59 protein-coding genes and 1 riboswitch (2 of these 60 running past the window's edge) are annotated in these 54,854 nt (G+C 61.0%); of the genes, 19 read left to right on the top strand and 40 right to left on the bottom strand.

Annotation, left to right across the window (positions count from 1 at the left end; translation table 11 throughout):
• From EK369_RS13155 to EK369_RS13145, 3 genes are all read right to left on the bottom strand, one after another.
• Positions 1-199 carry the start of a RidA family protein gene (locus EK369_RS13155; RefSeq protein WP_127114721.1) on the bottom strand. Its footprint begins 263 nt before the window's first position, so only the first 199 of its 462 coding nucleotides appear in the window; the start codon lies at positions 197-199; its stop codon lies beyond the left edge, outside the window.
• Positions 200-281: 82 nt separating this feature from the next.
• Positions 282-1,592, bottom strand: a complete 1,311-nt coding sequence (locus EK369_RS13150) for an HlyD family type I secretion periplasmic adaptor subunit (protein ID WP_127114720.1) — start codon at positions 1,590-1,592, stop codon at positions 282-284.
• A complete protein-coding gene (locus EK369_RS13145; protein ID WP_127114719.1) occupies positions 1,589-3,325 on the bottom strand; it encodes a type I secretion system permease/ATPase in 1,737 nt (578 codons plus the stop codon). The genes EK369_RS13150 and EK369_RS13145 overlap by 4 nt, the downstream gene beginning before the upstream one ends.
• A 160-nt stretch (positions 3,326-3,485) precedes the next feature.
• On the opposite strand from EK369_RS13145, the gene EK369_RS13140 reads away from it, so the two are divergent.
• Both EK369_RS13140 and EK369_RS13135 read left to right on the top strand, forming a co-directional pair.
• A complete protein-coding gene (locus EK369_RS13140; protein ID WP_235871421.1) occupies positions 3,486-4,271 on the top strand; it encodes an MlaA family lipoprotein in 786 nt (261 codons plus the stop codon).
• A gap of 12 nt (positions 4,272-4,283) precedes the next feature.
• Positions 4,284-4,877, top strand: coding sequence for an MlaC/ttg2D family ABC transporter substrate-binding protein (locus tag EK369_RS13135; RefSeq protein ID WP_127114718.1), 594 nt, complete (start codon positions 4,284-4,286; stop codon positions 4,875-4,877).
• Positions 4,878-4,967: 90 nt separating this feature from the next.
• Here EK369_RS13135 and EK369_RS13130 read toward each other — a convergent pair whose 3' ends face one another.
• Positions 4,968-7,160 carry a transglycosylase domain-containing protein gene (locus EK369_RS13130; RefSeq protein WP_127114717.1) on the bottom strand — a complete coding sequence of 731 codons (2,193 nt, stop codon included), beginning with the start codon at positions 7,158-7,160 and terminating at the stop codon, positions 4,968-4,970.
• A 258-nt stretch (positions 7,161-7,418) separates the two neighbouring features.
• On the opposite strand from EK369_RS13130, the gene EK369_RS13125 reads away from it, so the two are divergent.
• The 3 genes from EK369_RS13125 (at position 7,419) to EK369_RS13115 (ending at position 10,200) form a co-directional block, all read left to right on the top strand.
• Complete coding sequence (locus EK369_RS13125) at positions 7,419-7,757, top strand: P-II family nitrogen regulator (RefSeq protein ID WP_127114716.1); 339 nt, start codon at positions 7,419-7,421, stop codon at positions 7,755-7,757.
• 26 nt (positions 7,758-7,783) lie between these two features.
• Positions 7,784-9,124: an ammonium transporter gene (locus EK369_RS13120; RefSeq protein WP_127114715.1), complete on the top strand. Its 1,341-nt coding sequence runs from the start codon at positions 7,784-7,786 to the stop codon at positions 9,122-9,124.
• Positions 9,125-9,273: 149 nt separating this feature from the next.
• Positions 9,274-10,200 (top strand): hypothetical protein, encoded by a 927-nt coding sequence (locus EK369_RS13115; RefSeq protein ID WP_127114714.1) that lies wholly within the window; start codon positions 9,274-9,276, stop codon positions 10,198-10,200.
• A 26-nt stretch (positions 10,201-10,226) separates the two neighbouring features.
• Here the strand turns inward: EK369_RS13115 and EK369_RS13110 are convergent, their stop codons facing one another.
• The 5 genes from EK369_RS13110 to smpB form a co-directional block, all read right to left on the bottom strand.
• Positions 10,227-10,517: a hypothetical protein gene (locus EK369_RS13110; protein WP_127114713.1), complete on the bottom strand. Its 291-nt coding sequence runs from the start codon at positions 10,515-10,517 to the stop codon at positions 10,227-10,229.
• Positions 10,518-10,693: 176 nt separating this feature from the next.
• On the bottom strand, positions 10,694-11,878 hold the full coding sequence (locus EK369_RS13105) for an amino acid aminotransferase (RefSeq protein ID WP_127114712.1): 1,185 nt from the start codon (positions 11,876-11,878) through the stop codon (positions 10,694-10,696).
• Entirely contained in the window at positions 11,878-12,735 is an 858-nt protein-coding gene (sseA, locus tag EK369_RS13100) for a 3-mercaptopyruvate sulfurtransferase (protein WP_127114711.1), read from the bottom strand. Before sseA ends, EK369_RS13105 begins: the two co-directional genes overlap by 1 nt.
• Before the next feature lie 114 nt (positions 12,736-12,849).
• On the bottom strand, positions 12,850-13,125 hold the full coding sequence (locus EK369_RS13095) for a hypothetical protein (RefSeq protein WP_127114710.1): 276 nt from the start codon (positions 13,123-13,125) through the stop codon (positions 12,850-12,852).
• Between the two features lie 162 nt (positions 13,126-13,287).
• Positions 13,288-13,767 carry an SsrA-binding protein SmpB gene (gene smpB / locus EK369_RS13090; protein ID WP_127114709.1) on the bottom strand — a complete coding sequence of 160 codons (480 nt, stop codon included), beginning with the start codon at positions 13,765-13,767 and terminating at the stop codon, positions 13,288-13,290.
• 95 nt (positions 13,768-13,862) lie between these two features.
• On the opposite strand from smpB, the gene EK369_RS13085 reads away from it, so the two are divergent.
• A complete protein-coding gene (locus EK369_RS13085) occupies positions 13,863-14,666 on the top strand; it encodes a helix-turn-helix transcriptional regulator (protein ID WP_127114708.1) in 804 nt (267 codons plus the stop codon).
• Between the two features lie 30 nt (positions 14,667-14,696).
• Positions 14,697-14,903, top strand: a riboswitch (cobalamin riboswitch).
• Positions 14,904-15,001: 98 nt separating this feature from the next.
• Entirely contained in the window at positions 15,002-15,328 is a 327-nt protein-coding gene (locus tag EK369_RS13080; protein WP_127114707.1) for a thioredoxin domain-containing protein, read from the top strand.
• A 207-nt stretch (positions 15,329-15,535) separates the two neighbouring features.
• On the opposite strand, the gene EK369_RS13075 is transcribed toward EK369_RS13080, so the two are convergent.
• From EK369_RS13075 to EK369_RS13065, 3 genes are all read right to left on the bottom strand, one after another.
• The gene (locus EK369_RS13075; RefSeq protein ID WP_127114706.1) at positions 15,536-15,751 is read right to left on the bottom strand and encodes a hypothetical protein; all 216 of its coding nucleotides are present in this window, start codon (positions 15,749-15,751) and stop codon (positions 15,536-15,538) included.
• A 115-nt stretch (positions 15,752-15,866) separates the two neighbouring features.
• The gene (locus EK369_RS13070) at positions 15,867-16,169 is read right to left on the bottom strand and encodes a DUF1294 domain-containing protein (protein ID WP_127114705.1); all 303 of its coding nucleotides are present in this window, start codon (positions 16,167-16,169) and stop codon (positions 15,867-15,869) included.
• Between the two features lie 156 nt (positions 16,170-16,325).
• Positions 16,326-19,238 (bottom strand): error-prone DNA polymerase, encoded by a 2,913-nt coding sequence (locus EK369_RS13065; protein ID WP_127114704.1) that lies wholly within the window; start codon positions 19,236-19,238, stop codon positions 16,326-16,328.
• 76 nt (positions 19,239-19,314) lie between these two features.
• Between EK369_RS13065 and EK369_RS13060 the strand changes: the two genes are divergently transcribed.
• Together EK369_RS13060 and EK369_RS13055 are read left to right on the top strand one after the other, a co-directional pair.
• Positions 19,315-20,979, top strand: coding sequence for a Y-family DNA polymerase (locus EK369_RS13060; protein ID WP_127114703.1), 1,665 nt, complete (start codon positions 19,315-19,317; stop codon positions 20,977-20,979).
• A gap of 229 nt (positions 20,980-21,208) precedes the next feature.
• On the top strand, positions 21,209-21,556 hold the full coding sequence (locus EK369_RS13055) for a DUF2794 domain-containing protein (RefSeq protein ID WP_127114702.1): 348 nt from the start codon (positions 21,209-21,211) through the stop codon (positions 21,554-21,556).
• A gap of 109 nt (positions 21,557-21,665) precedes the next feature.
• Here the strand turns inward: EK369_RS13055 and speB are convergent, their stop codons facing one another.
• The 4 genes from speB to EK369_RS13035 all read right to left on the bottom strand — a co-directional run bounded on the left by speB (position 21,666) and on the right by EK369_RS13035 (position 25,296).
• Positions 21,666-22,628, bottom strand: a complete 963-nt coding sequence (speB, locus tag EK369_RS13050) for an agmatinase (RefSeq protein ID WP_127114701.1) — start codon at positions 22,626-22,628, stop codon at positions 21,666-21,668.
• Positions 22,625-23,455 carry a C40 family peptidase gene (locus tag EK369_RS13045; RefSeq protein WP_127114700.1) on the bottom strand — a complete coding sequence of 277 codons (831 nt, stop codon included), beginning with the start codon at positions 23,453-23,455 and terminating at the stop codon, positions 22,625-22,627. Before EK369_RS13045 ends, speB begins: the two co-directional genes overlap by 4 nt.
• A complete protein-coding gene (locus EK369_RS13040) occupies positions 23,455-24,837 on the bottom strand; it encodes a leucyl aminopeptidase family protein (protein ID WP_127114699.1) in 1,383 nt (460 codons plus the stop codon). Before EK369_RS13040 ends, EK369_RS13045 begins: the two co-directional genes overlap by 1 nt.
• A 66-nt stretch (positions 24,838-24,903) precedes the next feature.
• Positions 24,904-25,296 (bottom strand): hypothetical protein, encoded by a 393-nt coding sequence (locus EK369_RS13035; protein ID WP_127114698.1) that lies wholly within the window; start codon positions 25,294-25,296, stop codon positions 24,904-24,906.
• A gap of 134 nt (positions 25,297-25,430) precedes the next feature.
• On the opposite strand from EK369_RS13035, the gene EK369_RS13030 reads away from it, so the two are divergent.
• Positions 25,431-26,081, top strand: coding sequence for a carbonic anhydrase (locus EK369_RS13030; protein ID WP_127114697.1), 651 nt, complete (start codon positions 25,431-25,433; stop codon positions 26,079-26,081).
• A gap of 92 nt (positions 26,082-26,173) precedes the next feature.
• Here the strand turns inward: EK369_RS13030 and EK369_RS22305 are convergent, their stop codons facing one another.
• A complete protein-coding gene (locus EK369_RS22305; protein ID WP_268920613.1) occupies positions 26,174-26,308 on the bottom strand; it encodes a hypothetical protein in 135 nt (44 codons plus the stop codon).
• Positions 26,309-26,603: 295 nt separating this feature from the next.
• Between EK369_RS22305 and EK369_RS13025 the strand changes: the two genes are divergently transcribed.
• Positions 26,604-27,074 carry a relaxase family protein gene (locus EK369_RS13025; RefSeq protein ID WP_127114696.1) on the top strand — a complete coding sequence of 157 codons (471 nt, stop codon included), beginning with the start codon at positions 26,604-26,606 and terminating at the stop codon, positions 27,072-27,074.
• A gap of 50 nt (positions 27,075-27,124) precedes the next feature.
• Here EK369_RS13025 and EK369_RS13020 read toward each other — a convergent pair whose 3' ends face one another.
• The 3 genes from EK369_RS13020 to EK369_RS13010 form a co-directional block, all read right to left on the bottom strand.
• Complete coding sequence (locus EK369_RS13020; RefSeq protein WP_127114695.1) at positions 27,125-28,147, bottom strand: aspartate-semialdehyde dehydrogenase; 1,023 nt, start codon at positions 28,145-28,147, stop codon at positions 27,125-27,127.
• Positions 28,148-28,259: 112 nt separating this feature from the next.
• Positions 28,260-29,270 carry a glycosyltransferase family 4 protein gene (locus EK369_RS13015; RefSeq protein ID WP_127114694.1) on the bottom strand — a complete coding sequence of 337 codons (1,011 nt, stop codon included), beginning with the start codon at positions 29,268-29,270 and terminating at the stop codon, positions 28,260-28,262.
• 4 nt (positions 29,271-29,274) lie between these two features.
• Positions 29,275-30,447 carry an MFS transporter gene (locus EK369_RS13010; RefSeq protein WP_127114693.1) on the bottom strand — a complete coding sequence of 391 codons (1,173 nt, stop codon included), beginning with the start codon at positions 30,445-30,447 and terminating at the stop codon, positions 29,275-29,277.
• A 148-nt stretch (positions 30,448-30,595) separates the two neighbouring features.
• On the opposite strand from EK369_RS13010, the gene EK369_RS13005 reads away from it, so the two are divergent.
• Positions 30,596-31,765 (top strand): DUF3095 domain-containing protein, encoded by a 1,170-nt coding sequence (locus tag EK369_RS13005; RefSeq protein ID WP_127114692.1) that lies wholly within the window; start codon positions 30,596-30,598, stop codon positions 31,763-31,765.
• 4 nt (positions 31,766-31,769) lie between these two features.
• Here EK369_RS13005 and EK369_RS13000 read toward each other — a convergent pair whose 3' ends face one another.
• On the bottom strand, positions 31,770-33,182 hold the full coding sequence (locus EK369_RS13000; protein WP_127114691.1) for a pyridoxal phosphate-dependent decarboxylase family protein: 1,413 nt from the start codon (positions 33,180-33,182) through the stop codon (positions 31,770-31,772).
• Positions 33,183-33,295: 113 nt separating this feature from the next.
• Here EK369_RS13000 and hpaR point away from each other — a divergent pair, with 113 nt between their 5' ends.
• Positions 33,296-33,736, top strand: coding sequence for a homoprotocatechuate degradation operon regulator HpaR (gene hpaR, locus EK369_RS12995; RefSeq protein ID WP_127114690.1), 441 nt, complete (start codon positions 33,296-33,298; stop codon positions 33,734-33,736).
• Between the two features lie 3 nt (positions 33,737-33,739).
• Here the strand turns inward: hpaR and EK369_RS12990 are convergent, their stop codons facing one another.
• The 7 genes from EK369_RS12990 to EK369_RS12960 all read right to left on the bottom strand — a co-directional run bounded on the left by EK369_RS12990 (position 33,740) and on the right by EK369_RS12960 (position 41,407).
• Positions 33,740-34,075 carry a hypothetical protein gene (locus EK369_RS12990; protein ID WP_127114689.1) on the bottom strand — a complete coding sequence of 112 codons (336 nt, stop codon included), beginning with the start codon at positions 34,073-34,075 and terminating at the stop codon, positions 33,740-33,742.
• Between the two features lie 2 nt (positions 34,076-34,077).
• On the bottom strand, positions 34,078-34,896 hold the full coding sequence (locus EK369_RS12985) for a PaaX family transcriptional regulator C-terminal domain-containing protein (protein ID WP_164726995.1): 819 nt from the start codon (positions 34,894-34,896) through the stop codon (positions 34,078-34,080).
• Positions 34,897-34,977: 81 nt separating this feature from the next.
• Positions 34,978-37,008, bottom strand: coding sequence for a phenylacetic acid degradation bifunctional protein PaaZ (gene paaZ / locus EK369_RS12980; protein ID WP_127114687.1), 2,031 nt, complete (start codon positions 37,006-37,008; stop codon positions 34,978-34,980).
• Positions 37,009-37,269: 261 nt separating this feature from the next.
• On the bottom strand, positions 37,270-38,457 hold the full coding sequence (locus EK369_RS12975; protein WP_127114686.1) for a cytochrome P450: 1,188 nt from the start codon (positions 38,455-38,457) through the stop codon (positions 37,270-37,272).
• Complete coding sequence (locus EK369_RS12970) at positions 38,457-39,809, bottom strand: TRAP transporter large permease (protein ID WP_127114685.1); 1,353 nt, start codon at positions 39,807-39,809, stop codon at positions 38,457-38,459. The genes EK369_RS12975 and EK369_RS12970 overlap by 1 nt, the downstream gene beginning before the upstream one ends.
• Positions 39,806-40,312, bottom strand: coding sequence for a TRAP transporter small permease (locus EK369_RS12965; RefSeq protein WP_127114684.1), 507 nt, complete (start codon positions 40,310-40,312; stop codon positions 39,806-39,808). Before EK369_RS12965 ends, EK369_RS12970 begins: the two co-directional genes overlap by 4 nt.
• A 72-nt stretch (positions 40,313-40,384) precedes the next feature.
• Positions 40,385-41,407 (bottom strand): TRAP transporter substrate-binding protein, encoded by a 1,023-nt coding sequence (locus EK369_RS12960; RefSeq protein WP_127114683.1) that lies wholly within the window; start codon positions 41,405-41,407, stop codon positions 40,385-40,387.
• Between the two features lie 414 nt (positions 41,408-41,821).
• Between EK369_RS12960 and paaG the strand changes: the two genes are divergently transcribed.
• The 5 genes from paaG (at position 41,822) to EK369_RS12935 (ending at position 45,657) form a co-directional block, all read left to right on the top strand.
• Positions 41,822-42,607: a 2-(1,2-epoxy-1,2-dihydrophenyl)acetyl-CoA isomerase PaaG gene (gene paaG, locus EK369_RS12955; protein ID WP_127114682.1), complete on the top strand. Its 786-nt coding sequence runs from the start codon at positions 41,822-41,824 to the stop codon at positions 42,605-42,607.
• 2 nt (positions 42,608-42,609) lie between these two features.
• On the top strand, positions 42,610-43,035 hold the full coding sequence (paaI, locus tag EK369_RS12950; RefSeq protein ID WP_127114681.1) for a hydroxyphenylacetyl-CoA thioesterase PaaI: 426 nt from the start codon (positions 42,610-42,612) through the stop codon (positions 43,033-43,035).
• Between the two features lie 18 nt (positions 43,036-43,053).
• Positions 43,054-44,364: a phenylacetate--CoA ligase PaaK gene (gene paaK / locus EK369_RS12945; RefSeq protein WP_127114680.1), complete on the top strand. Its 1,311-nt coding sequence runs from the start codon at positions 43,054-43,056 to the stop codon at positions 44,362-44,364.
• A 3-nt stretch (positions 44,365-44,367) separates the two neighbouring features.
• Positions 44,368-44,964: a TetR/AcrR family transcriptional regulator gene (locus EK369_RS12940; protein ID WP_127114679.1), complete on the top strand. Its 597-nt coding sequence runs from the start codon at positions 44,368-44,370 to the stop codon at positions 44,962-44,964.
• Positions 44,965-45,060: 96 nt separating this feature from the next.
• Positions 45,061-45,657: a putative outer membrane beta-barrel protein gene (locus EK369_RS12935; protein ID WP_164726994.1), complete on the top strand. Its 597-nt coding sequence runs from the start codon at positions 45,061-45,063 to the stop codon at positions 45,655-45,657.
• A gap of 27 nt (positions 45,658-45,684) precedes the next feature.
• On the opposite strand, the gene EK369_RS12930 is transcribed toward EK369_RS12935, so the two are convergent.
• Positions 45,685-46,116, bottom strand: coding sequence for a PACE efflux transporter (locus tag EK369_RS12930; RefSeq protein WP_127114677.1), 432 nt, complete (start codon positions 46,114-46,116; stop codon positions 45,685-45,687).
• An 81-nt stretch (positions 46,117-46,197) separates the two neighbouring features.
• Here EK369_RS12930 and EK369_RS12925 point away from each other — a divergent pair, with 81 nt between their 5' ends.
• Complete coding sequence (locus EK369_RS12925; RefSeq protein ID WP_164726993.1) at positions 46,198-46,698, top strand: MarR family winged helix-turn-helix transcriptional regulator; 501 nt, start codon at positions 46,198-46,200, stop codon at positions 46,696-46,698.
• Between the two features lie 68 nt (positions 46,699-46,766).
• Here the strand turns inward: EK369_RS12925 and EK369_RS12920 are convergent, their stop codons facing one another.
• The 11 genes from EK369_RS12920 to EK369_RS12870 all read right to left on the bottom strand — a co-directional run.
• Positions 46,767-47,525 carry a Phenylacetic acid catabolic protein gene (locus EK369_RS12920; protein ID WP_127114675.1) on the bottom strand — a complete coding sequence of 253 codons (759 nt, stop codon included), beginning with the start codon at positions 47,523-47,525 and terminating at the stop codon, positions 46,767-46,769.
• A gap of 12 nt (positions 47,526-47,537) precedes the next feature.
• Positions 47,538-48,614, bottom strand: a complete 1,077-nt coding sequence (locus tag EK369_RS12915; RefSeq protein WP_127114674.1) for a 2Fe-2S iron-sulfur cluster-binding protein — start codon at positions 48,612-48,614, stop codon at positions 47,538-47,540.
• A gap of 12 nt (positions 48,615-48,626) precedes the next feature.
• Positions 48,627-49,088 carry a 1,2-phenylacetyl-CoA epoxidase subunit PaaD gene (gene paaD, locus EK369_RS12910; protein ID WP_127114673.1) on the bottom strand — a complete coding sequence of 154 codons (462 nt, stop codon included), beginning with the start codon at positions 49,086-49,088 and terminating at the stop codon, positions 48,627-48,629.
• A 56-nt stretch (positions 49,089-49,144) separates the two neighbouring features.
• Positions 49,145-49,909 carry a 1,2-phenylacetyl-CoA epoxidase subunit PaaC gene (paaC, locus tag EK369_RS12905; RefSeq protein ID WP_127114672.1) on the bottom strand — a complete coding sequence of 255 codons (765 nt, stop codon included), beginning with the start codon at positions 49,907-49,909 and terminating at the stop codon, positions 49,145-49,147.
• On the bottom strand, positions 49,909-50,193 hold the full coding sequence (paaB, locus tag EK369_RS12900) for a 1,2-phenylacetyl-CoA epoxidase subunit PaaB (protein WP_127114671.1): 285 nt from the start codon (positions 50,191-50,193) through the stop codon (positions 49,909-49,911). The genes paaC and paaB overlap by 1 nt, the downstream gene beginning before the upstream one ends.
• Positions 50,194-50,282: 89 nt before the next feature.
• Complete coding sequence (gene paaA, locus EK369_RS12895) at positions 50,283-51,275, bottom strand: 1,2-phenylacetyl-CoA epoxidase subunit PaaA (protein WP_127114670.1); 993 nt, start codon at positions 51,273-51,275, stop codon at positions 50,283-50,285.
• An 18-nt stretch (positions 51,276-51,293) separates the two neighbouring features.
• On the bottom strand, positions 51,294-52,496 hold the full coding sequence (pcaF, locus tag EK369_RS12890) for a 3-oxoadipyl-CoA thiolase (RefSeq protein ID WP_127114669.1): 1,203 nt from the start codon (positions 52,494-52,496) through the stop codon (positions 51,294-51,296).
• Positions 52,497-52,796: 300 nt separating this feature from the next.
• Complete coding sequence (maiA, locus tag EK369_RS12885) at positions 52,797-53,435, bottom strand: maleylacetoacetate isomerase (RefSeq protein WP_127114668.1); 639 nt, start codon at positions 53,433-53,435, stop codon at positions 52,797-52,799.
• A gap of 77 nt (positions 53,436-53,512) precedes the next feature.
• Positions 53,513-54,058 (bottom strand): VOC family protein, encoded by a 546-nt coding sequence (locus EK369_RS12880; protein WP_127114667.1) that lies wholly within the window; start codon positions 54,056-54,058, stop codon positions 53,513-53,515.
• Between the two features lie 5 nt (positions 54,059-54,063).
• Positions 54,064-54,264, bottom strand: a complete 201-nt coding sequence (locus EK369_RS12875) for a DUF2783 domain-containing protein (protein ID WP_127114666.1) — start codon at positions 54,262-54,264, stop codon at positions 54,064-54,066.
• 5 nt (positions 54,265-54,269) lie between these two features.
• On the bottom strand, positions 54,270-54,854 hold the end of the coding sequence (locus tag EK369_RS12870) for an FAD-dependent oxidoreductase (RefSeq protein WP_127114665.1). It continues 1,029 nt past the right edge of the window; only the last 585 of its 1,614 coding nucleotides appear in the window; its start codon lies beyond the right edge, outside the window; the stop codon is at positions 54,270-54,272.

The following is a 54,854-nucleotide window of genomic DNA, read 5'->3' as shown; positions in this document are numbered from 1 at the left end:
GGGCCGCGGCCGCGCCTGCGTCGGTTTCCATGTCATCACCCAGCTTGCCGACAATGAATCCATCCGCGTTCATCGAGATCTGGCCGGACACGTACACGATGTCGCCGACCTTGACGTGGGGCACATAGTTGGCTGCCGGGGCAGGGGCATCTGGCAGGGTCACACCCAGCTCGGCCAGCTTTGCTTCGAATCCGCTCATTGTTCAGTCTCCCTGAATTGGTTTTCGCGGCGACGCTAGTGCGCCTTTGCGCCGGTGAAAAGCCCCTATTTGCACTGCCCGCTTAGCCTTCGCGGAAGGCTTTGGTGAAGTAATCGGCAAAGGGTTTCACAAGATAGGCCAGCGGGCTGCGGTCACTGGTCTTGAGATAGGCCTCAACCGGCATGCCGGGGATCAGCACCACGCCCTCGGGCAGCTTGGCGACCTCTCCTTCGCCCAGAGCGATCTCGGCGCGATAGTAAGAGGCACCAGTGTTTTCGTCCTGAAACGCATCCGGAGAGACGGTCATGACGCGGCCAAAAAGCTCTGGTGTTTCGCGTTGATCCAGCGCCGAGAACCGCAGCGAAACGGTCTGACCGGCAAAAACCTGGTCAACGTGAATAGTGGGCACCTGGGTGGCAATCACCAATGGACGGTCTTGTGGCACAAGGAAAAGAACCGGATCTGCGGGCCTTATCACCGAGCGTTCGGCAAACACCTGCAGGCCATAGACCACGCCAGACACGGGCGCATCTATGTCCAGCCGCGACAGTCGTTCCTGCATGGCGCGGCGCTGTTCGGCCAGTTCCAATTCGTTGTACTGCAGGTCGCGCAACCGCGAGATCGCCTCTTCACGGCGGTGGGTGCCCAGTTTGATGATCTCGATCTCAATCTCCGTGATACGCCCTTCGGCCTGGGCCTTGGCGGCGGCCAGCTCACCGGTGCGCCCGCTCAGGCTCGCCTCTTCACGGCGCAGGGCCAACACGCGGCTGGCCTGAGCCAGGCCCTTTTCCAACAGCGTCTGCTGATCCTCCAACTCGTGCACGATCAGTGCCAGCTGGGTGGTCAATGCCTGTCGCTGGGCTTCGATGCCGACAATCTGATCCTGAATCTGGCCGCGCCGCTTCTGCATCTGTTCAACTTCGCGCGACAGGCTCTCGACGCGGGCATGGAACAGGCGCGACTGTCCGGCGATGATTTCGGCGACTTCCGGGTTATCCTGTGCCGCGGCCACAAGCTCTGGATCATAGGTGACGGCCTCGCCTCCGTCGCGTTCCGCTTCGAGCCGCCCACGGCGGGCCATCATCTCGAACAGTTGCCCTTCGGCAATCACCAAATTTGACGCCAGAAGGGTCGAATCCAAACGGATCAGGGTTTGACCGACCTTAACCAGATCGCCTTCGTCCACGAGAATCTCTTTGACCACGCCCCCGTCCGGGTGCTGTACGACCTGCCGGTTGCTGTCGACCTCGATTCTTCCAGTGGCAATGATGGCGCCTGAGATTTCCGTCATGGTCGCCCAGGTGCCAAAACCGCCTATCAGGATGACAAGTGAGACCATGCCAATCAAAAGCGGCGCGCGGGCTGACCAGTTTGGGCTTTGGGGGCTGCTCATCTTACACCTCCTGCGCCGGTCGAGGCCTGGATTTCCTTGTGATTCTGCACCATTTCCTTCAGCACCTCGTCGCGAGGGCCGAATTTGCGGGCCGCACCGCCATCCAGCACCAGAAGCATGTCGCATTCCTGAATGGCCGCAGGGCGGTGGGCCATGATCAGCACCGACTTACCTTCGGACTTCATGGCGCGAATGGCCGCGTTCAGGGCCACCGAGCCATCGTTGTCGAGGTTCGAGTTGGGCTCGTCCAGCACCAGGATCGCCGGATCGGAATACATGGCACGAGCAAGACCAATGCGCTGGATCTGCCCGCCCGACAACCGCCCGCCATTGGTCGTGACGCGGGTGTCATAGCCATCCGGCAGCTTGACGATCATGTCGTGGGCAGCTGCCTTTTTGGCGGCGGCCACCACTTTTTCCGAATCTGGTTCCTGCGACAGGCGGGCGATGTTATCGGCAATGGTGCCGTCAAACAGCTGAATGCGCTGTGGCAGATAGCCGATGTAGTCGCCCAGTTTGTCCGGGTCGTATTGATCGAGCGTCGCCCCATCGAGCCTTACTGTGCCACCTGCGGGGCGCCAGACCCCGGTGATGGCGCGGGCCAAGGTGGATTTACCCGCCCCCGAGGCCCCGATCACACCGACGGCCTGACCCGGTTCGACCACGAAACTCACCATGCGTAGCGCAGCCTGTGCATCGCCCGGCGGCACCACGGTGACCTGCTGCGCCTCCAGCCGCGCCTTGGGTACCGGGAGCTGCGTGCGGGGCTCTTCCGGAGGAACCTCGCTCAGCAAAACCCCAAGGTTTCGCCACCCCTGCGCCGCGCGTTGCACAAGGGCCCATTGCCCGATGGCCAGTTCGATCGGGGCCAATGCGCGGCCCAACAGGATCGACCCTGCGATCATCGCGCCGGGGGTCATTTCGTTCTGCAGCACCAGATAGGCCCCAAGCCCCAGCATCGCCGATTGCAGCATCAGCCGGAACGTCTTGGTCAAAGCGCCGAAGCTGCCGGTCAGGTCGCTGGCCTGAACCTGACGCGTCAGCGCCTTGTGTCGGGCGGCCTGCCACCGATCAAAGGCCGCCCCCTGCATGCCCATGGCGCGCACCATCTCGGATTCCGAGCGGATCTGTTCCCCCATGATATCAGCCCCGTGGGCACGCATCGCGGCCTCTTCCAAGGGGCGTTTCGACAGGGTTCGGTTGAGGATGGTAAACACCACCAGCACGGCGCCACCGGCAACCGCAAGCATCCCCAGCCAGGGGTGGAACAATGAGATGCCAACCAGGAAAACCGGAGTCCAGGGCAGGTCAAAGACTGCCATCAGCACCGGAGAGGCCATCAGCTGCTGCACCGCCCCCAGGTCTTTCTGACCGGTGCGGGCCTCGGGGCTGGGCCGTGTGGAAGAGCTTTTCAGGACCGCGTCGAAAACCCGGCGTTCCAGCCGGGACTGAAACCGCGCGGCAACCCGCCCCATGACGCGCCCGCGGGCATAATCGAGCAACCCCATGATGCCATAAAGAAACACCACCAGCAGCGACAGTGCCAACAGGGTCTCCAGCGACCGGCTGCCCAACACACGGTCATAGACCTGCAACATGTAAAGCGGGCCCGTGAGCATCAGAATGTTGGCCACAAAGCTGAACAGCCCCACCGCCCAGTAAAGACCACGGCTTTCGCGGCGTGCCTCGATCAATTCGCCGGATCCGGCATGTTGCTGGTTTTGTCGCTTCATTGTCCTGTCCGGGAAATGATCGTATGAGTGGTTCGGGTCCTGCCCGCCAAGCGCCTGTTCCCCATCTGCCACAGATCGGAGGCGACATGCCCAATGCGGTTGGGGCCGGGTGCAGATTTAGTCTAAATGCGTTGATACGAAGTTTAACCCGAGAATTCTATTGCTGTTTTATGCCACTCGGACCCTCAAGCCCAAACTCACGCTGCCAGTCCTGCTGGCGGCCGCTTTGGTGCTGTCGGCTTGCGCCTCGGAACAGGCGAAAAATGCGCCCGGCGGGATTTACGATCCGCATGAAGAGGTCAACCGCGCCAACCACGAGCTGAACAAATCTCTGGACAAGCATCTGGTTGACCCTCTGTCACAAGGTTGGGGCAACGCCACCAACGGTGGTGCGCGCGAGGTGGTGGCGAACTTTTCGTCGCACCTGAGCCTGCCGAATGACGTTATCAACAGCGTGCTTCAGGGCAATCTGGACGACGCGCTTCAGAACACCGGGCGCTTTGCGTTCAACACTGTGGTGGGCTTTGCGGGTCTGTTTGATCCGGCAAAAGATCTGGGCTGGACGCGGGTCGACACGGACTTTGGCGAAACCCTGCATGTTTGGGGTGCTGCCGAGGGCCCATATGTCGAACTGCCCTTTTACGGACCGTCCACGTCGCGTGACACCGTGGGGATTGCCGTTGATCTGGTGCTGGACCCGTTCTTTGTCGTGGTGCGGGGCCCCGAGACCTATATCGGCGCCGTGGCCTATGTTTTTGATGCCATGGGCAACCGTTATGATTTCGACGCCACGGTGGATTCGATCCTGCATGAATCCGCCGACAGCTATGCGCAATCGCGTAGTATTTACTTGCAAAACCGCCGCTATGAACTTGGAATGACCGCAGAGGATCTTTATCTCGATAGTGGATTGGACCCGTATTCGGATCCGTACGAGGACTTTTGAGGACGTTTTGATATGACCCGCCGTGGATTTCTGGGTGCAGTTTCTGCCCTTGCACTGATCGCAATCTTGCCGCGTGGCGCCTTTGCCTTGAGCGACGCACAGGCCAAATCGCTGGTCGACAGCGTGGTAAAGGACATCAACAAGGTCATCTCGAGCGGCAAACCTCTGTCCTCGATGATTCGCGACTTTGAACGGATCTTCACCAAATACGCAGATGTGCCGATCATCGCGCGCTCGGCCCTTGGGGCGGACGCCCGCCGCGCGTCGAGCGCCCAGCTCAACGCCTATACCAAGGCGTTTCAGGGCTATATCGCGCGCAAGTATGGCAAGCGCTTTGAAGAGTTTGTCGGCGGCCGGATCGAGGTCAAGGATGCGCGCAAGGTCAAGAGCTTCCACGAGGTACGCACCACGGCCTATCTCAAGGGGCAGTCGCCTTTTGCCGTGAACTTTCTGGTCTCGGACAAATCCGGACGTGCCAAGTTCTTTGACATGATCATCGAAGGCATCAGCCTGCGTCTCAGCGAAAAAGAAGAGATCGGCGCAATGCTCGATCGCCGCAAGGGTGACATTGATATGCTCACGCAGGACCTGAAAAAAGCGGGCTAAGGCGCGTTCGCCTCTGGCAGTTGCTTCGGGGTTTTTCGGGGAAAGCGGTTTCGAAACCGCTTGCAAGGCGTTTGCAAACGCCTTGGGCGCTCAATTGCCAAATATATCCTTCAGGATCGAATTCACCGTGTCCTCGATGACATCGCCCGGGCTCTTGCGTTTTTGTTTCGGCTGCTGCTTGGCTTTTGGCTTGGGCACAAAGGCAGGCAGGGGCGCAGGGGTCAGCCCCTCATGCACGCGCACCATGACTTCATGCCAGATTTCCGCCGGCAGACCACTGCCGGTAACCCCGGTCAGCGGTGTGTTGTCGTCATAGCCCATCCACACACCCGCCACGTAATCCGAGGTGAAGCCGATGAACCATGCGTCCCGTGCCGCCTGCGTGGTGCCGGTCTTGCCTGCCACCTGCCAGCCGGGCAGGGCAGCCCGTCGGCCGGTGCCTTCGCTGACCACCTTTTCCATCATGTAAATCAGCTCGCGCGCCGCGGCTTCGGTGATGACCCGCTCACCAATGCCGCCGCCGGTGCCCATCAGCGCGTTCGGATCACCTGCCAGCCGCAGTTCCACCAGACCATAGGGCGTCACCGACGAGCCGCCGTTCAGAATGCCCGCATAGGCCCCGGTCATTTCCAAAAGCGAGCTTTCGGACGCCCCCAGCGCCAACGCCGGTCCCAGCGCCAGATCGCTTTCAATGCCAAACTCGCTCGCCACCTTGCGGACGTTGTCGCGCCCGACGGATTCGGAAATCTTCACCGCAGGCACATTCAGCGAGTTTTTCAGCGCATCGGTCAGCGTGACCATGCCATAATGCTTGTTGGTATAGTTTCGCGGGCACCACTGGCCCGACCCCGGCACGTTGATGCAATAGGGCGAGTCATCGACAAGATCGTCATGGGCATAACCCAGATCCAGCGCCGTGCCATAGACAAAGGGCTTGAACGCCGAGCCGGTTTGCCGCTTGGCCTGAACCGCACGGTTGAAGGCGCCCGAGACCTTGGTGTCACGCCCACCCACCATGGCCCGCACCGCGCCGTCGGCACTCATCACCACAATCGCGGCCTGCGCCTTGGAGCCTTCGCGCACCTTGTTCTCGAACACCCATTTCAGACCTTCTTCAACAGCTGTCTGGATGCGGGGGTCGAGCGTGGTTTTCAGGATCACGTCCTCGGTGGTGTTGCGGGTAAAGTAATCCGGACCCGACCCCATCACCCAATCTGCAAAATACCCGCCAGCGCGCGCCTCTGCCGCTTCGGACAGGGTGGCCGGGTTCGCCTGCCAATAGGCGGTTTCCTTGTCGGTCAGGTAGCCCTGTTCGTTCATCAGTCGCAGGATGGTGGCCGCGCGATCCTGCGAACGTTTCAGGTTGGATGTCGGGGCCAGCGACGAAGGCGCGGTCAACAGACCTGCGATCATCGCGCTTTCCGCGGGGCTGACAACGGCGGCCGGTTTGCCGAAATAGCGTTGCGTCGCGGCTTCTGCCCCATATGCCCCGCCCCCCATGTAGGCCCGGTTCAGATAGATCGAGAGGATCTCGTTCTTGGTGTATTTGACTTCCATCGCGATGGCATAAATCGCCTCCTTGGCTTTGCGCCACAGAGACGTCCGGCGGCAGTCGCGCACGTATTCGGCTTCGGACTCCCAGTCGCTGGCGTCATATTCCACGCCCAGACATAGCAGCTTGGCGGTCTGCTGCGTGATCGTCGATCCGCCATGCCCGCTAAGAGGGCCGCGGCCTTCGGACAGGTTGATCCGCACCGCGCTGGCCACGCCACGGGGGCTGATCCCGAAGTGGCGATAGAACCGTTTGTCCTCGGTTGCCACAACGGCATTCCGCAGGTCCGGCGACACGCTTTCGGCTGTCACCACCCCGCCATACTGATCGCCGCGCCAGGCAAAGACCTGGTCATTGCGATCCAACAGAGTCACCGACCCGCGTGCGCGCCCATCCAAAAGGTCCGTCATCTCGGGCAGGGTGGCATAGATATAGCCCACGGCCAGCGCAACGATCAGACCAACCACAACGCCCACGCGCCAGGTAAAGCCCCAGATCATGCGCCATATCCAGCGCAGGATGTTCAGGAAAAAGGCGACAATCGGATTGCGCTTTTTTCTGTTTGGTTTGCGCGCCGGCTTGCGCCGCTGCGGGTTGGCTTTGGGCTTGGATTTGGCTTTCGGCTTGGGTTTCGGCTTGGGTTTGGACACAGCTTTACCTTTGGCAGGCGGCGCCTTGCCATACCGCTTTTCCGCCACAAGGGGCGGTTTCTTTCGACCTGAATCACTCATGAGCTGCTCTGCCCAGCCTGCCTGTTTTGCAGCATGTTACCCCTAAATGGGTCGGATGTAGAGAGAATGCATCCCGGCTTACGGCTTTTTGTTCTGTTCAAAATTTAATCACGCGACCAACTTTGTGCAAAAATTGTGCGTTTTTGCCGCAAGTTGCCGCGATTTCTGCCGCTCGAACCTTCGATTCTCTCCTCTCGCCCGGTTTTTCTGCAGGTGCAAAACGCAGGGGCCTCCCCTGCCAACCGAAAGGGGAAAGCGGTGAAACTGATTATTGCAACGATCAAACCGTTCAAGTTGGAAGAGGTCCGCGAAGCGCTGACCGACATTGGCGTGCGCGGCATGATGGTCACGGAAATCAAGGGCTTCGGCTCGCAATCGGGACACACGGAAATCTATCGCGGCGCAGAGTACGCCGTGAATTTTGTGCCCAAGGTCAAACTGGAACTCGTGGTGCCTGCGGCCATGGCCGATCAGGTCGTCGAGACCATCACCAAGACCGCGCAGACCGGCAAGATCGGCGACGGCAAAATCTTTGTACTGGACGTGCAGCAGGCCATTCGCGTGCGCACCGGTGAAACGGACGCCGACGCGCTCTGAGCGTCGACATGGGAAGGAAGACACACATGAAAACCCTGATGAAATATGCTCTGCCCGCTGCGCTGGTTGCGCTGCCCGTGGCGGGCCTCGCCGAAGATGCCGCCCCGGTTGCGGGCGTTGATGCTTCAACCGATACGATCTTTATTCTGAACTCGCTCTTGTTCCTGATCGGCGGATTCCTGGTGTTCTGGATGGCAGCCGGTTTTGCCATGCTCGAGGCAGGCCTCGTACGCTCCAAGAACGTCACCATGCAGCTGACCAAGAACGTGGCATTGTTTTCGCTGGCGGCGATCTTCTACTACCTGATCGGCTATAACCTGATGTACCCCTTGGGCACGTGGTCGGTTGACGGCATCCTGTCGGGCGTCTGGGGTCCTGGTGTCTTGGAGGCTGTTGGCGTGGGCCGGGATGGCGCAGACGATTATGGCTATGCCTCGACCGGTTCGGACTTTTTCTTTCAGCTGATGTTCTGTGCCACCACGGCCTCGATCGTATCGGGAACGCTGGCGGAACGGATCAAGCTCTGGCCCTTCCTGATCTTCACGATCATCCTGACTGCGATCATCTACCCGCTGCAAGCCAGCTGGAAATGGGGCGGTGGGTTCCTGGACGCCATGGGCTTCCTCGACTTCGCGGGCTCGACCGTTGTGCACTCGGTTGGTGGCTGGGCGGCTCTGACCGGCGCCATCATCCTTGGGCCGCGTATCGGCAAGTACAACAAAGAGGGCAAAACCGTTCCGATCCCCGGTTCGAACCTGACACTCGCCACGCTGGGTACGTTCATCCTGTGGCTGGGTTGGTTTGGCTTCAACGGCGGCTCGCAGCTGGCCATGGGCACCATTGGCGATGTTGCCGATGTCAGCCGCATCTTTGCCAACACCAACACGGCTGCTGCCGGTGGTGCGATTGCCGCGATGATCACCTCGCAGCTCTTGTTCAGGAAACCTGACCTGACCATGATCCTGAACGGCGCGCTGGCCGGTCTGGTGTCGATCACCGCAGAGCCGCTGACCCCGTCCTTGGGCGCCGCCACCCTGATCGGTGCTGTTGGCGGTGTGATCGTGGTCTTTGCCATCCCCTTCATGGACCGCCTCAAGATCGACGACGTTGTCGGTGCCATCCCGGTTCACCTGATCTGCGGTATCTGGGGCACCATCGCGGTTGTCTTTACCAACGCGGATGCCTCGCTGATGACCCAGCTCTATGCCATTCTCGTGGTGGGTGTCTTTACCGTGGTTGTCTCGGGCGTGGTCTGGTTCATCCTCAAGGCCACCTTGGGTCTGCGGGTCGACGAAGAAACCGAGATCAACGGTCTCGACATGGCCGAACTGGGGATGGAAGCCTACCCTGAGTTCACCAACGGCTAGACCCGGAAATACTTAAGAAAACAAGGGTCCGGGCAGCCATGCCCGGGCCTGTTCGTTTTTACGGGCTGTTATTACTTTTGTGTCAGTTTGCCGCCATGTTTTGGTTGTTTCGGAAATCGGGATTTCTTGTTTTGGTGCGGTGGTTTAACATGACTCTTGTTTGCATGTTTTTCCTCAGCGGGCCGGTCCATGCCCGTTGTGGCCTGCCAGAAGACGTCATGCTCCTGGTGGACGACCTCTATGTCGCCAGCAGCCAGGGCCGGACACCGGACGTGGATTTGGCCGCCCGCGTCCAACAGGATCTGCGCGGCATCGACATGCGCGATGTCAGCTCAAAACTGTTTTCCGTGGGACTGGCCCATCGCCGCGCACGGATTGAGGCTTTGCTGGTCGAGGCGCAGCGCTTTGGGGCACTGGGCCTGACCAACAGCCCCAACCTCTTGCGCGAACGCCTGAACAGTGTCGAGCGTCTGCACAATGCGGTCTGCAAACTGGAAGAGATCAAGGCAGACGAATTGGCAAAATCCAATGAAATCAGCCGGTCAACTGGCCCATCGCGGACGTTTGAGCACCTCAGCACCACCGCGCGCATGGCCATCCTGTTGGGGCTGACCAGTTTCCTCAGCGGTCTCGTGGTGCTGGTGCGGATGCTCTACCTCTGGATTTATGCGCTTGTCAGCGCGCGCAAGACCTGCCGCATCGCCGCCGCGCTCGAAGAGGGGCTGGATGTGGTCGATGGCACCGTGACCCTGCTGGGCCGCAAGGGGTGCCGTTTTCAGCCGGTGAACTCCGGCGCCTATGATCGGGTTGCCGCGATGATGGACAAATCGGGGATCTTTCTGGTGGTCAATGGGCAGCGGTTTCTGATTACATCGGGGAAGACGCGTGGTTTCTTCGTATCGATGTTCTTTCAGCGTCCCCTGAAACGCGGCATGCAAGAGGCGCTTTTGGCGCTGTCGTCCATAACGCCGCGTGATGCCCCGAGGCAGAAAAAAGGTGCCAGTGTCCCGGGTGCTAAGCCTCGTGCTGCCGTGACTGGGCGCTCACCTGCCAGAGTGGTCTTGGCCAAAAAGTGACACGGGGACTCTGGTGCCTTGCGACGTTATCCAACCTGCCAAGGGGCACCAACCTCGCGTGCCCTGTGCCGCTTCAGATCAGCGATCATGCGGCTTTGCGCAAACCGCGCCTCATCGCAGGTCAAACCCGACAGCCGAAACTGGGCATCGACGATCTGGCGCGACAGGATGCTGGCCAGGGTGTGGCGCTGCGTATCCCGCGAGATCCGCTGCACATCGCTGTCACTCAGGCCCGTGGCGCCAACACTTGCGGGTTTTGCTGGCCTGACAGCAGCGGGTTTTGAAAACAACCGGGTGAGTGCAAAGAGCAAGGTCATGAGATTGGGGCTTTCGATAAAATGTGGGCTGGTACCTCTGATATAGGGCCGAGCACTGTGCCTTACATCCGCCAGCCCGACTTTGGCGGCAAATGCCAAACACTTGACCCAAAACCACAAAAAAGGCCGCCAACTTGCGCTGGCGGCCTGATGTGAATGTCACCTTTCAGGTCGGGTCAGATCCCGACATCCGAGATGGCCTGCGCCAGAATCGGCACCGTGACGTCGTTCAAACCGGCAATGTTCAGGCGGCTGTCGGATACCATGTAGATGCCGTGTTCGGCGCGCAGGCGCTCGACCAGATCGGGCGTTGTGCCCAGTTGCGAGAACATGCCGCGGTGCTGAGCGATGAACCCGAACCGGTCCGAGCCGGTCAGCCGTTGCAATTCGCTGGCCAATTGCTCGCGCAGACGCAGCATGCCCAAACGGGTGTCTTCCAGCTCCGCTGCCCAGTCGGCACGCAAGCTGTCGTCGGTCAGGATCGTGGTCACAACCCGGGCACCGTGATCCGGCGGAAAGCTATAGTTCTGGCGGTTCAGGTGGTTCAGGTTGCCTTGGGTGACGGCAGTGTTGCCAGCCTCGGCTGAGATTGCCATCAGCAACCCCGTACGCTCGCGGTAGACCCCGAAGTTTTTCGAGCAGCTGCCCGCAATCAGGCATTCCGGCACGTTCGACGCCACCAGGCGTGTGGCTGCCGCATCCTCTTCCAGCCCGTCACCAAAGCCCTGATAGGCAATGTCGATCATGGGCACGAGACCCTTGTCGTTCAACAGGGTCACGATCTCTTGCCACTGGGTCAGGTTCAGGTTCGCGCCGGTCGGGTTGTGACAGCAGCCATGCAGCAGCACCACGTCGCCAGCCTTGGCTTCGGCCAGATCTTCCAGCATGCCGTCAAAGTCCACGCCGCGGGTTTCCGCGTCAAAATAGCGATAGGCGGTGTTCTTCATCCCAAGGTAATTCAGGATCGACACGTGGTTCGGCCAGGTCGGGTTCGACACCCAGACCGTGGCGTCGGGGCTGGTGTTGTGGATCAGCTCGAACGCCTGACGCACTGCACCGGTGCCGCCCGGCGTGGCGATGGCCGCGATCCGGTTGCGTTCCACCGAGGTGTCCAGGATCAGACCGATCATGGCATCCGAATAGGCCGGGTCACCCGCCAGCGCCACATAGGCCTTGGAGGTCTGTTCTTCGACCAGGCGCCGTTCGGCTTCCTTGACGGCGCGCATCACCGGGGTCACACCCTCGGCGTTCTTGTAGACACCCACGCCAAGGTCGATCTTGGTCGGGCGGGGATCTTCGCGATACATCGCCATCAGGGCGAGGATCTTGTCGGCGGGCTGTTGTGTCAGTTTGGTCAGCATCAGGCTTCTCCGGTGGCAATAGGAAGCGTGGGGAAAGCGCCCCACTCGGTCCAGGAACCGTCATAGACGGCGTAATCGGTCTTGCCGAAACGTTCCATCGCGAGGGCAAGAATACAGGCGGTGACCCCCGATCCGCAGGTTGTGATGGCCGGTTTCGACAGATCGACTCCAGCAGCCTCGAACACGGCGCGACAGGCATCCGCGGCCTTCATCGTGCCATCGGCATTCAACAGGTCTGCGAAGGGCACGTTTTTCGAGTTCGGAATATGGCCCGAGCGCAGCCCGGCGCGCGGTTCTTCCACGTCGCCCTTGAAGCGCGCGGCGGCGCGGGCGTCGATGATTTCGTAGTCACCCAGCTTTGAGGCGCTCGAGACCTGCGTCACGTCTTTCACCAGATGGTTCTGGCGGCGCACGGTCATGTGGCGGTCGCGGATCATGGGTGGCAGATCTTCGATCTCGCGCCCCTCGGCCTGCCACTTGGGCAAGCCACCGTCCAGCACGGCAACGTCGTTCTGGCCCATCAGCTTGAACAGCCACCACACGCGGGCCGCCGACTGGACGCCCTTGGTGTCATAGATCACCACCTGATGCCCGTCGCCCACGCCCATGGCGCGCATGCGGCTCATGAACTTCTCAACCGGCGGCACCATATGCGGCAGGTCACTGCGCAGATCCGCGATCTCGTCGATGTCAAAAAAACGTGCGCCCGGAATGTGGGCGGCATCGTATTCGGCTTTTGGATCACGGTTTTCCGCGGGCATGTGCCAGGACCCATCAAGAATCCGCAGATCCGGGTCCTTCATATGTGCTGCCAGCCAATCGGTGGAAACAAGTGATCTGGGATCGTCCTGTGCCATGGGGCCCCCTCGAAAATTGCCATTCCTGCCTACTATCGGGGGGGCAGAGTCGCAAGGGGCCTGCGCGGTAAAGCGCGCGCCCGATGCGGTTTTGTGGCAAGTTACTTGCCCGTGTTACTTGCCAAGCGCCTTGCGTATGACCGAAACCACGGCCAAAACCACGCCGCCGCCGACCCCGCCCGAGGCGACCTGACCAATGATCCCGGCAATGTCCATGCCGCCGCCGGCCAGCCCGCCAGCGCCTAGCGCGCCCAGAACCTGGCTGCCCAAACCACCGCCAACAATGCCCGCAATCGCGTTGACCAAAGTGCCCTGGTCAATCTTCGAGATCAGCTTGCCTGCCGCGGTACCGCCGACGGCACCGGACAAAAGCCCAATAAGTAGTTCCATGTTGTTCCCCTTCCCAAGGTCCCTGGTTGGGGCTCGCACACAACCAAACACACAATCCGGGCGCCCCGATATCCGGATCGGGACCACTGTCCTGTGTTGCAGTGCAACAATCAGCGGGAAAAACCGGGGAATTCTCCCCGCGTGGCAGTTTTGGGTCTGCCCCTAGTCGCCGTGGCGCAGCAGGCGCTGTTTCTGGCGACCCCAGTCGCGCTTGGCCTCAGTGGCGCGCTTGTCGTGGATTTTTTTGCCCTTGGCGATGCCGATCTTCAGCTTCACCCGCCCCTTGTGGTTGAAGTACATCACCATCGGCACCAGGGTCATGCCCTTGCGCTGGGTGGCATTCCACAGGTTCGACAATTGCTTGCGGCTGACCAACAGTTTGCGGCGACGGCGCTCCATATGCGGGAACATGGCGCGGTCGTATGGCGCGATATACGAGTTCACCAGCCACAACTCGCCATCTTCCACCGCCGCATAGCTCTCGGCGATGTTCGAGGAGCCCATCCGCAGCGATTTCACCTCGGACCCGGTCAGTATCACGCCACATTCAAGGTCATCCTCGATGGCATAGTCAAACCGTGCCCGCCGGTTCTCGGCGATCACCTTGTAGTTGGGGTCAGCTTTCTGCGTTTTCTTGGCCATAACCGCGCCTGATTACCGCGCGTTGCGGCAACTGTCCATGACCACAAGTCGCAGGGACTGGATATTCCCTTTTTCCGCGATAAGTGGCATCTGACATGAGTATTTTAGGACAGATTCCCGTTTTGCCAAAAGATATCGGAACTTTTGTGCGCGCCGAGCGCATTGTCGCCAGTCGGAACATGTCCGAAATGTGGTCGCACCACATCCGGAACATGCAGGATTTCGGCTTTGATCGCATGATCTACGCCGCCACCCTGCTGTCCGTGCGCGTGGGGTGGGGGGATCCGGGTGACCGGCTGGTTCTCACCAATTATCCCCCCGCAGTGACAGATGCCTTCTTTGCGGACAATCTGCACGAAACCGCGGCCAAGGTGGCACAGCCAACCCGTGGCGCCGGGGCCTACAGCTGGAGCGAGGCCTACAGCGCCAAGGACAAGGACCGAGAGCTGACCGAGGATGAAAAAGTCCACCTCGATCTCTGCCAAAAATGGGACATAACCGCCGGGTACACGATCTGGTTCAATGACGCGGGCCAACGGCGCAAGGCGGTACTGGGGCTCTGCGCCCAAAAGGGTCTGACCCAGGAAGACGTTGACCTTATCTGGCAGCGTGACGGGCGTGAAATACACTCGCTTTGCTCGGTCATGCATCTCAAGGCCGCGACCTTTCCAGCCCCTGCGCATCGCGATCTTCTGACCCCGCGCCAACGCGAGGTGCTGAACCTGATTGCAGATGGTCACAGCGTGCAAAGTGTTGCCGACACCTTGCACCGCAGCCCGGCGACCATCGAAAAACACCTGCGTCTGGCGCGCGAGGCGCTCAATGCGGAAACCACGGCCAATGCGGTGCGCAAAGCGTCGGACCTGAACCAGCTGTTCCTCGTCCCCGGCGCAGGCTGAATCGCGCGCTTTACAGACCCCACGCCTTGGCTTACCACTTGCCCCGATGGTGTCTGGTTCTTCGGAATCAGACCTAGGGAACACGGTGCGGCCCCACTTGGGCCAATTCCGCGACTGCCCCCGCAACTGTAAGCGGCGAGCGACCCTGAAGCAGCCACTGGTGCCCCGTGCACTGGGAAGGTTCAGGCACAGCTTTGACCCGCAAGTCAGGAAACCTGCCATCGCTGAACTGAAACCACAACCGGGCGGGGCGATCCGGGAAAGGGCTGATCTGATGGCGCATCGCGTTTTACATTCCGGCTTCCCACCGCACCCGCACACGCGCGGAGGGCGTCATGAACCGGACCATTCCCCACAAAATCACCAACTGCACCATCTGTCCCCACACCGGCGAGGCCTGTCGCATCGGCTTTGAACTGGCGCGCAAGCTCTGCCAGTCGATCACCGCTGGAGGCGACATGATCTCCGAGGACTTCGAGATCACCGGCCATGTCGAAATGGTCGGCTGTATGCGCCCCTGCACCGGGGTCTTTCATGCCACCAAGTCCAGCTGCCACATGTTCGGTGATGTTGAAGAGGGGGCAGATGTCGCAGTCCTTCTGGCCGCGAACGCCCCAATGGCCGCCGTTACGCTCGAGGCCGGAGCCGCGCCGTTGAACTGATGTGGACCCTCATTAAGGCGTTTTGCCTTTTCCCTGACTCGGTAGAAACGCAAAAGGCTTTAGGGTGTTTTGAATGGCCTGATCCTGACAAAACTCAGGGTCAGGCCCCAATTGGCGACGCAACCTGAAAGGCCTTGGCGAAACAACCGCCAAAACCTCTTCACCGACGATGGCCGGGCCGTTTGAACCCACACGAAAACGGGGGGTTTAGTTCACGATCTTCATGGGGTCCGCATCCGGAAAGCGCTGGAGCAGCGCCTTGGTCAGCATGTCTTTCATCTCGTCCCGGCTGCGTGCGGCCGGGCGGGTGACGATGGCAAAGCCGTTCAACGTCAGTTCCCCACGCCAGAACTCTTCCCCCAAGGCAGGGTCAGACCAGATTTGCGCGCCGATTTCGACCGTGGTTGTCAGCTTCTGGGTCATCTTGTCCTCCTTCGGTTTCGCTAGCTATGATAGCGCTAACGATACCGCATACTGCGGCGGAATGATGCCCCTGTCAAAGCCAAATTTTGCCGAGGCCACCCTGCGCGGGCTGCGGTCACAGCGTTAGGGCCCCGGCCAATGCGGCGGCCGAGATCAGGATGAACAGCACCCCATGCAGGATCAGAATGGCGCTGAGTTTTCGGGCAAAGGGCTGTTTCGTGGTCTTGTGACGAAACACTTTCTGCCCCGCGCGCGCGCCGATACTGCCTCCGATCAGCGCCAGCGTCAGCAGCGTGGCTTCCGGGATACGCCGCCATTTGGCGCGCGCGCTGAGCTTGTCCCAGCCAAAAACCAGCAGCGTGATCGCGTTGACGACCAACAGCCAGGTGACGATCAAACCGAGTGCAGTGTCGTCCATGGTTCCGATCTTCCCGTTATGCGTAAACGCTGTCTTACCCTGTCGTGCGGCCGCTTTACCAGCCCTGACGCACCGGTTTTTCGGTGCAGATACCGACGTAATACCGACGTGATACCGACGCGATGCAGATCGTCATTTTTATTGTTTTTCAGCTGTTTACCCATGATTCGCCGTTTCAGGCGTCAACAGATGCCTGAGCAGCGCCACCGGGTGGCTGCGCAGCGTCAGCCGCATCGAGACATAATCCTCGACCACCTCTTCGCCCTCGGTCATTTGCGGCAGGTTGGCCGCGGGTTCCACGATGCCTTCGCCATCCATATCGCCCGCGAATAAGGGCAGCGGCTGTTCCGAGCGGATCGCGCGGGCTTGCCATAACGCCTCGCGCCGGGTCATGCGCAGGGACCGAAAGGCATCCGCTTCGGCCAGCCGCAACAGCACCGGCGGGCTGATCCCGGCACGCCGCCAGACATCTTCGACCGACCGATAGCCATTGCCGCGCGCCGCCGTGATCCAGGCCGCATCCTCTTCGCGCAGCTTCTTGACCTGCCGGAATCCCAACCGCAGCGCCCAGCCGCCCAGGCCATCGGGCTCCATCACGTTGTCCCAATAGCTTTCGTTGATGTCGACGGGGCGCACCGCGACCCCATGCTCGCGGGCGTCTCTAACGATCTGAGCAGGCGCGTAAAATCCCATCGGCTGGCTGTTGAGAAGGGCACAGGCAAAGATCCCCGGATGGTGGCATTTGATCCAGGCGCTGGCATAGACCAACAGCGCGAAACTGGCCGCATGGCTCTCGGGGAAACCGTAAGAGCCAAAGCCTTCGATCTGGCTGAAACAACGTGCCGCGAAATCTTCTTCATAGCCGTTCTTCTTCATCCCCCGCATGAAGCGGTCATGAAATTCGCTGACATTGCCATGCTTCTTGAACGTCGCCAGTGACCGCCGTAGCCGGTCGGCCTCTTCCGGCGTGAACCCGGCGCCGATAATGGCAATCTGCATGGCCTGTTCCTGAAACAACGGCACCCCCAGCGTCTTGCCCAGCACCTCACCCAGCTCATCCGACGGGAACGAGACCTTTTCCTCGCCATTCCGGCGCCGGATATAGGGATGCACCATATCGCCCTGAATGGGCCCCGGTCGGATGATCGCCACCTCGATCACGAGGTCATAGAAATTGCGCGGGCGCATGCGCGGCAAAAAGTTCATCTGCGCCCGGCTTTCCACCTGAAACACACCAATGCTGTCGGCCTTGCACAGCATGTCATAGACCCGGGAATCTTCCTGCGGCAGGGTGGCCAGCGTATAGCTCTGGCCCACATGCTGCGTCATCAGATCAAAGGCCTTGCGGATGCAGGTCAGCATGCCCAGGGACAGCACGTCGACCTTCAAAATCCCAAGGGAATCAATATCATCCTTGTCCCAACAGATGACCGTGCGATCCTCCATCGTGGCGTTTTCAATCGGCACCAGTTCATCCAACCGCCCCTCGGTCACGATGAACCCGCCGACATGCTGGCTCAGGTGGCGCGGGAAACCGATGATCTCATGCACCAGCTCCATGGTCTGTTTCAGACGGCGGTCATTCGGGTCCAGCCCGATCTCGCGCATACGCTCATCCTGCACCGCATCCGTGGAAAAGAACCCCCAGAGCTGCGAACTGAGGGCCGAGATCGTGTCATCGCCCAGCCCCATGGCACGCCCGACCTCGCGAATGGCGCGCTTGCCGCGATAGTGGATCACCGTCGCACACAGCCCCGCCCGGTGGCGGCCATAGCGTTCATAGATCCACTGGATCACCTCTTCGCGGCGCTCATGTTCGAAATCGACGTCGATATCCGGCGGCTCGTCGCGGGCCTCTGACACAAAGCGCTCAAACACCATGGTGCCCACCTCGGGGCTGACGCTGGTCACCCCAAGGCAGTAACACACCACCGAATTGGCCGCACTGCCGCGCCCCTGGCAGAGGATGTCGCGGGAGCGCGCAAAATGCACGATGTCGCGCACGGTCAGGAAATAGGGTTCGTAATTCAGCTTGGCGATCAGGGTCAGCTCGTGTTCGAGCATGTCCTTGACCTTTTCCGGCGCGCCATAGGGGTAGCGCCAGCGCAACCCCTCATGCGCCAGCCGCCGCAGGCGCGCCTCGGCGGTTTCGCCCTCTGCCACCTCGCTGGGGTATTCGTAACGTAGAGAGTCCAGGCTGAACGTCACCTTCTCCGCCAGTTTATGGGTGTTTTCCAGCGCGGCTTCATAGCCCCGAAACAGCCGCTGCATCTCGGGGATGTTGCGCAGGCGCTGTTCGCCATTGGCCTGCGCATCCCGCCCCAGCGCGTCGATACGCTTGCCGGTGCGAATGGCGCTGAGGACATCCGCCAGCCGACGGCGGCGCCCGTGATGCATGCGCGGCGCAGCGCTGGCGACCAGCGGCAGGTCCAGTTGCTGCGCCAATGCGGAGATGGCGCGGAAATGCGCAGCATCCTGCCCGTCATAGCGCGGTGCCAGCGCCAGATGCATCCGCCCGCCAAAGCGGCGCCTCAACCGTCCCATGAGAGACGCCCATCCACCGGCGCCGCGCCGATCCCGCAGCGCCTGGGGGGGCGGGTGCAGGATCAGCTCCAACCCTTTGGAGTGCTCAAAAAGATCCGCAAGGTTCAGAATACATTGGCCTTTTTCCGCCCGCAGCCGCCCCTTGGACAGGATTCGGCACAGGCTGGCCCAACCCAGACGCGTCGCCGCCAACACGGTGATGGGTGGCGCATCGGCAAAGACCAGCCGCGCAGCGGGCAACAGCCGTGGCGTGTTGTAGATCGCCGCCGAGGGGGCAGGGGGCAGCCCCTTGGGCGCGGGCGGCCCGATCAGCCCGTGGGCGGCGTCAAACTGCTGGCGTTCCCTGACCCGCCGGGCAATCTCGCGCGCCTCGGTGTGGGCGCGCACAATGCCCGCCACCGTATTGTCATCGGCAATGGCAATCGCCCCATGCCCGTCCAGCGCAGCGCGGCGCATGTACTCTTCGGGGTGCGAGGCCCCGGTCAGAAAGGTGAAATTCGAGGTGATGCACAGCTCGGCCAGCATAGGTCACAGCCTCTGTCTCGACAGGTCATAGCGAATCGCGGTAGATAGAACAAAAAGAGAACAAAATGCTGCCCGCATGTCAAATCGACGTATCCTCTCTCTGTGGTTCCCGCGTCTGGGGGCCGAACGCCTGATCCGACAGGAGCCTGCCCTGTGGGGGCAGCCGCTCGCGGTTCTGCGCGAGACCGGGCAGATGCAGGTGGTGTCGTCGCTCTCGGAAGAGGCCGCGCGCGAAGGTGTGCACACCGGCCAGCCACACCGCGATGCCCAGGCGCTGTGCCCCGGTCTGGTGACGCGGTTGCAGAACGCCCAGGCCGAAGCCGCGTTCCTGTCGACGTTGCGCCGCTGGGCGGTGCGGTTTTCCCCTTGGGTGGCGGAAGAGGCACCCTCGGCGCTGATGCTCGACATCACCGGCTGTGCGCATCTGTTCGGGGGCGAGCAGGGGGTGATCGACTCGGTGCAAGAGGGTTGCACATCGCTGGGCCTCACGGTGCTGGCAGGTCTTGCCGACACGCCGGGGGCGGCCTGGGCCCTGGCACGGTTCGCCGGACGGGGGGATATGCTGGTACATCGCAGCGGTGATGCCATTGATCAGGAGGCCCCCGCCACCCGTGTGCGCGCGGCACGACGGCGACGGCACTGGACCAAGGGCGGGCCTGCCCCGCAGGTCGGCGTGAAAGGTCCCGCGCGCTCGGCCATCGCGCCCCAGGGCCAGACCCGCACCGCGCTGGCGGACCTGCCGGTGGCGGGCCTGCGGCTGGATGCCGACACCCAGGCGCATCTGGCACGGCTGGGCCTGCGCAAGATCGGCGACCTCGCGGGCCAGCCCCGCGCCGCCGTGGCGCGCCGCTTTGGCAAGGGGCTGGTGTGGCGGCTGGATCAGGCGCTGGGCTCGGCGCCCGAACCGATTACGCCCGCCCGCGAGGCCCCGAATTTTGCCGTGCGCATGACCCTGCCCGAGCCGATTGGCCTGCGCGAGGATATCTCGGTCGGCATGCGCCGCCTGCTCGAGCGGCTCTGCACGCTCTTGGACGACCGGGGCAAGGCCGCGCGCCGGGTCCGGCTGCAGGCCTTCCGGGCAGATCAGGGCGTCGAATGGGTCGAGGTGGGCCTTGCGCGCCCCACATCGGTCAGTGATCGCATCCGCCCGCTTTTGGAGATGAAGCTGGACGAGATCGACGCAGGCTTTGGCATCGACATGTTGCGGCTTGAGGCGGTGCAGGTGGAACCGGCCAGAAAACGCCATATGGCGGGACGTCTTGAGGCGCAGACTACAGCCGCAAAACGGCTGGGCGATGGCGAAGCGCTGGAGGATCTGATCGGGCGACTGGGCGCGCGCACCGGGCTGGAGCGCATCACCCGGCTGCATCCTGCCGACAGCCACCTGCCGGAAAAAAGCGCCAAGGTTCTGGCGGCGGCCTGGGCCGGGCCGCATGATGCGCCCTGGCCTGTGCCTGCGACCCCGCGCCCGGTCCGGATCTGGCGCCCCGAACCGGTCAATGCGCCGGACAGCCCCTATCCGCCGGGGCAGTTCCGCTGGCGCGGGCGGGACATGCATCTGGCCCTGGCGACAGGGCCGGAACGGATTACCCCGGAATGGTGGCTGGACGATCCCGACTGGCGCAGCGGCGTGCGCGATTACTGGCGGGTGACCTGTGCAGAGGGCGACCGGCTGCACATGTTCTATGCCCATGGCGATGCCATGTCCGCAGGCTGGTTCTGTCACGGCAGTTTTGCCTGAAGTCTTTGAGATGTCTGGAGAAAAAGGAGGGCCCTAAGGCCCTCCGGCGACACAGACTGGGTGGGGGCAAGAACGCCGCGCCGCCGGAGGTAGCGTTTGTTTCGCTATGACCTCAATATGCAGGTGGCTTGCGGCGACAAGAGGGAGAGTAGGGGGCCATTTGCCGAATAAGTTGCGGCAAAAACTGGGCAGGGTTGATTTTTTATGAAACCGGGGTGAGGGTGGAGATATGAATGCACAGCCGCCTATTCCTTTCAGCAAACCCTCGCAAATCCCTGCGCAGGTGGCCTTTCACCGAACAGAGCTCAGCGTCATCCTGTCCTTGTACGGCCGCATGGTCGCTGCCGGAGAGTGGCGCGATTATGGCATTTCCTCTTTGCGCGAGGTGGCGGTGTTCTCAATCTTTCGGCGCACGGCGGAAAATCCGCTGTATCGGATCGAGAAACGCCCCAAGTTGCGCAATCGCCAGGGGCTTTATGCGGTGATCGGCATGGATGGCCAGGTCCTGAAACGCGGGCACGATCTGAAGACCGTGCTGCGCGTTCTGGAGCGCAAGCTGATCCGGCCTGTTGATTGATTGCGCGCCCAAGGGGCGCACAGGATATCTCGTCACCGGGCCTTTGGCCCGTCTCCTCGGGGGGGCCTCCGGCGGGAGTATTTCTGGCAAGATGAAGCCGGGGGGGCGTTCAGGCGGCCAAGCGTTTGGCCATCACGCACAGAAGTTCGAACATGATTGAGACCCCGAGGAAGGCGGTGCCACCGCTTTCGTCGAAGGGCGGTGAAACCTCGACCATATCCGCGCCGATGATGTTGAGGCCATCAAGCTCGCGGACCACCTGAAGGGCCTGGAAGGAGTTCGGACCGCCGACCTCGGGCGTGCCGGTGCCCGGGGCATAGGTCGGGTCGACAAAATCGATGTCGTAAGAGACATAGGTGTCACCGGTGCCAACGATCTCGCGCGCCTCGGCCATGACATCGGCCACGCCGCGTTGAAAGAACTCTTCAATCTTGATGATGCGAATGCCGACGCTGGCGGCAAAGTCGATGTCTTCGCGGTCATAGGCCGTGCCGCGAATGCCGATCTGTACCACGCGTCTGGGATCCAGAAGCCCCTCTTCCACGGCGCGGCGGAATGGGGTGCCATGGGTGTACATGGTGCCGCCGAAATAGCTGTGAAACAGGTCCGTGTGGCTGTCGAAATGCACCATGCCGACGGGGGCATCTGCCGCAAGCGCCCGCAGGATCGGCAGCGAGGACAGGTGATCGCCGCCAGCCGTCAGAGGCGTGATGCCACGCGCCTTGAGATCGGCGTAAAAGGCCGTGATCCGGTCCATGCTGTCGGGAATATCCGCCGGGTTCGGGCCGACGTCGCCCATGTCGGCGCAGTTCACCAGCTCGAAAGGGCGCACGCCGGTCGCGCCGTTCTCGGCGCGGATCATGGTCGAGGCGTCCCGCAGTTGCCGTGGCCCGTGGCGCGGGCCGGGGCGATTGGTGGTGCCGCTGTCCCAGGGCACGCCAACGATGCCCACCTGCACATCCTGCACGCGCGGGTGGTCAAAGCCCAGATGCGGCAGGCGCATGAAGCTGGGCACTCCGGCAAAGCGGGGCAGATCCATGCCTGAGACGGGTTTGAAAAAGGGATCACTCATGGCAGGTCCTTTCCGGAGGGGCGTTTGTGCGAGGTCACGGGACCGTCGCCCTGTTTTTCGATTCGGGCAATGGCCGTTTCGATGTTTTCATGCACTACTGCCATGTGGTGCGCGTTGGCGTGGATCAGGGTCTCTGCGTCGACGACCAGGGCGACGTGGCCTTTCCAGAACAAAAGGTCACCGCGCGCGTAACCACCCGTTGCATCAGGGAAAGACGCCTCTTGCAGGTCGCTGTCTCTTGGGCAGGCTCTGCCAGCGGCATGGAACGCCAGTTGCACCAACCCCGAGCAATCAATGCCACAGGCGCTGTCGCCCCCCCACAGATACGGTGAACCAAGACACATCTCGGCGATTGCAACAGGGTCTTCGGCGACCCAGGACAAAGGGGCAAGATGCCGGTCAGGCACCCAGCCGGCAGGGGTCTTTGCAAAACCACCTTCGACCTGATCAACACAGAGTTCGCTGAAAAAGCTCAGAAACATCAGATCTTGTGATTTGAAATCCGGTGAGGTGTAGGCATGGGTGGCACGTGTGCGCACCCGGTGCGTTGGCCATTGGTTCTGCGTGAGATAGTCAGCCTTGATATATCCCGCATAGTCGTCAACCGGGTCGAACCCGAAAGCCCAGCCCTGATGAAACTCAAGAACCGTGAACCCCTGACCAAAGCGCAGTTGCTTGTCCCGGGATTGCCCCGGTCCTGACAGCAAATCTGCCACCGGCACGCAAATGCGCCACAGCGTTCCGTCCGTGAAGACGGGGGACTGGACCGCGCCCTCAAGACCGCTATGCGCCACCCTGTCATTGGCGGGCAGGAACCGCCGGTCCATCACAGCCCCAGCATCTCGGGCAGCGCCTGCAAGAGTGCGCGCGCGCCCATGCCGGTGCCGCCTTTGCTGCGCGCCGGGGCGGGGCTGGGGTTCCAGCCGTAGATGTCGAAATGGGTATAGCGCGGGTTTTCCGTAAACCGGCGCAGGAACAGCGCGGCGGTGATCGACCCGGCAAAGCCCCCTTTGGGCGCATTGTCGAGATCGGCAATGCCCGGTTCGATCATCTTTTCATACGGCTCCCAGAAGGGCATGCGCCAGACCGGGTCCGAGACCTCGGTGGCGGTTTTGGCCAGGGCCTCGGCGATATCGTCGTCATTGGTGAAAAACGGGGACAGGTCCGGCCCCACCGCGACGCGGGCAGCACCGGTCAGTGTCGCCATGGAGATCACCAGGTCCGGGTCATCCTCATCCGCGCACGTCAGCGCGTCGGCCAGCACCAACCGCCCCTCGGCGTCGGTGTTGTTGATCTCAACCGTCAGCCCCTTGCGCGAGGTCAGGATGTCGCCGGGGCGAAAGGCATTGCCCGAGACCGCGTTCTCGACCGCCGGGATCAGCACCCGCAATTGCAGCGGCAGGTTCAGCGCCATGATCATGCGGGCCAGGCCCAGCACCGTGGCTGCGCCGCCCATGTCCTTTTTCATCAGGCCCATCGAGGCCCCGGGTTTGAGGTTCAGGCCACCGGTGTCAAAACAGACGCCCTTGCCAACCAAGGTCAGCTTTGGGCCTGTGTCGCCCCACCGCATATCGATCAGCCGCGGTTCTTCGTCCGCGGCACGCCCAACCGCGTGGATCATCGGGAAATTCTGCTCGATCAGCGCGTCGCCCCGCACCACGGACAGGGATGCGTCAAAGGTGGTGGCGAGATCCCGGACCGCCTGTTCCAGGGCTTCGGGCCCAAGGTCCGATGTGGGGGTGTTGATGAGATCACGGATCACCCCTTCGGCTGCGGCGATGGCTTCGATTCGTTGTGCATCCACGCCTTCGGGACAGATCAGCCGTGCAGTGCTGCCGGATTGGATGGCGTACCGGTCAAAGGCGTAGCCTGACAACAGCCAGCCCAGGGCCTCGGTTTCGATGTCTCCTGCTGGCAAGGCACCCGCCAGCGCATAGGTGCCCTTGGGCAGGTTTGCGGCCGCTGCTGCCAGGGGAAAGCGTCCTTGGGCGCGGCTGGCGGCATCCCCATATCCGGCGATGGCCAGCGCCGGGGCGCCCTTGGCATCAGGCACCACTTGCGCGCTGCCGATCACCGGCTTGAACCCCACCGTGTCCAGCCATGTCGCCGTTGTTTGGGATTGCGCCTTGCGCCAGCCGTCATACCCGTCCTTATCGACGATGTGCAAAGGGATGGCGGGGCTGTCGGGCTTGGCAAATGTCAGCGGCATGGGCGTCCTGTTCGAGCAATTCGTGTCCCGCCAGCCTATCTGCTTCGGCTCAACCTGCAAGCGCGATCACAGGCTCATGCCCTGCAAATCCCAAATTTCACTGAGCGAGGATTTGCCGCTGCGCATCAGCCGCATTTGCGTTGCAGCCAGCGCGACCTGATCCCCCGTGGCGATACAGCTCAGCACGTCATCAGCCACCATGGTCAGCGTGTCCAGCCCCACCTGATCTGCAATGGCAAGCAACAAGCGCGTGTTTTTCCGCATCTCGTCCATCTGGTCGGCCAAGTAACTTGTCTGGACCTGCTCCAACCTCAACGCCAAATCCCGCATCGCACGCGAGACTACGTCCCTTGCAGCCGTTTCACCCAATTGCCGTTTCAACTGAACAACACGGTCCGGATTGAGGCATACATGCTCATCCGGCCTCAGTTGGCATACCTGTTCCACACTCTCACCCATTTGTATTTCACCCACACCGGGGTCGAATTTGCCGCCAAGAAGTATCCAAATCGTTAGGGCGCGGCCAAATTTCCACTCGAAATTCGTAAGATTTGAGACTATCCCCACTGAAACCGGGATGCTGAGGAGAGACGATGCAACACGCCAAGCCACTGCCCAACTATCTGGTCCAGCGCTTTCAGGGGTGGAAAGCCACCACCTACGAGAAAAACCAAAGCTGGTACCGTCACCTGATGACCCAAGGACAACATCCGCGCGCCATGATCATCTCGTGCTGTGACAGCCGTGTGCATGTGACCTCGATCTTTGGTGCCGATCAGGGCGAGTTCTTCATCCACCGCAATATCGCCAATCTGGTGCCGCCCTATGAGCCAGACGGCAACAAGCACGGGACCTCGGCCGCAATTGAATACGCCGTCACCGCGCTCAAGGTGGCGCATGTGGTGGTCATGGGGCACTCGCAATGCGGCGGCGTGCGCGGCTGCATGGACATGTGCGAAGGCAATGCACCGGCCTTGGAAAGCAAAGAGAGCTTTGTCGGGCGCTGGATGGACACGCTGCGTCCCGGGTACGAAAGGGTCTCCAAGATTAAGGACAGCGACAAACGCGCCAGCGCACTGGAACGCGAATCGGTCCTGGTGTCGCTGGAAAACCTGATGAGCTTTCCTTTTGTCGCCGACCGCGTGCAGTCCGGCGAATTGACACTGCACGGTCTGTGGCACGATATCGGCGAAGGCGGCTTGGAATGCTACAACGCCCAAAGCGCCGCCTTCGAACCCGTTTGACCCTGTGAAAAAGAAGAAAACGGTCCTGCCGGGATGGCGGGACCGTTTTCTCTTGTGCGAAACAAACGGAAGAAGTTTTGCCTGGGGGGCGTTTAGATGAAGAGGTTCTCTTCGGTCTCTTCGCACACAAGCAAGGCGCGCAGACGGCGCTGACGGGCCTTATCGAGAAGCGATGCTCCGGGTTGGCCGGCAGTTTCGATACGGGGGGTGTAGAACTCTTTGCGCATTGTGTCAGTCTCCTAAGCGTTTTGCCCTTGCTTGATGAGATTAACTATGCGGACGAACTGTGGCCAAAATCGTACGAAATGAGGCGACAGCATGGCAAATAGACCCGAAAACGGAAACAGTCCGTTCGGATTTTAGCAACATTATCAGTTGGTTAACGCGTTGGTAAACCTGTGCCCCTCTTCTGGCAAGGAATTAGGGCATTTCTTTTGACACTTTGCGGAAACACTGTGTTTGGCGTGGCAGAAATGGGGCAGCTTAACCCTGTGCTAACCCTGTTGCGCCACGGTTCAGACCATGGAACAGCAGCAAGTTCACCTTCAATTGCCGGAACCCATGTTGCGGGCGGCGGCCGCGCTGGCGAAAGACGCGGACATCAGCGTTGGCCAATTGGTGCGCTGTGCGCTCGAGGCCGAGACCAAGCGCCGCACCACCCCTGCGAAGACGCCCAAACGGGCGGATGAGCCGCTCCTCGCCTCCTTGCGGAAGCTCCTCGCACGCGATCTTGCTGTGGCAGTAAGCTGGCCTGACCTGACAACACGGCTTGCAGACAAGGGCTTCGCTTTTCGCGAGGCCGGGGGCGCTCTTGCCCTGCACAGCCACCCAGCGGGGACACGGCTGTGTAAAGCCTCGGAGCTTGGGTATGGCTACGCCGCGCTCTTGCGCCGGTTTGGCAAGCCGTTCCCAGGCCACAGTCATCAGAAACTTGCAGAGCGTGTGATCGGGGCCTCCTCTGCCTGTGAAGAAGTGCTTGACCCCGATCCATAGAAAAAGGGCGCCCCGCAGGACGCCCCTTGCCAAACTCAAATATCGCAGGCTCAGCCCTTTTTCAGAACTTCCCGGCCCAGCGTTTCCGCAATCTGCACCGCGTTCAGCGCAGCACCTTTGCGCAGGTTGTCCGAGACGCACCACAGGTTGATGCCGTTCTCAACGGTCGAATCCTGGCGGATGCGGCTGATGAAGGTGGCAAAGTCTCCGACGCATTCGCGCGGGGTGACATAGCCACCGTCTTCGCGCTTGTCGATCACCATGATGCCGGGCGCTTCGCGCAGGATGTCGCGCGCTTCGTCTTCGTCGAGGAACTCTTCGAATTCGATGTTCACCGCTTCCGAGTGGCCCACAAATACCGGCACCCGCACGCAGGTCGCAGTCACTTTGATCGAGGTGTCGACGATTTTCTTGGTCTCGGCGACCATCTTCCACTCTTCCTTGGTCGAGCCATCGTCCATGAAGACGTCGATGTGGGGAATGACGTTGAACGCGATGTCCTTGGTGTAGACCTTGCGCTGATAGTCGTCGGTGGGGTTGTACTGCGCCTTGGTCTGATCCCACAGCTCGTCGATGGCATCCTTGCCCGAGCCCGAAACCGACTGATAGGTCGACACGACAACACGCTTGATTTTGGCGCGGTCGTGCAGCGGTTTCAGCGCCACAACCATCTGCGCGGTCGAGCAGTTGGGGTTGGCGATGATGTTTTTCTTGGAATAGCCGTGGATCGCATCGGCATTACACTCCGGCACGATCAGCGGCACATCGGGGTCGTAGCGGTAAAGCGACGAGTTGTCGATCACCACGCAGCCTGCCTTGGCCGCGATGGGGGCATAGACCTTGGTCGCGTCTGACCCAATGGCAAACAGCGCCATATCCCAGCCCGCAAAATCGAACTGTTCGATGTCCTGGGTCTTGAGGGTCTTGTCACCAAAGCTGACTTCAGTACCCAGCGAACGACGGCTGGCAAGAGCGGCGATTTCATCCACCGGGAACTGGCGCTCGGCCAGGATGTTCAGCATTTCGCGGCCCACGTTGCCCGTGGCACCGGCGACAACAACACGATAACCCATGTTATCTCTCCAATATTGCGACGCGCCCTATTAGCGCCGATTCCCCTTGGGCAAAAGGGGGCGCTCTTGGTTTTTCGTGAAGTGGGACATTTCGCACCGCGATCAATGCGGCTCAGCCCTCGTCCAAAAGCCCGCGATAGAGATCGACCAGCGCGTCCGCCTCGCGGTCCAGCCCGAACTGCGCCTGCGCCCGCTGCCGCCCCGCAGCCCCCATCGCGCCCAGGTCGCGCCTCAGCATCCTGCCAACCGCCTGGGTCAGGGCCGGGGCGTCATCCTTGGCCACGATCTCACCGCAGTCCTGGCTGACAAAATCGCGGAACGCGCCGACATCTGTCGCCACCACGGGCACCTCGCAGGACAGGGCTTCCAACGGGGTCAGCCCGAACCCCTCCAAAAGAGAGGGCGCCACATAGAGCGACAGGGCATTGTACGCCCTTGGCATCTCAGCCAGGGGACGCTCGTCCTTGAACAGGATGCGCTCCTCCAGCCCCGCCTTGGCGATCCGCGCTTTCAGCGCCTTGCCATAGGCGTCATTGTCCGGCGTGATCCGCCCCATGATAATGGCCGTGTACTCCGGGTGATCCGGCAGCAACTCGCACATCGCCTCGACAAAATGATGGGTGCCCTTTTTCTCGCGCACCCGTCCAAAACAGCCAATCAGTTTCTGATCGCCTGCGCCAAAGATGTCTGACGACGCAGGCGCAAACACCTCGGTGTTGACCCCGTGCGGGATGATCACCGGGTCCCCCGGCATCACCGCGGCATTCTGCGGGGCCGTTGCAACAATGGCGTCCATCTTCGACACCATCCACCGGGTCAATCCCCCGCGCTTGCGCGGCGAGGATGAGGTGAAAACCAGCTTCAACCGCATCAACCCCAATGTCCGCAGCAGAATGCCCAGCATCATTTCATTGTTGCGCCGTGCGTGCCAGACGCGCATCCGGCGCTTGAGAAACGGCAGCTTCCACACAGGCACAAAGGGCAGCCCCTCGGGCAGCGCAACGCCGGTCGCCACGATGCCGATCTTCTTCACCTGATATGGCACCAGCGCAATCACCGTCGCCGTCACACCCGACAAGCGCCGGTTCAGGTTCGGGGCAATGACCTCGATCTCATCAGCCATGGGATCAGTCCGTTCTGTCCTGGCTGAACAGGTAGATCGCGACACCCACAAGGGTCAGCAACCCGAACAGGACAAACAATGTCTGATAGGCCAGCACTGGCGCGCTGTCTGCCATCGCGCCGTGCAGCTTGCCCGACAGGGGCTGCATCACGCCAACGCCGCCGATGCCAAAGAGGTTCAAAAGCGTCACGCCGCGCCCCGTCAGATGCGGGGGAAAGAAACTGCGGGCATGGGCAATGATGACCGGAAACGACGCGCCGCAGAACCCCACGGCCGCCATCAGCGCAATGGCCGTGACCGGGCCGCTCTCGATGAACCACGCCAGAGCAAAGCAACTCAGCGCGACCAGCGTGTTGCCGACAACGATCACCCACTTGCGGGTGCCAAATATCCGGTCCGAGGGGCCATAGACCAGCGTTCCGCCGATCATCGCCAGCCCCATCACCAGCGTCGCCGTGCCGATCTGGCCGGTTGTCATGGCAAAGACATCACCCAGATAGGGGCCAATCCACAGGCCCCGGATTCCGGCCGCGGGCATGTAATTGACAAACATCAGCGGGAACAACAGCCACAGCGCCGGCATCTTCAACAGATCCAGAACCGATCCTTTTTCGTCATGCTCGACCTTGGGCGGGTCCTTGACCATCAGCCCCAGACCGATCGCCGTCACCGCGCTGAACGCGGCAAGCGCCACCAGCGACATGCGCCAGCCGATTGCCTCGGCGGCCCAGGCCATCGGATAGGACGCCACGAGATTGCCGACCGAGCCGACGCCCAGCATCAGCGCCGCCAGCGTGGCAAACTGCGCCGCCGGATAGCTGCGCGCAAAGATGTAATAACTCGCCATCAGCACGGGCGAACAGCCGATCCCGATCAGCGCCATGGCGACATTGATATGCGCGGGCGTTGTCGCGAAAGAGAACAACAGTGCCCCGCCACCGCCGCCGATCAGCAGCAGCGCCGACGAGGTCAATCGCGGCCCGATCCGGTCCAGCGCGGCCCCCACCGGGATCTGCATCGCCGCAAAGATCAGAAACCAGAGCCCCGAGGCAAAGGCCAGATCCTCGGGCGTTGCCCCGATATCGGTCTTCAGGACCTGCGTCAGCACCGCCAGAAACGAGCGAAAGAACTGGCTCAGCACATAGGCAAAGCACAACAGGATCAGGTCAGCGCGCATCTTCGGGTCCCCTCGACAAGTCCCAAGACATGACCCCAGCCACGCATGAAAGGCAAGAGGTCGCTTCACGTGCTTGTGCGCCATCGTGCGTTGTACTGATCCGAACCGCGCCCACCTACGTATCAATAGAAAGGGACAGCTTTGAACCATGGACCAGCATTTGCCGCATTCAACCCAAGATTTTTATAAAAACCTGCCCCGCATTGCGGAGTTTTCCCGTCTCGCAGCGCCTGATGCCTATATGCCTCTGCCCGATGATTGGGTGGTGGGCGTGGCGGATATTGTCGGCTCCACCAACGAGATTGCCGCCGGGCGCTACAAGGTTGTGAACATGGTCGGCGCTGCGGTGATCTCTGCCCAGCTTAATGCCGCCGAGCTCAGGCCCGTGCCCTACATTTTTGCCGGGGACGGTGCAGGCTTTGCGGTCTGGCCAACGCAACGCGTGGCCGCCGAACGCGCGCTCCTGGCGGTGCAGCATTGGGCCGAGCAAGAGTTCTCGATCACCCTGCGTGTTGCCATGGTCACCGTCGCCGACATCCGTCGCGCTGGACAGGACGTGCGCGTTGCGCGCCACGCTCCGTCCGAGGCGGTCGACTTTGCCATGTTCTCTGGCGGTGGGCTGGCCTGGGCCGAAACCCAGATGAAAGCCGGCAACCTGCGCATGCTCGACACGCCTGATCCTGTGACAGCCCCCGACCTCACCGGCCTCTCGTGCCGTTGGTCCAACATGGACGCGCAAAACGGAACCATCTTGTCGCTGGTCATGAAACCCAGCGCCGGCGTCTCGCCCGAGGCCTTTGCCAAGGTCGCGCAAGACGTCATCCGCACCACCGATGGCAATGACCGTGGCGGCCACCCGGTCCCTGACGATGGCCCCGGCTTCGGGTTCCCGCCACCGGGCCTTGGGATCGAGGCCCAGGCCCAGCACGGCACGCGCCCCGTTTGGCTGAAGAAACTGTCGCTTCTGGCGCTGAACCTGATGATCTTTGTGATCTTCTCCGCGCGCCTGCGCATGGGCAGGTTCAACTCAACGGACTATCGCCGCAGCATTGGCCCCAACGCCGATTTCCGCAAATTCGATGACGGCTTGAAAATGACCCTCGATTGCGACGCCCAGGCGCAGGCGCGGATCGAAGTGGTTCTGAAAGAGGCCGCAGAGCAGGGCCTCGTCAACTATGGTCTGCACACGCAGGCGCAGGCCATGATGACCTGCCTTGTGCCCTCTGCGACCGATGCCGGGCACATGCACTTTGTCGATGGCGCGTCCGGCGGCTATGCGCTTGCCGCCGCCAAACTGGATCAGGCCTTGCCCGCGTAATCTCTCAACGCAAACCCCGTGCGATCTCGCAGATCACATCATAGGCCATCATGACATCCTCGCGCGTGGCATCGAAATGCCCGGCCTGAAACCGGATCGCCAGCGCCCCGTCCACGCGGGTCTGCGTCAGGTAGATACGGCCATCGTCATTGATCGCATTGACCAGCCGAAGATTGAGCGCGTCGAGGTCTTCCGCCCCTTCAGGCGCATAGCGGAACGTCCAAAGCGACCACATCGGCGGTGTCACGATCTCGAAATCCGGCTCCCGCGCCAGCCTGTCGTGCAGCTCTCGCGACCACGCGACGTGGTTGCGAATCCTGCCGCGTAACCCGTCCAGACCGTATGAGCGAATGAGAAACCACAGCTTGAGCGCGCGGAACCGCCGTCCCAGCGGCACCGACCATTCCGAATAATTGATGATCCCATCCTTGCCATGGGTCTTCAGGTACTCCGGGCTGATCGCCAGGGTGCGCGTCAGATCTTCGGGCGAGCGCACAAAATGCACCGACCCATCAAACTGTCCGCCAATCCACTTGTAAGGGTTAAAGACCAGACTGTCGGCGTGCTCGACACCGTCCCACAGCGGCCGGAACTCGGGGCAGATCATCGCATTCCCGGCCCATGCCGCGTCAACATGCACGTAAAGCCCGTGCTTTTTGGCAACCGCGATACAGTCGGCAATCGGGTCCGTCGCACCGGTGCCCGTGCCGCCAACGCACAAGATGACGCCAGCCGGCACCATGCCCGCATCCAGATCGGCCCGGATGGCCGCATCCAGCGCCGCCGGGTCCATGCCCCTTTGCGCACCTGCAATCGGGATGCGGATCAGGTTGTCCTGACCAATGCCCGAAATCCAGATCGCCCGGTCAATCGACGTGTGCACCTCGGAACTGGCATAGATGCGCAGAGGTTTCTGTCCGGGCAGCCCTTCGATGTTACCGGCCCAGCCCAGTGCCTTTTCCCGCATTGTCAGCACGGCGGCCAGTGTGGCGCCACTGGCGCTGTCCTGAATGACGCCGTGGAAACCCTCGGGCAACCCCATGCCCTGACGCAACCAATCCAGAACGCGGGTTTCCATCTCGGTCGCGGCGGGCGAGGTCTGCCACAGCATGCACTGTGCAGACAGGTTGGCGATCATGTAATCGGCCAGCACCGTTGGCGGGGTCGCATTGGTCGGGAAATAGGCAAAAAAGCGGGGATGCTGCCAATGGGTGATGCCCGGCATGACGATGCGTTCGAAATCGGCAAAGATCTCTTCCATGTCGGTGCCCGTATCCGGCGGGGTCACGGGGAGCGCATTGAATACCTCGCCCGGTGCCACCTGTGCCCGGACCGGACGGTCGCGAATGGTTTCGTGATAGCTCTTGGCCCAATCCGCGAACTTTGCACCCCACTTGGCAAAATCATCCCAGTTCATGGCGTCTCCCTCAGATTTTCATGCTGCTTTTGTTTAACAAGTTAACAAAGTGCGACAACGTTGACAACCCAATCCATATTGCCCTTTTGAATGGCAACGTGCATGAATGATCTATGGCGTCAAAGACTAAAAACCCGTCCACCACCCGATCCCTCCCCATCGCGCTCCTGCGCGCCCGAGAACGTGTCATGTGGCCGATCCGCGGAATGCTGGCCGATGCCGGTGTCACCGAACAGCAATGGCGGGTCCTGCGTGTGCTGGACGAAGAGGGGCCGATGGACCCGACGTCAATCGCTGAACGCGCGGTTCTGTTGCTGCCCAGCCTGACACGCATCCTGCAGAAACTCGAAGACAAAGGCTTTGTCACCCGCGAGCGTGATGAATCCGACCGCCGTCGCCAGATCATCCGCGCGACGGAAACGGGACGCCACATCATCGCCGTCAACATGGACACCTCTCGCAAGATTCTGACCGACCTGCGGGAACGGCTGGGCGATGATCGCCACGAAGTGCTGATCGACCTCCTGAATGAGCTGACCGCGCTCGACGACTAGGGCTCAGCCCACCCGTCGCAATTTCCAAGCCACCACCATCACCGCAATCGCGGGGATCAGGATCGTGCGTGCGACATCCCACAGGCTCGCCTGCCAGCGCCAGCGGCCAAGGGTTTGGATGTTATCGCGCATGTCCAGCAGCTCCATGCCAACACCCAGCAACAGCGCCCCGCTCAGGGCTGCCACAAAGGGTGCCAACCGCACCCCCCTGCGGCACCACAGAACGGCGATCCCCACCAGCAGCAAGCCAATCAGCACATGCAGGATATCCCGGTCTATCGGCAAAACATCGGACAGCCAAAGCTTGAACGCCTGATAGTCCGAGCTTTGCAAATCCATGCCTAGGGGCTTGCCCCGGCCTGCTCCAGCACCGCCAATTCGGGGCGGCCGAGCCGGTCCAGCAGGTCCAGCGCCTTGCTGCGGCACGCCGGACCCTTCCAGCCTTCGGGAAAGAAATGCGGCGGCAGGTCGGCATGGGAAAACAGCGCCTTGCGCCAGACATGCACGAGGATCGTGCGCAGCGTCGCGATCTGCAACGGGCCAAGCGGCGGCATGGCCTCGCACTTGGCCGCAAACCGGTCCAGCGCGATCTCAAGGTCTTCATAGGCCAGCATCACCGGCGCAGGCGCGATCTTGTGGCGCAGCCAGTCAGGCACATGATCCACGATGCCCACCATGGTCAGGCTGTCCGGCACCGTCTCAGCCTGGGCAGAGGTCAGGAACACTCCCGGCGCCACCGGCAGCACGCCTTTACGGCGCATCGCCTTGTCCCGGGCCCCCTTGCCGCCCTGCCGCGCCGGGGGGGCGACGCTCAATTGCCAGGCCTCAGGGGTGTCGAGACTGCGCTGATAGATCCTCGGGCTGGCGGCGCGGCTTTGCGCCAGGCCACTTTCGGTCAACGAGTAGTGGCTGGCGCGCCCTTCACGTTCGCTCTGAATCCAGCCATCTCCCCGCAACCGGTGCAACGCCACCCGCATGGCCTCGGGCTTGATGCCCATCGGCTCGGTCAGGCGTGACAGCACCGCGCCGCTGATCCGGTCACCGGGGCGCTGGGCGAGATCGCCAAAAATGGTCACGATGATCGACCACACCCGCTGATTGCGGTTGTAGGTCAGAACTTCGACGCTCTCGGCAAACCAGGTTTTGGGGTCTTCACGCATGCCCATTCAATATCCGGGCTTGCGGTGTTTGGCCAGAGCACCCGTAGGTCGGACAAACTTTGTCCGACCTACCCCGACACCTCAGTAGGCGTTCATGGTCAGCAGCTCGTATTCCGCAACCATCTCGTCATCCTGATTGGTCAGGGTCACGTGCCAGCGCACCTCGCCGTACTCATCATTGCGCGGGGTCTTTTTCTTGACCGTCAGGCGCACCTTGATGCTGTCCCCGGCCGAGACCGGCTTCATAAAGCGCAAGTTGTCCAGACCGGTGTTGGCCAGAACAGGCCCTTCGTTCGGCTCGACAAACAGACCCGCCGCAAAGCTGAGCAACAGATAACCATGCGCCACGCGCCCCGGAAAGAACGGGTTCCGCTCGGCGGCCTCCTGATCCATGTGGGCATAGAAGGTGTCACCGGTGAAATTGGCGAAATGCTCGATGTCGTCCATCGTGACGGTGCGCGGCTCGGTGTGCAGCGTTTCGCCAATCGACACCTCGTGAAAGCTGCGCGTGAAGGGATGCGCCGGGCCTTTGATCTCTGTGCCACCGGGCACCCAGGTGCCACCAATCGCCGAAAGGATATCGGGTGAACCCTGAATGGCGGTGCGTTGCATATAGTGTTTCACACCGCGCACGCCGCCCATTTCCTCGCCACCACCGGCACGACCGGGGCCACCATGCACCATATGGGGCAGGGGCGAGCCATGGCCGGTCGACTCTTTCATCGAGTCGCGGTTGTTAAAGTACAGACGCCCATGATAGGCGCCTGCGCCAATCGCCACCTGACGCGCCACATCGGCGTCATGGGTGATGACCGAGGCCACAAGCGAGCCCATGCCCTTGTTGACCAGCTCAATCGCGTGATCGACATCGCGGTAGCCCATGATCGTGCTGACCGGGCCAAAGGCCTCGGTGTCATGCACGCGCTCGGCGCTGTCGGGGTTGGCGCAATGGAACAGCATCGGCGGCACAAAGGCGCCTTTCTCGGCGTCCGCCCCATCCACGATAAAATTCTCCGGATCGCCAAACACGCGCTCCGCTTCCTGACCGATGATCGCGGCCTTCTCCAGCACGTCACGTTTCTGACCGCCAGAGACCAGCGCCCCCATGCGGGTGGTGTCCAGACGCGGATCACCGATCACGGTTTTGGCCAGCCGGTCCGACAGCGCTTCGATCACCGCCTGAACGGTGTTTTCCGGCGCAATGATGCGGCGGATCGCGGTACATTTCTGCCCCGCCTTGGTGGTCATCTCACGCTGCACTTCTTTCACGAACAGATCGAACTCGGGCGTTCCCGGCACCGCATCCGGCCCGAGGATCGAGGCGTTGAGGGAATCCTGCTCCGCCACAAACCGTACCGAGTTCTCCAACAGGATCGGGTTTGACCGCAGCTTCAGCGCGGTATCGGCAGAGCCGGTAAAGCTGACCACATCCATCATGCCCAACCGGTCCAGCATGTCGCCCAGACCGCCCGAAACCAATTGTACGGACCCCGCAGGCATCAGCCCGGACTCGATCATCAGCCGCACGCACAGCTCGGTCACGTAACACGAGTTGGTGGCAGGTTTCACGATACAAGGCACACCCGCCAGAATGGTGGGCGCCAGTTTTTCCAGCATGCCCCAAACCGGAAAGTTATAGGCGTTGATATGCACCGCAACACCCTGCAAGGGCGTGCAGATGTGCTGCCCCAGGAATGTGCCGTTGCGCGACAGTTGCTCAATCTCACCGTCCAGATAGACATGCCCGTCCGGCATCTCGCGACGGCCTTTCGAGGCAAAGACCAGCATGGTGCCGATGCCGCCATCAATGTCGATCATGTGGTCGGACTGCGTGGCACCTGTGTCAAACGAAAGATCATACATCGCCTGACGATGCTCGCGCAGGTACAGCGCCACGGCCTTCAGCATCCGCGCGCGGTCGTGAAAGGTCATCTTGCGCAGGGCAGGGCCACCCACATTGCGCCCGTAGTCCAGCATCGCCTGCACGTCGAGATCATTGTTGCCCGCGCTGGCGATCACCTCGCCGGTGACGGCACTGGCAATGTTGCGCGCGCCCGCGCCGGGGGCCAGCCACTCACCTGCGGCAAAGCTGGAAATCTGTTGGACAGTCATTTCTTGTCTCCTCGTCCTGTCGCATCCCGCGACGTTCGAATCCGGTCTTTGCCGGACAGTCTAATACACGACCGAACGGTCGGTCAATGAGTTTGCGACACGAGACCCACTCAACGTCTGCTGATACGTGTCCCTGTCGCGGCGGGCCAAAATTCTTCAAAGAATTTTGCCAAGGCTTTTTCAAAAGCCTTGGTCCCCAAAAGTGGTCAGGCGGCCTCCCGGATCACTAGCGGGAAAACCATGCCAATGAAGTCTGACGGCCTAACCCAAACGTGCGGGCAGGCTGGCAAAGCCCCGGAACCGCAGACGGCCTCCGCGCAGCGCTCCGGGCAGGATCTCGTAGTTCGGATAACGCTCCAGGAAACGCCCCACCGCAATGCGTCCCTCCATGCGGGCCAGCGTCAGGCCGACACAGGTATGCGCGCCGCCAGCAAAGGCGATGTGCTTGTTCGGGCGGCGGTCCAAAACCATCTCATCGGGGTTCGGGAACTGTGCCGGGTCGCGGTTTGCGCCGCCCATGCACAGGTGAATATCCGTGCCTTTGGGAATGGTGAACCCGTGCATCTCAACCTCGGCTGTGGTCAGCCGGTTGCCAAACTGGTTCGGGCTTTCCATGCGCAGGAACTCATCCACCGCCGTGGTGATCAGCTGCGGATTGGCAATCAACTCGGCGCGTTTGTCCCGGTGCTGATCCAGCAAGGCAATCGAATTGCCGATCAGATTGGTTGTGGTCTCATGCCCTGCGTTCAGGATGAAGATACAGTTCTGATACAGCTCGACCTCGGTCAGGTGATCGCCCTCGGTGTGGATGAGCCGCGTCAGCACATCCACTTCCGGGTCACGCGGGTTGGCCTTGCGATCCTCGATGATGTCGCGCAGGAAGACCTTGAAATCCGTGACGGACTGGTTGCCGAGCGCCTCCTCTTCCGGCGTCAGCGCAGGCTCCAAGGCCCCGAGAATGGCCAGCGACCAGTCCCGCAGCGGATCGCGCAACTCATGGGGAATGCCCAGCAGGTTGCCAATCACCTCAATCGGGATCGCGCCCGCAAAGGCCTCGATCAGCTCAACCTCTGCCTGACCGTCCATCTCGTCCAGCAGGCCCGCGATCAGCGTTTCCAGCCCCGGCTCCATCTGCGCCAGCGCGCGGGGGGTCATCGCCCCCACCATCACCTTGCGCACGCGGGTGTGCAGCGGCGGATCGTTGAACACCAGCGAATTGGTGTGGTGCTCGTAAAGCGGCGAGTCCACCCCGTACTTGGGGCCAAACACCGCCTTCTTGTCCGAGATGAACGTGGTCGTGTCGCGATAGATCCGGTCCAGATCCTCATAGCGCGAGACGATCACGCTGCCATCGGGCTGCACACAAGCGGGCGCCTCTTCCCGCAAGCGTTGGTAATGCGGGTAGGGATCGTCGTGAAACCCCTCGGGCAGGTTGGTCAGAACAAACATCAGTGCCCCATCGCGCCCATTTGTTCAGGCAGCACCAGCACGATCCACGGGATCAGCACGATCAGCGCCAGCCGAAAGATGTCGGCAATCCAGAACGGCGTAACACCCCGGAAAATCGTGCCGGTCGACACATCGCCCACAACCCCTTTCAGGATGAACACGTTGAGACCCACCGGCGGTGTAATCAAGGAAATCTCCGTCACAACAACAACCACAATCCCGAACCAGATTGGATCATATCCCAGGCTCGTGACAAGCGGGAAAAAGATCGGCACCGTCAACAGCAGCATCGACAGCGATTCAAATACGCAGCCGAGGATAATGTAGATACCCAGGATCATCAGGATCACCACAAAGTTCGGCACGTCATAGGCCGTGACCATGGCAATCAGCGCCTCGGGCAGGCCTGCGAGGTTGATAAAGTTCGAAAAGATCTGCGCCCCGATCAGCACCGCGAACAGCGCCGCCGCCGTGAATGAGGTCTCTTTCAGCACTTCCAGCGTCGACTTGATGGTCAGACCACCACGCGACAGGGCGATCAGAAAGGCGCCCATCGCCCCCATGCCCGCCGCCTCGGTGGGTGAGAAGGTCAGGTTCAGCGGATAGAAATCAAACGCACCGTAAAGCCCGCCGATCACCAGGAAAAACAGCAACAAGACAGCCCAGACCGACTTCATCGCCATCAACCGCTCACCCCAGCCCGCGCGCTCCCCGGCAGGGCCCGCGTTCGGGTCGCGCCACACGGTCCAGCGCACGGCGAACAGATAGAACAGGATGCCCATGGCGCCGGGCAGAATGCCCGCCATGAACAGCTTGCCAATCGACGTCTCGGTCAAGAGACCATAGATCACCAGAATGACTGAGGGCGGAATGAGAATGCCCAACGTGCCCCCGGCAGCAATCGACGCGGTCGACAGCTCGTCGGAATAGCCATAGCGGCGCATCTCGGGCATCGCGACCTTCGACATGGTGGCCGCGGTGGCCAGCGACGATCCACAGATCGCCGAAAACCCGCCACAGGCCGCGACGGTCGCCATGGCGATCCCGCCGCGCATGTGCCCAAGGAACGCGTTCGACACCGCGTATAGCTCTTTGGCCATGCCGCCCTTGTTCACGAACAGACCCATCAGGATGAACAGCGGCACCACCGACAGGCCGTAATCCTGTGCGGTATCGGTGATCTGGCGGCCCACCATCGACATCGCGGCCTTCAGGCCCCGCTCCGAGAACATCGAGCCGCCCCGCTCATAGGCAAAGCCCAGCGTTCCGACCAGCCCCATGGCAAACACAATCGGCAGGCGCACCAGCACCAGCACGAGAACAATGGCAAATCCAATCAGTGCGGCGGTCATGAGCGGCTCTCCACAAGCAGGCGGGGGGCAAAAAGGTGCAACAGGCCCACCACGATCATCGCGATGGCAGCCAGGGCAGTGAAAACTGTGATGAACCAGCCCACATAGAACTGTGGGATGGCCAGGTATTCGGTGACGTCACCGTAATCGCGGGCGCGTTCGGCCAGGATCCAGACCCGCTGGATCGGCCAGAACAACATGATGCCCGAGGCCAGATAAACGATGCCGTCGCGCAGGCGGGACAGGCCCAGACGGGCAAAGAAACCGTCCGTCAGGTCAACCGCGATGTGATCGCCGCGGGCCGAGGCCACGGGCAAAACCGCAAACACCAGAATGGCCATCAGGATCCGGGTCAATTCAGTCGCAGCCTCGATCGGCGCGTTAAAGATGGACCGCAGGATCACGTCGCAAAAGGTCATGACCATGAGAATGAACAAGGCGACCGAGGCCACCAGAACCGGCACGACACTCAGTCGGCGGAACAGTTGAAGCAGAGAGGCCATGCGGCAGCCCTTTCTTCGAAAACGGGGTGAGGGGATGAACCCGGCGCCGAAACACCGGGTTCAAGGGCAGGCTTAGTAGGCCGCCATTTCCTTGGCGATCATGTCATAGGCGGCTTGTGCGTCGACACCTTGTTCGGCGACTTCGGCGATGACGCTGGCGCGTACTTCTGCAGCAATCGCTTCGAACTTGGCCAGATCTTCCGCGGTCGCGGCGTTGATCGCATTGCCTTCGGTCGAGGTGGTGGCGTCACGACCAATGGCGTCGATCTCGTCCCAGATCTTGCCGATCTCACGGCTCAGCGGCTCACCAAAGACTTTTTCTTCCAGCGCGGCCTGTAGGTCGGCAGGCAGATCGGCGAACATGTCTTCGTTCATGATGAACGCGAACGATCCACGATAGAGACCACCGGGAACTTCATAGACGTTCTTGGCAACTTCGGTCAGCTTAAAGCCTTTGCGACCTTCGAAAGGCATCACAACGCCGTCAGCCGCGTTCGAGGCCAGCGTTTCGTAAACCTTAGGCGCAGGAACCGCGATACCTGTGGCACCCAGCGCCTTGCCGACGTCACCGCCAACACCACCGGGGATACGCACTTTCAGACCGGCAACATCCGCCAGCGAAGTCACGGCAGCATTCGAGTGCAGCTGCGCAGGACCGTGTGTGTGCAGGGCGACAACTTTCACGCCGCGGTGCTCGTCGGCTTTCGACAGGTACTTGTCATAAGCGCGCCAGTAAGCGACGGATGCGGCTTCGGCTGAGCCTTCATAGCCGGGCAGTTCGATCATCTTGGTCGCGGTGAAACGACCCGCCTGATAGCCGTGGAAGATGATGGTCAGATCGGCAGCGCCATCCATGACCAGGTCCATTTGTGCCGGGGGCGGGGCCATGCCCAGCTTCAGCTCTGCGGTCACCTTGCCGTCGGTGGCTTCTTCAACCATCTCAACGAATTTCGGCCACATCATTGCGTTGATGCCGTGGGTGGGCGGTGCCCAGCTTGAAATGGTCAGCGTATAGTCCGCAGCAAATGCCGCGGCACCGGTCACGGCCATGGCCGCGCCAGCCAGAAGCGAGGTGAGTTTTGTGAATTTAGCCATTTGGTCCTCCCAATTAAGGCGTAGTAAACAAGATAATTGTGAATGTGTTAATTGTTAATTTTGTAACCATCAACACACCCGGTTCATTTTTTAAACCGCACGAAAACGCGCGGGTGTGGTCCACGGCGCGCCAGATTTCATACCCGGCAAGCTCATGAATTCATGCGTGATTTCCTCAGATACCCTGTGTTTTATGGGGTTTCTGCGTGCGAGTGGACCCATTGAGGGCGCAAATCCCTCTGGGCACAAAGAGATACGGATTTCAGAGAAACCCGAAAACTTTGTAACTTTCCTCGTCGGATTTTCAGACATGTCTAAATATTCCGCATTTTGAGAATCACGTTGCAGTGTTTTATTGACCAACCGTTCGGTTTATGCAAGAACAAGATCGAAACAATCGAACAAAGGACCGTCATGAGCGATACGATTCTTGCGCAAGACCACGGGAACTGGGTGGAAATTACATTGAACCGCCCGGATCGGTTGAACTCGTTCAACGACGAGATGCACTACGCCCTGCGTTCCGAGATCGAACACGCGCGGGATGCCGGCGCGCGTGCGATCCTGCTGACCGGGGCCGGGCGCGGCTTTTGTGCCGGTCAGGATCTTGGGGATCGTGACCCTTCGAAAATGGATGGCCCGCCGGACCTCGGCAATACGGTGCGCACCTTTTATGCGCCGCTGGTCAACCTGATCCGCTCGCTGAATTTCCCCGTCATCTGCGCGGTCAACGGTGTCGCTGCCGGGGCAGGGGCCAACCTCGCGCTGGCCTGTGACATGGTGTTCGCCGCCGAAAGCGCCAAGTTCATTCAGTCGTTTTCCAAGGTGGGCCTGATCCCCGACACCGGCGGCAGCTGGCATCTGCCCCGCCTTCTGGGCGAAGCGCGCGCCAAGGGTCTGGCCTTTACCGCCCAGCCCTTGCCCGCCAAACAGGCCGAAGACTGGGGCCTGATCTGGAAGGCCGTGGCTGACGCAGACCTCATGACCACCGCCCGCGCACAGGCCGAAACCCTGGCCAACGGCCCGACCCTCGGTCTTGGCCTGACCAAACAGTGCATTCAGGCGTCCGCAGTGGACACGCTGAAAGAACACCTTGAACTCGAGGCCGACGCCATGAAAACCTGTGGCGAAAGCGCGGATTACGCCGAGGGGGTTTCCTCTTTCCTCGAAAAACGCGCACCGGTCTTCAAAGGGAACTGACCATGACCCCCAAGGAACGCGCAGAAAAATCCGCCGCCGCCATGTGGGCAGGCGACCGGGCCAGCCAGATGCTCGGCATGTCGATTGTCGAGATGGACGAAGGCCGCGCCGTGCTGCAGATGACCGTCAGCGAAGACCACGCCAACGGCCACGCCATCTGTCACGGCGGCATCACCTTTGCGCTGGCCGACAGCGCCTTTGCCTTTGCCTGCAACAGCCGCAACCAATCCACCGTGGCCCAGCACAACATGATCAGCTATCTCGCGCCCGGGCGCGTCGGCGACGTGTTGACCGCGACGGCCACCGAAATCAGCCTGACCGGACGCAGTGGCATATGCGACGTTCAGGTCACCAATCAAGACGGCACGAGAATCGCGGAATTCCGGGGCTTTTCCCGCGCGATCAAGGGCCAGCTATTTGAAGAGTAATCCGCCGAGGAGGACGCCATGAAAGACCTTAGCCCAAAGAAATCCGACCTGGACCCGATCGAAATTGCCTCGATTGACGAGATTCGCACCCTGCAGCTTGAGCGCCTGAAATGGTCGGTGCGCCACGCCTATGACAACGTGCCGATGTACAAGCAGCGCTTTGACGAGGCCGGCGTGCATCCCGACGATCTGCAGGACCTGAAGGACCTCGCCAAGTTCCCCTTCACCTACAAGAATGACCTGCGCGACAACTATCCCTTTGGCCTCTTTGCCGTGCCGCGCAACGAAATCATCCGCATCCACGCCTCTTCCGGCACCACCGGCAAGGCCACCGTGGTTGGGTACACCCAGAACGACATCAACGTCTGGGCCGACACGCTGGCGCGGTCCTTGCGCGCCTCGGGCCTGCGTAAAGGCGACATGGTGCACAACGCCTATGGCTATGGCCTCTTCACCGGCGGCCTTGGCGCGCATTACGGCATCGAACGCCTTGGGGCGACCGTCGTGCCCATGGGCGGCGGCCAGACCGAGAAACAGGTCGGCCTGATCAATGACTTCAAGCCCGACGGCATCATGGTCACGCCATCCTATATGCTCAACATCCTCGAAGGCTTCCGCAAAGCGGGTCTCGACCCGCGCGACTCGTCGCTCTCGGTGGGCATCTTCGGCGCTGAACCCTGGACCAACGCCATGCGTCTCGAGGTCGAAGCCGCCTTTGACATGCACGCTGTCGACATCTACGGCCTGTCCGAGATCATGGGGCCGGGTGTTGCCAACGAATGCGTGGAAACCAAGGACGGCCTGCACGTCTGGGAAGACCACTACTACCCCGAGATCATCAACCCCGCGACCGGCGAAGTGGTCGAGGACGGCGAAGAGGGCGAGCTGGTCTTTACCACCCTCACTAAAGAGGGCATGCCGATGATCCGCTATCGCACGCGCGATCTGACCACGCTCTTGCCGGGCACCGCCCGCACGATGCGCCGTATGGCCAAGATCACCGGGCGCTCGGATGACATGATCATCCTGCGTGGCGTCAACGTTTTCCCGACGCAAGTGGAAGAACAGGTCATGGCCACCGGTGGCCTCGCGCCCTACTTCCAGATCGAGCTGTACAAGGCCGGTCGCATGGACGCGATGCGCGTCTATGTCGAGGCCACGCCCGAAGCCGCCGACAACCTGTCAAAAACCGCCGCCGCGCGGATGCTGACCAAACATATCAAGGACATGATCGGTGTTTCGACCGAGGTCATCGTTGGCGATCCGGGTCAGGTTGAACGTTCCCAAGGCAAGGCGGTTCGTGTTATCGACAACCGCGACAAGGAGTAAGTTTTGGCCCGCACAATCGCAAAAGACCACGACCAGAAGCGCGAACAGATCCTCACGAATGCCGCCAAGGTGTTCGCGACCGAAGGCTATGACCGCGCATCCATGTCGATGCTCGCGCGCGAGTGCGGGATCTCCAAGGCCAATATCTACCACTACTACGACAGCAAGGACGCCTTGCTGTTCGACATCCTCGAGACCTACCTGCGGGAGCTGCGTGATGTCATCTGTGGCACCGATATGACCGGCCTCACGCCGCCGGAACAGCTGCGCAGCGTGATTGGCGTCACGTTGCGTGCCTATCAGGGGGCCGATCACGAACACCAGGTTCAGATCGGCTCCATGTCGGCCCTGCCCGAGGATCAGCAGACCCTCTTGCGCGGCTATCAGCGTGACATGGTGAACTTTGTCCGCGACATCGTGCTGTCCATTGCCCCGGATGTTTTCTCAGGCGATTCCAACAAGCTGCGCGCCGCAACCATGTCGGTCTTCGGCATGCTGAACTGGTACTACATGTGGAACACCGGTGCAGGCGCCGACGCCCGCGAGGACTACGCCGATCTCGTCACCAAGCTGACTTTGGGCGGCATTCCGACGCTCTAATGCCTCGCCTCCGGATTTTCTCACCGCCTAGGTTTGGAAATGCTTGCAGCCCCCACTGACTTTGTGCGTTCCTCTTTCCATTCAGAGGGGGCAGTCATGTTTCATTCCAAACACGCAATGGCAGTTGCAGTTGCCGCCATTTGGGCCCTGAGCGGCGCTGCAGCGGCTCAGGAGTATGATTTCGACGAAGGAGCTCTCGAGTTCTACGTCGGCACCTCAATCGGCTATGGCAACTTTGATTATAAGGGCGACGTTAGCGGGTCCCACAGCAGCAGCGGTGCCGCGGCCTCGATCTTTGGCGGTGCGCGCCTTCCGCTGAACCCCGAGGCGACCAACGGCTTCTTTATTGGTGGTGAACTTGAGATTTCCACTGAAAACGGCTGGAATGCCAACGTGCCCCTCGGCACCATCCAGGACGGGGCCAACTCGCTACAGGTCGAATTTCATCTTGGCTACCGCACCCCGAAAGTGGCCTATTTTGGCTATGCAGGCGTTGCCAGCAAAGGCATCGACCAGCTGCCGGATTTTCAGGAATCGGCGTATACCTTTGTGGGTGTCGGCGCGGATATCAGTCTGTCAGAACGGCTTGCCCTGCGGATCGAGGCCGAGTTGGGCGATATGACCATTCACACGCTCGACACCTATGAACTGCGCAAAACCGAGCTCAACATTGGACTTGTCTACAACTTCTGATGCAGCGAACGTCCTGGCCTGACCGCACTAACTCGCCTGCACCTCATCCCGTGGCACGGGAAACACCACGTCATAGGTCCAGTTGAACACATAGGCATAGACAAGGAAAAACGCCGAAAACCCAAGATCGAGCAGAAAGGCGTCCCAATAAGAGATGCTCAGCCACCAGGCGGTCAGGAATATCCCCACCACGATCAGAAAGGCTTCGAACAGCACCGCGTGCACCACCCGAATGCCCGGTCCCCGTGGCGCCATGCCGCGATACCTGCGATCCCACAGGTCAAACAGCCAGTTGTAGACAAAGTTCCACGCCATCGCGAGCAGGCTGAACAACACGCCCAGCGACCCGATCTCGGCCATCGAATGCCCGGTCAGCCAGGCCCCGCCCGTGGCGACAACCCCCAGCGCAATGCCTTCGAACATCAATGTATGGCGGAGCCGGTCTTTTACAGTGCGCATGGGGGTGTCTTGCTGGAAAGGTATTTACCCTCATATAGACATGATGTATCTTTCCGGCAAGGCAAAATACACGAGGCCCCCATGACCGAAAAACAAACCCTTCAGGATACGCTCGAAGAATACCGTGCCAACTGGCCCGAGTTCGACCGCCCCGAAACCCGCGTCATGCTGGGGCTGATCCGGCTCAACGACCTCGTGCTCGACAGCACCCGCGCCGAGATCGCCAAACACGGGCTGACCATGGCAGGCTTTGAGGCGCTGATGACATTGCGCAGCCAGCCCGAGCCCTGGCAGATGACCCCAACCGCCCTGTTCCGCGCCATCCTCATCACCTCGGGCGGAATGACCAAGGTGCTGAAACAATTGGAACAATCCGGCTATGTCCAACGTGCCGACAATCCAGGCGACCAACGCTCACGCTTTGTGCGGCTCACCCAAAAGGGCAAAGTCTTTGCCGAGGTGGTGATGGAAGAGGTCGCCGAACATGACCGCCGCATCCTGCAGGACGCGCTGAACGAACAGCAGATCAACCAGCTGGCCAAGGTGCTGCTGCGCACCGTCGACAAGATCGAGGCACAATAAAAAAGGGCCCCTCCCGCGTGCACGAGAGGGGCCCTCGTAGGTCGGACAATCTTGTCCGACCTACAAATTCACCCAGCCTTCAGGCCCAGCTTGTCCAGAACAGCCTTGGTCTCAGCTTCCCAGCGGGTCTTCAACTCGGCATTTGGCGTCTTGCGCAGACCCATCGCTTTCAGCGTGTCCGCCTTGGCCGACTCGCCCGATCCGAAAGATGCAGCCACCCGCGGCCACCAGTAATCAACGCTCGCCTGCAACGCGGCACTGTCACCAGCCTCGGCCAGTTTTGCCACACCTTCTTCGGCCAGCTCTGCATGGCGTGCTTCCACCGGGGCAATCGCCCGGAACGCTTCGGCCAATGGCTGATAGCTCACCATCGAGAACTCGGCCATCTGCACGGCCACGGCACGCCCCATCAACAGGTTCATCACCACCGCGTCGGCCCATCCCTGCAGCGGATAGTTGAACACCGCCAGGCGCATGTCCTGTTCGGTCCGGCTCGCGCCGATATCGGCGTCGCGCGCCAGGCGTGCGGTCCAGGGGTGATGGTTGGCGTAACGATCTCCGTCGACACCAAATTCACCCATGATTTTCAACACCTTGTCGGCATTGTCGGTCTTTTCCAGCACGATCTTGGCAGCGGCGATGCGCTCTTTGATGCCCGGTCCGGCGTTGATCGCGTCGGCAAAGCCCGCAGCCCCGGCCAGCTCTGAATCCACGAAGGTGGTCATCAGCTTCATCAGCTCGGCGCGATAGCGTGGCGGTACGTTGGTCGGGTTGGTCAGAACGCCACCAGCGGCGAGATAGCTTTCAATGCTCATATCTTCGGCCATGGTCAGCCCTCCTTACTGGTCATAATCGACAACAACGTTGTCCGTGACGGGATAGGACTGGCACGACAGGACATAGCCCTTTTCGACCTCATAGTCCTCAAGTGCGTGGTTCGCGACCATATCGACTTCGCCTTCGATCACACGGCAGCGGCAGGTGGAACAGACCCCGGCCTTACAGGCATAAGGCGCGTCCATCTTGTTGCCCAATGCGGCATCCAGAATGGTCACATCCTTGGGCATCTCGACCGTTTGGGTCGATCCGTCCAGCGTGATCGCAGCGGTCGCCTGATTGGCGGCCGAGGCCGCATCCGTGGACACCGCCCGTTTCTTGGCGCGGCCCGGCTGGGACGAGGCGAACAGCTCGAACTTGATCTGCGCATCATCCAGACCCGCCGACCGCAGCGCCGCAGCAATGCCCAGCATCATCGGCTCAGGGCCGCAGATGAATGCGGTGTCGACCGATGAGATGTCGATCCAGCCGCTTTCAAACAGCTGCGCACATTTCTCTTCGCTGACCAGACCGGTGAACAGGTCGATTTCCTGCGCGTCTGCCTCGAGCACGTGGATCACGTTGAAACGACCCATATAGATGTTCTTCAGATCTTCCAGTTCCTCGCGGAACATGATCGTGTTCACACCCTTGTTGGCATAGACCAGCGTAAAGGTGCTGTCCGGCTCCGCCGCCAGCGTGGTTTTCAGGATCGACAACACAGGCGTGATGCCCGACCCCCCGGCAAACCCGAGATAATTCTTCTCGTTGCCCGCATCCAGCGCGGTAAAAAAGCTGCCCATCGGCGGCATTGCCTCGACCGTGTCGCCCACGTTCAGCTCTTCGTTGGCCCAGGTCGAAAACGCCCCGCCGTCAACGCGCTTGATGCCGACCTGCAGGATGCCCTCGTCCTTGCCGGCACAGATCGAATACGAGCGGCGCAGCTCGTCCCCGTCAAAGTCGCGGCGAAAGGTCAGATACTGGCCCTGGGTGAAATCAAAGTTGTCTGCTGCGCCATTCACGGGCTTCAGCGTGACCACGACAGCGTCGCGGATGGTCTTGTGGATGTCGGTGACTTCCAGTTCGTGAAAACGTGCCATTCCGGGTCCTCCCTAGATGCACTTGAAGAATTCAAAAGGTTCAAGACAGTCCTGGCAGCGCCATTGTGCCTTGCACGGGGTCGAGCCGAACTGGCTCAGTTTTTCGAGATGGTTGCCGCCGCAATGGGGGCAACGTTTGGGGCCGCCCGAAGGTTGCGGTGGGGCGATCCCGTATTTTTCCAGCGCGTCGCGCGCCTTGTCTGACATCCAGTCCGTGGTCCAGGCGGGGGCCAGCTGTTGCTTGAGCTCAATTTGCTTGAGGCCCATGTCGCGCAGCTTGGTCTCGATATCCATGTTGATCATCGAGGTCGCCGGGCATCCCGAGTAGGTGGGGGTGACGGAAACCACACAGGTTTCTCCGTCAAACGCCACGTCGCGGATAATGCCGAGATCGACGAGTGTGATCACCGGGATTTCTGGATCGGGGATGGTTTCCAACCATTCCCAGACCTGTTTGACACTTGGCTGGGTCATCATCTTGTCCTTTGTGACAGGGCAGGGGACGGACCGAGGTCAGCCCCCCAACCGGTTCACCATTCGCAACCCGGATAGGCGCGCTGCAGCCACTGCATCGAGGTCAGGAGATGCCCCAGATGCTCGGTGTGCATGTACCCGGTACGTCCGCCTTTGTGGTTGTATCGGCTTTCCGGAACACTCAGCGTGGCCTCGGCAAAGACCTTGCCGATCAGCGCCTCGTATTCCTCGCGCAAGCTTGCCGGATCAGGCGCGATACCGGCGGCCGCCATGGCGGCGTCGGTCTCGTCGCTCTCGAACATCTCACCCACATAGGGCCAGAGGTATTCCAGCGCCGCCTGCATGCGGTTGTGGCTTTCTTCGGTGCCATCCCCCAGGCCAACGACAGTGTCCGCAGACCGCTCAACGTGATAGGTGATCTCTTTCGAGGCCTTGGCCGCAATCGCCGCCACCTGCTCGTCCGAAGACTTCATCAACCGGCCCATCAGAACCGACTGGAACGCGTCAAACAGGAACTGGCGCAACAGGGTCTGACCAAAGTCGCCATTCGGCATCTCAACTAGCAGAACATTGCGGAAATCCCAGGCGTCGCGCAGGAATGCCAGGTCATCGGCGCTCTTGCCTTCGCCCTGAACCTCTGCGGCATAGCCCAGCCACATCTGCGTCTGGCCGATCAGGTCCAGCGCGGTGTTGGCCAGCGCGATATCCTCTTCCAGAATGGGCGAATGCCCACACCATTCCGAGACGCGGTGCCCGAGCACCAGAGTATTGTCCCCCTGGCGCAGCAGGAACTGCAAAAGTTGTTGCTTATCGACCGACATTACATGCTCCCCACTTCTTCGGGGATGTCGAAGAATGTCGGGTGACGGTAGATCTTCGATTCCGAGGGCTCAAACAGCGGGCCCTTGTCGCCCGGAGCTGTTGCGCTGATGTGCTGGGCTTCGACAACCCAGATCGACACGCCTTCGTTGCGGCGGGTATAGACGTCGCGGGCGTTCTTGATCGCCATTGCCGCGTCCGGTGCGTGCAGGCTGCCGACGTGACGGTGGCTCATGCCATGTTGACCGCGGATAAAGATTTCCCAAAGGGGCCATTCGTTTTTCATTGTCTCTCTCCCATTCCTTTCGGGGGGTGCTCATCTGCCCTGCGGCCCTCTTCGCGAGGACGCCCGCAAGGGCGGAAGAGCGGTCCTGATTACTCTGCTGCAACCTTGGCAGCGGCTTTTTTCTGAGCATGTGCCAACAGGCCATCACGGACCCACTGACCATCGTCCCATGCGGCGACACGGTCTTTCATCCGGTCGACGTTGCAGGGGCCGTTGCCCTTGATGACGTTGAAGAATTCCGACCAATCCGGGTCGCTGAAATCATAGTGGCCACGTTCTTCGTTCCACTTGATGTTCGGATCCGGCAGATCCAGTCCCAGATATTCGATCTGCGGCACGGTCTGGTCCACGAACTGCTGACGCAGCTCATCGTTCGACTTGACCTTGATCTTCCAGGCCATCGACTGATCCGAGTTGGTCGAGTCCGCATCCGTGGGGCCAAACATCATGATCGCCGGGAACCACAGACGGTCAACCGCGCTCTGCGCCTGCCGCTTCTGTTCGGGCGTGCCAAAGGCCATCTTCATGATCGCATGATAGCCCTGACGTGCGTGGAAACTCTCTTCCTTGCAAATCCGGATCATGGCGCGCGAATAGGGGCCATAGGATGTCCGCTGCAGCGCCACCTGGTTCACGATGGCCGCGCCATCCACCAGCCAGCCCACCGCGCCAATATCGGCCCAGTTCAGCGTCGGATAGTTAAAGATCGACGAATACTTCATCCGACCTTCGTGCAACAGCTTGACCAGCTCATCGCGGCTCTCGCCCAGCGTTTCGGCGGCCGAGTACAGATACAGACCGTGGCCTGCCTCATCCTGCACCTTGGCCAACAGGATCGCCTTGCGCTCCAGTGTCGGCGCGCGGGTGATCCAGTTGCCTTCCGGCAGCTGACCCACAACTTCCGAGTGCGCATGCTGGCCGATCTGGCGGATCAGCGTGCGGCGGTAATCGTCCGGCATCCAGTCGCGCGGTTCGATCTTGATGTCGTTGTCGATCTTGTCCTGAAACTCACGTTCCTGATCGGTCATCTCTTCGCGAGATTTGACGCCCGCGGACGCGGTTTTGATCATTTGTGCATACATTTGACGGTTTCCTCCCGTTTACACACGTTCAAGGATCAGGGCGGCGCCCTGTCCAACTCCGACGCACATGGTGCACAGCGCATAGCGCCCACCGGTGCGTTGCAATTGATAAGCGGCGGTCAGCACCAGCCGCGCGCCGGACATGCCCAGCGGGTGGCCGATGGCAATGGCACCACCATTCGGATTTACATGGGGTGCATCATCCGCCACGCCAAGCGCGCGCAGCGTTGCCAACCCCTGGCTTGCAAAAGCCTCGTTCAATTCTATCACATCCATCTGGTCGATGCTCAGACCGGCGCGCGCCAGAACCTTCTGGCTGGCTGGCACCGGGCCAATGCCCATGACACGCGGCTCCACACCGGCCACCGACATGCCCACAACGCGGGCCATTGGCTTCAGGCCATTCTTGGCCGCTGCGGCCTCATTGGCCATCAGGATCGCTGCCGCGCCATCGTTGACGCCGCTGGCATTGCCGGCGGTCACAGTCTTGTCCGGTCCATTCACACCCTTGAGGCCACCCAGCTTTTCAGCGCTGGTGCCGGGGCGGGGATGCTCGTCAGTGTCCACAATCACCGGATCGCCCTTGCGCTGCGGTACGCTGACCGGGGTGATCTCGTCCTTGAAAATGCCCGCCTCATGCGCAGCCGCCCAACGGGCCTGACTGGTCGCGGCAAAGGCATCCTGATCGGCGCGATTGATATTGTAATCTTCGGCCACGTTGTCCGCGGTTTGCGGCATCGAATCCGTGCCGTACATCTCGTGCATTTTCTTGTTCACGAAACGCCAGCCGATGGTGGTGTCGTAAACCGCATTGGCGCGGGTAAAGGCGCTGGTGGCTTTCGGCATCACGAACGGCGCACGGCTCATGCTTTCGACACCGCCCGCGATGGCCATGTCATAGTCGCCTGCCTTGATGCCCCGGCTCGCCATGCCCACGGCGTCCATGCCGCTGGCACAGAGGCGGTTCACGGTGGTGCCCGGAACGTCAATGGGCAACCCGCCCAACAGGGCCGCCATGCGCGCCACGTTGCGGTTGCTTTCGCCCGCCTGGTTGGCATCGCCATAAATCACGTCGTCGATGCTGGCCCAGTCGACCTGCGGATTGCGCTCGATCAGCGCTGCAATGGGCAGGGCCGCCAGATCGTCCGTTCTGATCGAAGAAAGCGCGCCACCATATCGCCCGATCGGGGTCCGTGTCGCGTCGCAGATGAATGCGTCCATGGGTGTTACCTTTGTCCTGTTCATCGTCGGGATTAGCCGACCGCATGGTCGGGATAGGATGGATTGCGATTCGACGCAAGAGAAATGTTACACAAATTCAGTATTTTCGAAAATTTCGTAACTTTACCACGTGTAAACCGCCGCCCGACCCTTAAGGATTGGCTAATTTAAGAGGATATTAACACCTAACCATGTTGTACAACTTGGAGAGTCGCCCCAAAAAAAGGTGTACAACTTGGTTAAAACCGCGCTGGGACGCGGTTTGTAAAGACTTCGTTAATGGCGGGGAGGGGGGCGGGATCAGCCCGGTTTCACCGCATCCGGATAGGCCGCGGCAAAGGCCGGATGCGCGGCACAGGCCGTTTCAACCGCCTGAATACGGGCGCAATCCGAGACATCCGCACCCCAACGATGGGCGTTGTAAAGCTGCGGCATGAGACAGATATCCGCCAGCCCCGGCGTGTCTCCACAGCAGTAGGGCGCCTGTTCAAACCGGGTCAAAAGCCCTTCAAAAGCGCGCAGTCCGGGGGGGATGAAATGGGTCATCCAGTTGACCTTGGCACCCTCGTCCTCGGGCAGCAGCTTCGACACATGCCCCACCACCCCGAGGTTGCAGACCGGGTGCACATCCACGGCCACCGAATGGGCCAGCGCGCGCACTTTTGCGGCCTCTGCCGGGTCCTTGGGAAGAAGGTTCAAGTCTCTGGTTTCATTGAGGTAATCCAGGATCGCCAGCGATTGGGTAAAGCTGTGCCCGTCGATCTCCAGCACCGGCACCAACCCTTGCGGATTGCGCGCCAGATGGGCTTCGGACCTGTGGTCTCCCTTGACCAGATCCACCGAAATCGCCCGGTACTCGACCCCTGCGAGATTGAGCGCAATCCGCACCCGATAGCTCGCCGAGGAACGCCAGTAGTCATAAAGGATCGTGTCAGTCATGGGCCTGCCTTACGGGTCAAAAAAAACCGGCCCCGCGAGGCCGGTTCTCTTGGTTCTACACCATTTAACTTGCGATGTTAAATGTTCTTGTCGAGCTCTTTCGCGTGCAGCCAGTTGGCGTGCTGCGGAGCTTTCTTGGTGACGGACCATTCGTTCAGCATGTCCCACTTCACCTCATCCATCCGCTTCAGCATCGCCTCTTCCTCGGGATCCGGACAGGCCAATTCAACACGGTGACCGTTGGGATCAAAGAAGTAGATCGAGTGGAAAATCGAGTGGTCGGTGACCCCCAGAACCTCGACGCCTTCGCGCTCGAGATGCTCTTTGAATTCAATCAGGGTTTCGCGATCTTTTACTTTGAAAGCAATGTGTTGCACCCAGATCGGGGTGTTGGGGTCACGGCCCATTTCCGGTTTGGTCGGCAGTTCAAAGAACGCCAGAACGTTGCCGTTCCCGGCATCCAGGAACAGGTGCATATAAGGGTCAGGTTCGTGCGTCGACGGCACGTGATCCTCGGCAATCGCCAGGACAAAGTCCATGTTCAGCATCTTGCCGTACCATTCGACCGTCTCCTTGGCGTCTTTACAACGATAGGCGACGTGGTGGATTTGTTCGATTTTCATGAGTGTTACTCCTCGGATTTCAGCGCGGCAGCAGCCAGCGCCTGAGACAGGATCGCGCGGTCTCCAATGTGATTTGCCAGCACCAGCACCAGCCGGGCGTTCAGCGCATCGCTGTCCGCTTTCGACAGGCCCTCGTGGGTGGCCAGAAGCTCGGCGTAAAAGTCGTCTGCGCCGGCGATGTTCGGGGTCAGGTTCAGGTCGGACATGGGGCTTACTCCTTGCCGATGGCGCGGCGGATCGCGGCGCGGATCAGGGTTTCATCAAAGCTCGGACGGCGCGCCGCGACGTGCTGGTCCGGACGGATCAGGTAGACGCCGCTTTCGGCTTCGCCCAGGAACCGCTCTTTCAGCATCTGCGTCGGATCGGTCTTGGTCGACAGCGCCAGACGGGTCACGGTGATGCCGCTTTCCTCAATGGAATCAGGAGCTTCTGCGTCAATCGTCAGCAGCGTGAACTTGTCACCCAGCTTTGGCAGCAGGAACTCATCCCCCAATGGCACGTCCGGGCAGGGGCTGCCGGGACGGGTGCGAGCGGGGCCATCAAGCAGCGCATCCGCCGAGTTGAGCGGCGAGCCATCATAGGTGCAGGGCACCGACAGACGGCCCGAGTTCACCAGCGGACGGGCGAACTCGTGCACTTCGCTGAGATCCAGAACCGCATCCCGCAGCACACGGCTCATATCCGATTTCGGCGTGATGAAATCGGTCGACCGTGACGAATTCAGAATGTTCTCATCCGCCCCGTGAATACGCTCGTAATCATAGCTGTCGAGCAGCGATTCATCGGCGATCCCGTC

It is taken from the genome of Shimia sediminis (genome assembly GCF_003990645.1).
Classification (GTDB): Bacteria; Pseudomonadota; Alphaproteobacteria; order Rhodobacterales; family Rhodobacteraceae; genus Shimia; species Shimia sediminis.
The sequence above is the reverse complement of the archived record's forward strand: the minus strand, read 5'-3'. Positions and strand labels throughout refer to the sequence as shown.

Bases quoted from the DNA above. Each gene is read 5' to 3' on its own strand.
- EK369_RS13150 (WP_127114720.1), bottom strand. From the start codon at position 1,592: ATGAGCAGCCCCCAAAGCCCAAACTGGTCAGCCCGCGCGCCGCTTTTG.
- EK369_RS13145 (WP_127114719.1), bottom strand. From the start codon at position 3,325: ATGAAGCGACAAAACCAGCAACATGCCGGATCCGGCGAATTGATCGAG.
- EK369_RS13135 (WP_127114718.1), top strand. From the start codon at position 4,284: ATGACCCGCCGTGGATTTCTGGGTGCAGTTTCTGCCCTTGCACTGATC.
- EK369_RS13130 (WP_127114717.1), bottom strand. From the start codon at position 7,160: ATGAGTGATTCAGGTCGAAAGAAACCGCCCCTTGTGGCGGAAAAGCGG.
- EK369_RS13120 (WP_127114715.1), top strand. From the start codon at position 7,784: ATGAAAACCCTGATGAAATATGCTCTGCCCGCTGCGCTGGTTGCGCTG.
- EK369_RS13115 (WP_127114714.1), top strand. From the start codon at position 9,274: ATGACTCTTGTTTGCATGTTTTTCCTCAGCGGGCCGGTCCATGCCCGT.
- EK369_RS13110 (WP_127114713.1), bottom strand. From the start codon at position 10,517: ATGACCTTGCTCTTTGCACTCACCCGGTTGTTTTCAAAACCCGCTGCT.
- EK369_RS13105 (WP_127114712.1), bottom strand. From the start codon at position 11,878: ATGCTGACCAAACTGACACAACAGCCCGCCGACAAGATCCTCGCCCTG.
- sseA (WP_127114711.1), bottom strand. From the start codon at position 12,735: ATGGCACAGGACGATCCCAGATCACTTGTTTCCACCGATTGGCTGGCA.
- EK369_RS13095 (WP_127114710.1), bottom strand. From the start codon at position 13,125: ATGGAACTACTTATTGGGCTTTTGTCCGGTGCCGTCGGCGGTACCGCG.
- smpB (WP_127114709.1), bottom strand. From the start codon at position 13,767: ATGGCCAAGAAAACGCAGAAAGCTGACCCCAACTACAAGGTGATCGCC.
- EK369_RS13085 (WP_127114708.1), top strand. From the start codon at position 13,863: ATGAGTATTTTAGGACAGATTCCCGTTTTGCCAAAAGATATCGGAACT.
- EK369_RS13080 (WP_127114707.1), top strand. From the start codon at position 15,002: ATGAACCGGACCATTCCCCACAAAATCACCAACTGCACCATCTGTCCC.
- EK369_RS13075 (WP_127114706.1), bottom strand. From the start codon at position 15,751: ATGACCCAGAAGCTGACAACCACGGTCGAAATCGGCGCGCAAATCTGG.
- EK369_RS13070 (WP_127114705.1), bottom strand. From the start codon at position 16,169: ATGGACGACACTGCACTCGGTTTGATCGTCACCTGGCTGTTGGTCGTC.
- EK369_RS13065 (WP_127114704.1), bottom strand. From the start codon at position 19,238: ATGCTGGCCGAGCTGTGCATCACCTCGAATTTCACCTTTCTGACCGGG.
- EK369_RS13060 (WP_127114703.1), top strand. From the start codon at position 19,315: ATGTCAAATCGACGTATCCTCTCTCTGTGGTTCCCGCGTCTGGGGGCC.
- EK369_RS13055 (WP_127114702.1), top strand. From the start codon at position 21,209: ATGAATGCACAGCCGCCTATTCCTTTCAGCAAACCCTCGCAAATCCCT.
- speB (WP_127114701.1), bottom strand. From the start codon at position 22,628: ATGAGTGATCCCTTTTTCAAACCCGTCTCAGGCATGGATCTGCCCCGC.
- EK369_RS13045 (WP_127114700.1), bottom strand. From the start codon at position 23,455: ATGGACCGGCGGTTCCTGCCCGCCAATGACAGGGTGGCGCATAGCGGT.
- EK369_RS13040 (WP_127114699.1), bottom strand. From the start codon at position 24,837: ATGCCGCTGACATTTGCCAAGCCCGACAGCCCCGCCATCCCTTTGCAC.
- EK369_RS13035 (WP_127114698.1), bottom strand. From the start codon at position 25,296: ATGGGTGAGAGTGTGGAACAGGTATGCCAACTGAGGCCGGATGAGCAT.
- EK369_RS13030 (WP_127114697.1), top strand. From the start codon at position 25,431: ATGCAACACGCCAAGCCACTGCCCAACTATCTGGTCCAGCGCTTTCAG.
- EK369_RS22305 (WP_268920613.1), bottom strand. From the start codon at position 26,308: ATGCGCAAAGAGTTCTACACCCCCCGTATCGAAACTGCCGGCCAACCC.
- EK369_RS13025 (WP_127114696.1), top strand. From the start codon at position 26,604: ATGGAACAGCAGCAAGTTCACCTTCAATTGCCGGAACCCATGTTGCGG.
- EK369_RS13020 (WP_127114695.1), bottom strand. From the start codon at position 28,147: ATGGGTTATCGTGTTGTTGTCGCCGGTGCCACGGGCAACGTGGGCCGC.
- EK369_RS13015 (WP_127114694.1), bottom strand. From the start codon at position 29,270: ATGGCTGATGAGATCGAGGTCATTGCCCCGAACCTGAACCGGCGCTTG.
- EK369_RS13010 (WP_127114693.1), bottom strand. From the start codon at position 30,447: ATGCGCGCTGACCTGATCCTGTTGTGCTTTGCCTATGTGCTGAGCCAG.
- EK369_RS13005 (WP_127114692.1), top strand. From the start codon at position 30,596: ATGGACCAGCATTTGCCGCATTCAACCCAAGATTTTTATAAAAACCTG.
- EK369_RS13000 (WP_127114691.1), bottom strand. From the start codon at position 33,182: ATGAACTGGGATGATTTTGCCAAGTGGGGTGCAAAGTTCGCGGATTGG.
- hpaR (WP_127114690.1), top strand. From the start codon at position 33,296: ATGGCGTCAAAGACTAAAAACCCGTCCACCACCCGATCCCTCCCCATC.
- EK369_RS12990 (WP_127114689.1), bottom strand. From the start codon at position 34,075: ATGGATTTGCAAAGCTCGGACTATCAGGCGTTCAAGCTTTGGCTGTCC.
- EK369_RS12985 (WP_164726995.1), bottom strand. From the start codon at position 34,896: ATGCGTGAAGACCCCAAAACCTGGTTTGCCGAGAGCGTCGAAGTTCTG.
- paaZ (WP_127114687.1), bottom strand. From the start codon at position 37,008: ATGACTGTCCAACAGATTTCCAGCTTTGCCGCAGGTGAGTGGCTGGCC.
- EK369_RS12975 (WP_127114686.1), bottom strand. From the start codon at position 38,457: ATGTTTGTTCTGACCAACCTGCCCGAGGGGTTTCACGACGATCCCTAC.
- EK369_RS12970 (WP_127114685.1), bottom strand. From the start codon at position 39,809: ATGACCGCCGCACTGATTGGATTTGCCATTGTTCTCGTGCTGGTGCTG.
- EK369_RS12965 (WP_127114684.1), bottom strand. From the start codon at position 40,312: ATGGCCTCTCTGCTTCAACTGTTCCGCCGACTGAGTGTCGTGCCGGTT.
- EK369_RS12960 (WP_127114683.1), bottom strand. From the start codon at position 41,407: ATGGCTAAATTCACAAAACTCACCTCGCTTCTGGCTGGCGCGGCCATG.
- paaG (WP_127114682.1), top strand. From the start codon at position 41,822: ATGAGCGATACGATTCTTGCGCAAGACCACGGGAACTGGGTGGAAATT.
- paaI (WP_127114681.1), top strand. From the start codon at position 42,610: ATGACCCCCAAGGAACGCGCAGAAAAATCCGCCGCCGCCATGTGGGCA.
- paaK (WP_127114680.1), top strand. From the start codon at position 43,054: ATGAAAGACCTTAGCCCAAAGAAATCCGACCTGGACCCGATCGAAATT.
- EK369_RS12935 (WP_164726994.1), top strand. From the start codon at position 45,061: ATGTTTCATTCCAAACACGCAATGGCAGTTGCAGTTGCCGCCATTTGG.
- EK369_RS12930 (WP_127114677.1), bottom strand. From the start codon at position 46,116: ATGCGCACTGTAAAAGACCGGCTCCGCCATACATTGATGTTCGAAGGC.
- EK369_RS12925 (WP_164726993.1), top strand. From the start codon at position 46,198: ATGACCGAAAAACAAACCCTTCAGGATACGCTCGAAGAATACCGTGCC.
- EK369_RS12920 (WP_127114675.1), bottom strand. From the start codon at position 47,525: ATGGCCGAAGATATGAGCATTGAAAGCTATCTCGCCGCTGGTGGCGTT.
- EK369_RS12915 (WP_127114674.1), bottom strand. From the start codon at position 48,614: ATGGCACGTTTTCACGAACTGGAAGTCACCGACATCCACAAGACCATC.
- paaD (WP_127114673.1), bottom strand. From the start codon at position 49,088: ATGACCCAGCCAAGTGTCAAACAGGTCTGGGAATGGTTGGAAACCATC.
- paaC (WP_127114672.1), bottom strand. From the start codon at position 49,909: ATGTCGGTCGATAAGCAACAACTTTTGCAGTTCCTGCTGCGCCAGGGG.
- paaB (WP_127114671.1), bottom strand. From the start codon at position 50,193: ATGAAAAACGAATGGCCCCTTTGGGAAATCTTTATCCGCGGTCAACAT.
- paaA (WP_127114670.1), bottom strand. From the start codon at position 51,275: ATGTATGCACAAATGATCAAAACCGCGTCCGCGGGCGTCAAATCTCGC.
- pcaF (WP_127114669.1), bottom strand. From the start codon at position 52,496: ATGGACGCATTCATCTGCGACGCGACACGGACCCCGATCGGGCGATAT.
- maiA (WP_127114668.1), bottom strand. From the start codon at position 53,435: ATGACTGACACGATCCTTTATGACTACTGGCGTTCCTCGGCGAGCTAT.
- EK369_RS12880 (WP_127114667.1), bottom strand. From the start codon at position 54,058: ATGAAAATCGAACAAATCCACCACGTCGCCTATCGTTGTAAAGACGCC.
- EK369_RS12875 (WP_127114666.1), bottom strand. From the start codon at position 54,264: ATGTCCGACCTGAACCTGACCCCGAACATCGCCGGCGCAGACGACTTT.